This window comes from Gilliamella sp. Nev6-6, assembly GCF_001690605.1.
GTDB classification, from domain to species: Bacteria; Pseudomonadota; Gammaproteobacteria; order Enterobacterales; family Orbaceae; genus Gilliamella; species Gilliamella apicola_C.
The window spans coordinates 1-57,671 of sequence record NZ_LZHP01000090.1 but is presented as its reverse complement, the minus strand read 5'-3'; the positions used below and the strand labels follow the sequence as shown (position 1 = coordinate 57,671).

General features: G+C 35.3%; 55 protein-coding genes and 3 pseudogenes (1 of these 58 running past the window's edge). 26 read left to right on the top strand and 32 right to left on the bottom strand.

Features of this window, described 5'->3' with window-relative positions:
* From gorA to ribH, 11 genes and pseudogenes are all read right to left on the bottom strand, one after another.
* Positions 1-768 carry the 5' portion of a glutathione-disulfide reductase gene (gorA, locus tag A9G42_RS10720; protein ID WP_065653416.1) on the bottom strand. 585 nt of this gene lie to the left of the window's left edge, so the window shows 768 of its 1,353 coding nt (coding positions 1-768); it begins with the start codon at positions 766-768; its stop codon lies off the left edge, out of view.
* A gap of 273 nt (positions 769-1,041) precedes the next feature.
* The gene (gene hldE, locus A9G42_RS10715) at positions 1,042-2,466 is read right to left on the bottom strand and encodes a bifunctional D-glycero-beta-D-manno-heptose-7-phosphate kinase/D-glycero-beta-D-manno-heptose 1-phosphate adenylyltransferase HldE (RefSeq protein ID WP_065582429.1); all 1,425 of its coding nucleotides are present in this window, start codon (positions 2,464-2,466) and stop codon (positions 1,042-1,044) included.
* Positions 2,467-2,515: 49 nt separating this feature from the next.
* The gene (tatC, locus tag A9G42_RS10710) at positions 2,516-3,283 is read right to left on the bottom strand and encodes a twin-arginine translocase subunit TatC (protein WP_065582428.1); all 768 of its coding nucleotides are present in this window, start codon (positions 3,281-3,283) and stop codon (positions 2,516-2,518) included.
* A gap of 56 nt (positions 3,284-3,339) precedes the next feature.
* A pseudogene (gene tatB, locus A9G42_RS10705) lies at positions 3,340-3,621 on the bottom strand (Sec-independent protein translocase protein TatB); the annotation flags it as partial.
* A 3-nt stretch (positions 3,622-3,624) separates the two neighbouring features.
* A complete protein-coding gene (tatA, locus tag A9G42_RS10700) occupies positions 3,625-3,843 on the bottom strand; it encodes a twin-arginine translocase TatA/TatE family subunit (protein WP_065579593.1) in 219 nt (72 codons plus the stop codon).
* Positions 3,844-3,943: 100 nt separating this feature from the next.
* Positions 3,944-5,455 (bottom strand): annotated as a pseudogene (gene ubiB, locus A9G42_RS10695) (ubiquinone biosynthesis regulatory protein kinase UbiB); the annotation flags it as partial.
* 14 nt (positions 5,456-5,469) lie between these two features.
* Positions 5,470-6,246, bottom strand: a complete 777-nt coding sequence (gene ubiE / locus A9G42_RS10690; protein WP_065567677.1) for a bifunctional demethylmenaquinone methyltransferase/2-methoxy-6-polyprenyl-1,4-benzoquinol methylase UbiE — start codon at positions 6,244-6,246, stop codon at positions 5,470-5,472.
* 61 nt (positions 6,247-6,307) lie between these two features.
* Positions 6,308-7,243, bottom strand: coding sequence for a multifunctional transcriptional regulator/nicotinamide-nucleotide adenylyltransferase/ribosylnicotinamide kinase NadR (nadR, locus tag A9G42_RS10685; protein WP_065653414.1), 936 nt, complete (start codon positions 7,241-7,243; stop codon positions 6,308-6,310).
* A gap of 141 nt (positions 7,244-7,384) precedes the next feature.
* On the bottom strand, positions 7,385-8,431 hold the full coding sequence (locus A9G42_RS10680; RefSeq protein WP_065653413.1) for a TrmH family RNA methyltransferase: 1,047 nt from the start codon (positions 8,429-8,431) through the stop codon (positions 7,385-7,387).
* A 21-nt stretch (positions 8,432-8,452) separates the two neighbouring features.
* Positions 8,453-8,872, bottom strand: a complete 420-nt coding sequence (gene nusB, locus A9G42_RS10675) for a transcription antitermination factor NusB (RefSeq protein ID WP_065567674.1) — start codon at positions 8,870-8,872, stop codon at positions 8,453-8,455.
* Between the two features lie 4 nt (positions 8,873-8,876).
* Positions 8,877-9,347, bottom strand: a complete 471-nt coding sequence (ribH, locus tag A9G42_RS10670; protein ID WP_065579589.1) for a 6,7-dimethyl-8-ribityllumazine synthase — start codon at positions 9,345-9,347, stop codon at positions 8,877-8,879.
* A gap of 411 nt (positions 9,348-9,758) precedes the next feature.
* Here ribH and lpcA point away from each other — a divergent pair, with 411 nt between their 5' ends.
* The 3 genes from lpcA to A9G42_RS14400 all read left to right on the top strand — a co-directional run bounded on the left by lpcA (position 9,759) and on the right by A9G42_RS14400 (position 11,320).
* Positions 9,759-10,337, top strand: coding sequence for a D-sedoheptulose 7-phosphate isomerase (gene lpcA / locus A9G42_RS10665; RefSeq protein ID WP_065653412.1), 579 nt, complete (start codon positions 9,759-9,761; stop codon positions 10,335-10,337).
* A 1-nt stretch (position 10,338) separates the two neighbouring features.
* Entirely contained in the window at positions 10,339-11,118 is a 780-nt protein-coding gene (locus A9G42_RS10660; RefSeq protein WP_065653411.1) for a class II glutamine amidotransferase, read from the top strand.
* A gap of 73 nt (positions 11,119-11,191) precedes the next feature.
* Complete coding sequence (locus A9G42_RS14400; RefSeq protein ID WP_255307204.1) at positions 11,192-11,320, top strand: hypothetical protein; 129 nt, start codon at positions 11,192-11,194, stop codon at positions 11,318-11,320.
* A gap of 3 nt (positions 11,321-11,323) precedes the next feature.
* Here the strand turns inward: A9G42_RS14400 and A9G42_RS10650 are convergent, their stop codons facing one another.
* From A9G42_RS10650 to pncB, 5 genes are all read right to left on the bottom strand, one after another.
* Entirely contained in the window at positions 11,324-11,782 is a 459-nt protein-coding gene (locus A9G42_RS10650) for a methylglyoxal synthase (protein WP_065579588.1), read from the bottom strand.
* Between the two features lie 133 nt (positions 11,783-11,915).
* Complete coding sequence (locus tag A9G42_RS10645) at positions 11,916-13,061, bottom strand: porin (RefSeq protein ID WP_065653409.1); 1,146 nt, start codon at positions 13,059-13,061, stop codon at positions 11,916-11,918.
* Between the two features lie 296 nt (positions 13,062-13,357).
* Positions 13,358-14,560, bottom strand: a complete 1,203-nt coding sequence (locus A9G42_RS10640) for a porin (RefSeq protein ID WP_065642809.1) — start codon at positions 14,558-14,560, stop codon at positions 13,358-13,360.
* 284 nt (positions 14,561-14,844) lie between these two features.
* Positions 14,845-16,248: an asparagine--tRNA ligase gene (gene asnS, locus A9G42_RS10635; RefSeq protein WP_065589084.1), complete on the bottom strand. Its 1,404-nt coding sequence runs from the start codon at positions 16,246-16,248 to the stop codon at positions 14,845-14,847.
* 167 nt (positions 16,249-16,415) lie between these two features.
* A complete protein-coding gene (gene pncB / locus A9G42_RS10630; protein WP_065653408.1) occupies positions 16,416-17,609 on the bottom strand; it encodes a nicotinate phosphoribosyltransferase in 1,194 nt (397 codons plus the stop codon).
* 157 nt (positions 17,610-17,766) lie between these two features.
* Here pncB and pepN point away from each other — a divergent pair, with 157 nt between their 5' ends.
* From pepN to citG, 15 genes are all read left to right on the top strand, one after another.
* Positions 17,767-20,400, top strand: coding sequence for an aminopeptidase N (gene pepN, locus A9G42_RS10625; RefSeq protein WP_065653407.1), 2,634 nt, complete (start codon positions 17,767-17,769; stop codon positions 20,398-20,400).
* Positions 20,401-20,525: 125 nt separating this feature from the next.
* Positions 20,526-20,855 (top strand): rhodanese-like domain-containing protein, encoded by a 330-nt coding sequence (locus A9G42_RS10620; RefSeq protein ID WP_065567664.1) that lies wholly within the window; start codon positions 20,526-20,528, stop codon positions 20,853-20,855.
* A 155-nt stretch (positions 20,856-21,010) separates the two neighbouring features.
* Positions 21,011-21,826: a phospholipid ABC transporter ATP-binding protein MlaF gene (mlaF, locus tag A9G42_RS10615; protein WP_218057063.1), complete on the top strand. Its 816-nt coding sequence runs from the start codon at positions 21,011-21,013 to the stop codon at positions 21,824-21,826.
* Entirely contained in the window at positions 21,826-22,605 is a 780-nt protein-coding gene (mlaE, locus tag A9G42_RS10610) for a lipid asymmetry maintenance ABC transporter permease subunit MlaE (protein ID WP_143426157.1), read from the top strand. The genes mlaF and mlaE overlap by 1 nt, the downstream gene beginning before the upstream one ends.
* Positions 22,606-22,616: 11 nt before the next feature.
* Positions 22,617-23,207 (top strand): outer membrane lipid asymmetry maintenance protein MlaD, encoded by a 591-nt coding sequence (mlaD, locus tag A9G42_RS10605; RefSeq protein WP_065567662.1) that lies wholly within the window; start codon positions 22,617-22,619, stop codon positions 23,205-23,207.
* Positions 23,208-23,216: 9 nt separating this feature from the next.
* On the top strand, positions 23,217-23,858 hold the full coding sequence (gene mlaC / locus A9G42_RS10600; RefSeq protein ID WP_065567661.1) for a phospholipid-binding protein MlaC: 642 nt from the start codon (positions 23,217-23,219) through the stop codon (positions 23,856-23,858).
* A 6-nt stretch (positions 23,859-23,864) separates the two neighbouring features.
* Positions 23,865-24,137, top strand: coding sequence for an STAS domain-containing protein (locus A9G42_RS10595; protein ID WP_065642815.1), 273 nt, complete (start codon positions 23,865-23,867; stop codon positions 24,135-24,137).
* 91 nt (positions 24,138-24,228) lie between these two features.
* A complete protein-coding gene (locus A9G42_RS10590) occupies positions 24,229-24,486 on the top strand; it encodes a BolA family protein (RefSeq protein WP_065567659.1) in 258 nt (85 codons plus the stop codon).
* A 96-nt stretch (positions 24,487-24,582) separates the two neighbouring features.
* Entirely contained in the window at positions 24,583-26,610 is a 2,028-nt protein-coding gene (prlC, locus tag A9G42_RS10585; protein WP_065653405.1) for an oligopeptidase A, read from the top strand.
* A complete protein-coding gene (locus tag A9G42_RS10580) occupies positions 26,597-27,328 on the top strand; it encodes a class I SAM-dependent methyltransferase (RefSeq protein WP_218837807.1) in 732 nt (243 codons plus the stop codon). Before prlC ends, A9G42_RS10580 begins: the two co-directional genes overlap by 14 nt.
* A gap of 19 nt (positions 27,329-27,347) precedes the next feature.
* A complete protein-coding gene (gene rsuA, locus A9G42_RS10575; protein WP_065653403.1) occupies positions 27,348-28,037 on the top strand; it encodes a 16S rRNA pseudouridine(516) synthase RsuA in 690 nt (229 codons plus the stop codon).
* 138 nt (positions 28,038-28,175) lie between these two features.
* Positions 28,176-29,441, top strand: a complete 1,266-nt coding sequence (locus tag A9G42_RS10570) for a Bcr/CflA family multidrug efflux MFS transporter (RefSeq protein ID WP_065579576.1) — start codon at positions 28,176-28,178, stop codon at positions 29,439-29,441.
* The gene (locus A9G42_RS10565) at positions 29,422-29,946 is read left to right on the top strand and encodes a gamma carbonic anhydrase family protein (protein ID WP_065653402.1); all 525 of its coding nucleotides are present in this window, start codon (positions 29,422-29,424) and stop codon (positions 29,944-29,946) included. The genes A9G42_RS10570 and A9G42_RS10565 overlap by 20 nt, the downstream gene beginning before the upstream one ends.
* Before the next feature lie 119 nt (positions 29,947-30,065).
* A complete protein-coding gene (locus tag A9G42_RS14865; RefSeq protein ID WP_082212154.1) occupies positions 30,066-33,026 on the top strand; it encodes a DNA translocase FtsK 4TM domain-containing protein in 2,961 nt (986 codons plus the stop codon).
* A 220-nt stretch (positions 33,027-33,246) separates the two neighbouring features.
* Positions 33,247-34,140: a triphosphoribosyl-dephospho-CoA synthase CitG gene (gene citG, locus A9G42_RS10555; RefSeq protein ID WP_065567652.1), complete on the top strand. Its 894-nt coding sequence runs from the start codon at positions 33,247-33,249 to the stop codon at positions 34,138-34,140.
* A 161-nt stretch (positions 34,141-34,301) separates the two neighbouring features.
* On the opposite strand, the gene A9G42_RS10550 is transcribed toward citG, so the two are convergent.
* From A9G42_RS10550 to A9G42_RS10510, 9 genes are all read right to left on the bottom strand, one after another.
* Entirely contained in the window at positions 34,302-35,444 is a 1,143-nt protein-coding gene (locus A9G42_RS10550; protein ID WP_065567651.1) for an AAA family ATPase, read from the bottom strand.
* Complete coding sequence (locus A9G42_RS10545) at positions 35,441-36,304, bottom strand: RNA ligase family protein (protein WP_179854648.1); 864 nt, start codon at positions 36,302-36,304, stop codon at positions 35,441-35,443. The genes A9G42_RS10550 and A9G42_RS10545 overlap by 4 nt, the downstream gene beginning before the upstream one ends.
* Positions 36,305-37,054: 750 nt before the next feature.
* Positions 37,055-37,891 (bottom strand): transporter substrate-binding domain-containing protein, encoded by an 837-nt coding sequence (locus A9G42_RS10540; RefSeq protein WP_065580659.1) that lies wholly within the window; start codon positions 37,889-37,891, stop codon positions 37,055-37,057.
* A gap of 66 nt (positions 37,892-37,957) precedes the next feature.
* Positions 37,958-38,383, bottom strand: a complete 426-nt coding sequence (locus tag A9G42_RS10535; RefSeq protein WP_065567649.1) for a GNAT family N-acetyltransferase — start codon at positions 38,381-38,383, stop codon at positions 37,958-37,960.
* A 14-nt stretch (positions 38,384-38,397) separates the two neighbouring features.
* Positions 38,398-39,156 carry an amino acid ABC transporter ATP-binding protein gene (locus tag A9G42_RS10530; RefSeq protein WP_065653400.1) on the bottom strand — a complete coding sequence of 253 codons (759 nt, stop codon included), beginning with the start codon at positions 39,154-39,156 and terminating at the stop codon, positions 38,398-38,400.
* Positions 39,153-39,893, bottom strand: coding sequence for an amino acid ABC transporter permease (locus A9G42_RS10525; RefSeq protein ID WP_065653399.1), 741 nt, complete (start codon positions 39,891-39,893; stop codon positions 39,153-39,155). The genes A9G42_RS10530 and A9G42_RS10525 overlap by 4 nt, the downstream gene beginning before the upstream one ends.
* A gap of 19 nt (positions 39,894-39,912) precedes the next feature.
* Complete coding sequence (locus tag A9G42_RS10520; RefSeq protein ID WP_065653398.1) at positions 39,913-40,884, bottom strand: glutathione S-transferase family protein; 972 nt, start codon at positions 40,882-40,884, stop codon at positions 39,913-39,915.
* Between the two features lie 165 nt (positions 40,885-41,049).
* On the bottom strand, positions 41,050-41,751 hold the full coding sequence (locus A9G42_RS10515) for a response regulator (RefSeq protein WP_065582405.1): 702 nt from the start codon (positions 41,749-41,751) through the stop codon (positions 41,050-41,052).
* 14 nt (positions 41,752-41,765) lie between these two features.
* Positions 41,766-43,355, bottom strand: coding sequence for an ATP-binding protein (locus tag A9G42_RS10510; RefSeq protein ID WP_065653397.1), 1,590 nt, complete (start codon positions 43,353-43,355; stop codon positions 41,766-41,768).
* Positions 43,356-43,630: 275 nt separating this feature from the next.
* Here A9G42_RS10510 and A9G42_RS10505 point away from each other — a divergent pair.
* From A9G42_RS10505 to citX, 7 genes and pseudogenes are all read left to right on the top strand, one after another.
* Positions 43,631-44,923, top strand: a pseudogene (locus A9G42_RS10505) (2-hydroxycarboxylate transporter family protein); the annotation flags it as partial.
* Positions 44,924-45,018: 95 nt separating this feature from the next.
* Positions 45,019-45,864 (top strand): fumarylacetoacetate hydrolase family protein, encoded by an 846-nt coding sequence (locus tag A9G42_RS10500; protein WP_065567643.1) that lies wholly within the window; start codon positions 45,019-45,021, stop codon positions 45,862-45,864.
* A 4-nt stretch (positions 45,865-45,868) separates the two neighbouring features.
* Positions 45,869-46,903 carry a [citrate (pro-3S)-lyase] ligase gene (gene citC, locus A9G42_RS10495; protein WP_065567642.1) on the top strand — a complete coding sequence of 345 codons (1,035 nt, stop codon included), beginning with the start codon at positions 45,869-45,871 and terminating at the stop codon, positions 46,901-46,903.
* Between the two features lie 21 nt (positions 46,904-46,924).
* Positions 46,925-47,215, top strand: a complete 291-nt coding sequence (citD, locus tag A9G42_RS10490) for a citrate lyase acyl carrier protein (protein WP_065567641.1) — start codon at positions 46,925-46,927, stop codon at positions 47,213-47,215.
* Positions 47,212-48,099, top strand: a complete 888-nt coding sequence (gene citE / locus A9G42_RS10485; protein WP_065567640.1) for a citrate (pro-3S)-lyase subunit beta — start codon at positions 47,212-47,214, stop codon at positions 48,097-48,099. The genes citD and citE overlap by 4 nt, the downstream gene beginning before the upstream one ends.
* Positions 48,100-48,111: 12 nt before the next feature.
* Complete coding sequence (citF, locus tag A9G42_RS10480; protein WP_065653396.1) at positions 48,112-49,641, top strand: citrate lyase subunit alpha; 1,530 nt, start codon at positions 48,112-48,114, stop codon at positions 49,639-49,641.
* Between the two features lie 96 nt (positions 49,642-49,737).
* The gene (gene citX / locus A9G42_RS10475; protein WP_065580655.1) at positions 49,738-50,304 is read left to right on the top strand and encodes a citrate lyase holo-[acyl-carrier protein] synthase; all 567 of its coding nucleotides are present in this window, start codon (positions 49,738-49,740) and stop codon (positions 50,302-50,304) included.
* A 61-nt stretch (positions 50,305-50,365) separates the two neighbouring features.
* Here citX and metB read toward each other — a convergent pair whose 3' ends face one another.
* Positions 50,366-51,532 (bottom strand): cystathionine gamma-synthase, encoded by a 1,167-nt coding sequence (metB, locus tag A9G42_RS10470; protein ID WP_065653395.1) that lies wholly within the window; start codon positions 51,530-51,532, stop codon positions 50,366-50,368.
* A gap of 177 nt (positions 51,533-51,709) precedes the next feature.
* Between metB and metJ the strand changes: the two genes are divergently transcribed.
* Positions 51,710-52,027: a met regulon transcriptional regulator MetJ gene (gene metJ, locus A9G42_RS10465; RefSeq protein ID WP_065582397.1), complete on the top strand. Its 318-nt coding sequence runs from the start codon at positions 51,710-51,712 to the stop codon at positions 52,025-52,027.
* Between the two features lie 94 nt (positions 52,028-52,121).
* Here the strand turns inward: metJ and rpmE are convergent, their stop codons facing one another.
* From rpmE to gntP, 6 genes are all read right to left on the bottom strand, one after another.
* Complete coding sequence (rpmE, locus tag A9G42_RS10460; protein WP_065653394.1) at positions 52,122-52,337, bottom strand: 50S ribosomal protein L31; 216 nt, start codon at positions 52,335-52,337, stop codon at positions 52,122-52,124.
* 139 nt (positions 52,338-52,476) lie between these two features.
* Positions 52,477-53,529 (bottom strand): outer membrane-stress sensor serine endopeptidase DegS, encoded by a 1,053-nt coding sequence (degS, locus tag A9G42_RS10455; RefSeq protein WP_065567635.1) that lies wholly within the window; start codon positions 53,527-53,529, stop codon positions 52,477-52,479.
* Between the two features lie 110 nt (positions 53,530-53,639).
* Positions 53,640-55,013, bottom strand: a complete 1,374-nt coding sequence (locus tag A9G42_RS10450) for a Do family serine endopeptidase (protein WP_065653393.1) — start codon at positions 55,011-55,013, stop codon at positions 53,640-53,642.
* A gap of 80 nt (positions 55,014-55,093) precedes the next feature.
* Positions 55,094-55,498 carry a YhcB family protein gene (locus A9G42_RS10445; RefSeq protein WP_065653392.1) on the bottom strand — a complete coding sequence of 135 codons (405 nt, stop codon included), beginning with the start codon at positions 55,496-55,498 and terminating at the stop codon, positions 55,094-55,096.
* Between the two features lie 62 nt (positions 55,499-55,560).
* Positions 55,561-56,022, bottom strand: coding sequence for a DUF721 domain-containing protein (locus A9G42_RS10440; protein WP_065653391.1), 462 nt, complete (start codon positions 56,020-56,022; stop codon positions 55,561-55,563).
* Positions 56,023-56,294: 272 nt separating this feature from the next.
* Positions 56,295-57,638 (bottom strand): gluconate permease GntP, encoded by a 1,344-nt coding sequence (gene gntP, locus A9G42_RS10435; RefSeq protein ID WP_065653390.1) that lies wholly within the window; start codon positions 57,636-57,638, stop codon positions 56,295-56,297.
* Between the last annotated feature and the right edge of the window lie 33 nt (positions 57,639-57,671).

Here is a 57,671-nt window from a genome sequence, read left to right as displayed (position 1 = left end):
GCTATCGACAATATAGCTTTCGCCATTTTCAAGAGTTAATGTTAATGAGTTATCGCTATTTTTAGTAACTGATTTCGGAATGGCAAAAGTATGTAATTGTTGCCCTTCTGTTGCAATCACTTCCATCAAGGTATCAATAATAAGCGGATCAAAAGCTCGTAGTGGCGTAGCGTTACGAATAAATTGGTGTGTTTGTGCACCCAGCGAGTGTAATACGCTTGCAATTTCACAAGCAATATATCCAGCTCCAACAACGGCTACACGTTTGGGTAAGGTTTTTAGAGAAAAAAAGCCATCTGATGTAATACCATATTGAGCACCGGGAATATTCGGAATACTTGGTTTACCACCCACAGCAATCAAAATATGTTCAGCACTATAATGTTCACCATTGACTTCAACTGTATGAGCATCAACGAACTTAGCATAACCATGAATAACATCAACGTTATTGTTATTAAGGACACGATCATAAGATTGATGGATTCTATCAATATAAGCATTTCGACTTGCAATTAATTTGTCCCAGCTGAATTGATTAATGGTAGTATTAAAACCATAGTCAGGGCCATAATGGTTAATGGCTTCAGCAATTTGTGCACCATACCACATGACTTTTTTGGGCACACAACCAACATTAACACAGGTTCCACCCAATAATTTTGCTTCAATTAGTGCACACTTTTTTCCATAGGATGCCGCTCGGTTAACAGATGCAATCCCTCCACTACCACCACCGATAGCTATATAATCATAATGTTTGGTCATTAAATATCCTTAATACAATTTTCATTAGTTAGCTATTAGCTTTACATAAATCGCAAGATAAAAAAAGTATTCATTCTAAAATTTAATAATAGTTATTAACGATTGATCATACTAATAATTGTTAATATTTTATTAGTCAGTTACTAAAAATGGTGCTTAGCGTTAACACGATTTTCCAAGAAATGCGTAAAATAGAATAATAAGCAAGTGTATTAATATCGGATTATAAATCTTATCAGTGGCACGCTGAAGCAACCGATAAGATTTGTTAATTTAGCGATTTTTTATTGCATTAATAATATTGGTGGTTGAACAGCCATCTTCAAAATTGAGGACTTTAACTGTGCCGCCTGCTTCAATGACTTCTTTACCACCGGCGATATTTTCGGGTTTATAATCACCGCCTTTGACTAAGACATCAGGCAAGATACTTGCAATTAAACGTTGTGGTGTTTCTTCTTCAAATGGTACAACCCAGTCAACTGAATTAAGTGCACCAAGTACAATCATACGTTGCATTAGCGGATTAATGGGTCTGGATTCCCCTTTTAATTGTTTAACCGAAGCATCACTATTCACTGCTACAATTAAACGGTCGCCTAGTTTACGTGCATTAGCAAGGTAAGAAACATGTCCTGCGTGTAAAATATCAAAACAACCATTGGTCATAACAATTTTTTCGCCACGCATACGCGCTTTTTTGATTTCTTCTTTAAGTTCTTCTTCTGTCATTACTCCAAAACCGTCATTGGCACGGGCTCGAATGGCATTACTCAATTCAACTTGTGAAACAGTTGAAGTACCTAGTTTACCAACAACCACACCCGCTGCGACATTTGCTAAGAAACAACTTTCTTCTAAAGATTGACCAGCAGCTAATGCTGCAGCTAATGTAGCGATTACTGTATCGCCAGCTCCTGTTACGTCAAAGACTTCTTTTGCTTGAGTTGGTAAGTGGTAAATTGGTTTATCTAACTGTAATAATGTCATGCCTTTTTCGCTACGTGTTACTAGTAAGGCTTTTAGATCATATTGTTTGATGAGTTGATAACCTTTTTCAACAATCTCTTCTTCAGTTTTGCAATGTCCGACTACTGCTTCAAATTCTGACATGTTTGGAGTTAACAATGTCGCCCCGCGGTAACGCTCAAAATCGGTTCCTTTTGGATCGACTAAGATAGGCACATTGGCATGATTAGCAAGCTTAATCATTGATTGAACAGCAGATAACGCACCTTTGGCATAATCCGACAGTACCAAAACTTTATGGGTCGTTAATGCTGATTGAATACGCTCTAGAAGAGGCGTTGCATCAATATTGTTAAATCCTTCTTCAAAATCAAGGCGAATCAATTGTTGATTACGTGATAGAACGCGTAACTTTGTTATGGTTGGGTGTGTTGATACAGAAACAAAATCACATTGAACTTTATGTTTACTTAATTGTTCATTAAGAATTTTTGCTGGTTCATCTATGCCTGTTAGACCGATTAGGCGTACATTACCGCAAAGTGAAGTAATATTCATAGCAACATTGGCAGCACCACCAGGTCGTTCTTCTAACGAGTCAATTTTAACTATAGGTACTGGCGCTTCGGGCGATATACGATTCGTTCCCCCATACCAATAGCGATCCAACATAATATCGCCCACAACTAACACATTGGCGCAATTAAAATCAGGTAATGATGCTTTCATTATGACTCGTTATCCTTAGTTATTTTCAGTTTACTCATTCTATATTTGTTTACGTCTCATCAAAATCATGGTTGTTGTCATCTTCCATTTCGTCATTTTTGCGCGGTTGATAAAAACGGGCAAAAAAAGTGCCAATTTCAAATAGTAAACAAATAGGTACAGCTAATAGTATTTGTGAAAATACGTCTGGAGGGGTAACAAACATAGCAACAGCAAATACCCCAACAATAATATATGGTCGCTTGTTTCGTAAACTTTTTGGTGTAGTTATTCCTGTCCAACAAAGCAAAATAATAGCAACTGGCACTTCGAAAGCAAATCCAAAGACAATAAAGAGTGTCATTACAAAATCAAGATACTTGGTAATATCAGTATTAATCGCCACATCGATCGGTGCGGTATGGATAAAGAAGTAAAACGCTAATGGAAACACAGCGAAGTAAGCAAATGCTATACCAAGATAAAAAAGAATCGTGCTTGATACAATTAACGGCATAACCAGACGTTTCTCATGTTGATATAACGCTGGGGCAATAAATCCCCAAATTTGATATAGCACATAAGGAATTGAAATAAAGATCGCTACTACAACTGTTAACTTAATTGGTGTAAAAAATGGCGCTGCAATATCCGTTGCTATCATATTACTGCCTTGTGGCAATTGACTCATAAGCGGATTTGCCACAATATGATAAATATCATTGGAAAAATAAAGCAAGCAAATTAATACTAGCAAAATACAGATAATACACCGCAAAAGCCGTGTTCTAAGTTCAACAAGATGTCCAATTAATGGTTGAGTAACGTTGTCTGTCATGGTGTATTTTTATCTGTACGAGTTTCAGTATCAATTTTCGTGGCCGAATCGATTTCTTTTTGTAAGGATTCGGTTACACGTTTTAAATCATCAATAGATTCTTGAATTTCGGGTGTAAGTGTTTTTAAACCACTTTGTTCGGCCTTTTTTAAGCTGGCTTGCAACTCTTGCAGTTTGAGCTCTTTATTCAGCTCTAATTGTACCGTAGCAGACATTCGGCGTAGCACTTTTATCCACCCTGTAACTGTTTTTATCGCAATGGGTAGCCGTTCTGGCCCTAAAACCACCAGACCAATAATTAAAACTAATAATAATTGACCAAAACTAATGTCAAACACGGTTTACTCTTTTTTACTCTGATTATTAGCATCAGATGAATCGATATTTTCAGATTTTTGTGAATTATCAGCATCTTTTTTATCGTCATCATCATTCATTGCTTTCTTAAAACCTTTAATTGATTCGCCAAGATCGGAGCCCAATGAACGTAATTTTTTTGTTCCAAATAACAATACAACAACCGCAATTAATATTAAAAGTTGAGGTAAGCTTGGCATCATGATAATCATCTCCGATGAGGTAAATAACCAAATTATACACGCAAATTATAATATTCCCAAGACAATCAGCTTAATGTGAAACCAATATAATAATACATAAAGCACACACTACCCCCATCATTTTATATAGATTCCGTTCACGCTTTTTACTAAGCTGTAATTCTTGAGTAATTTGTATTAGTTGGGCACTCATTTGTTTACTGATTCGTTCGTAGTTATTTAATTTTTCGGGTAACTTTGGCAACATAGTTTGCCACGCGGGTAATGATTGCCAAGTTTGTTGTAGTATTTTTTTAGCGCTGTATTTATCTTGATACCATTTTTCTAAAAACGGTTTTGCTGTTTTCCATAAATCTAGTTCAGGATAAAGCTGGCGACCTAGCCCTTCAATATAAAATAACGTTTTTTCAAGCAGGGTTAATTGGGGTTGAATATCCATGTCAAATTGGCGAGCAACTTGAAATAATTGTAGCAAAATTTGTGAAAATGAAATTTGGGCAAGGGGTTTTGCAAATGCAGGTTCACAGACGTTACGCATTGCCATTTCAAGCGCCACAACATCAGTTGTTTCTGGCACCCAGCCTGATGTGATATAGATTTGGGCTATTTTGCGATAATCTCGATTAAAAAAGGCTAAAAAGTTTTCAGCAAGATAACGTTGATCATCCTCAGTCAATATACCAATAATGGCACAATCAATGCCAATATAACGGGGATTTTGTGGTTCGGTAATATCGACAAAAATATTACCAGGATGCATATCTGCATGGAAAAAGTTATCACGAAATAATTGGGTAAAAAATGCCTGAACACCTCGTTCTGCTAGTAATTTCATATTGACGTTATTTTGCTTAAGCTGCTCAATATTTGAGATAGGTATACCTTTAATTCGTTCTTCAACTAACACATTTTTTCGACAAAGGTTATGATATACATAAGGAATATATAAGATATCACTATTAATAAAATTATCGCGCAATCTAATCGTGTTGTAAGCTTCTTTTTGTAAATCTAACTCTTTTAATAGCGTGATTTCATAATCACGCACTATTTCAACAGCTCGCAATTTTTCGCCTGATTTTATGCGCTTGGTAAATTGTTTAGCTACCCAATACATTAAACGTATATCAGCTTGAATAATAGGCAAAATATTAGGGCGTAATACTTTAATAATAACTTCAGCTTGGCTATGCTTTAATATTGCTGTATGGACTTGGGCAATCGATGCTGATGCTAATGGTTTTTCATCAAAATGGGAAAAATAATAATCTATTGTTTGACCTAATGCCGATTCAATAAGCTGTTTAGCAATTTGTCCATCAAAAGGAGCAACTTGATCTTGCAATTTGGTCAGCGAATCTGCAATGTGTTTAGGTAAAATATCGCGTCGAGTTGAAACCATCTGCCCAAACTTTACCCATACGGGGCCGAGCTCCTGTAGCGCTTGACGTAATCGCTCACCAATTTCTTGATGTTTAGCTTTGGGTCTAATCCAAAATAAACACTTTAAAACCAACCGTGGCCACCTTACTAAATGGTGTTTTGGTAACAATTCATCTAATCGATAAGCACGAAATATCGCAAGTATTTTATAAAGTCGAAAAAAGGTCATTATTTTTTATCGCATCAAAATTTAAAGCCAATATGTAAAGCAACAATGCCACCTGTCATGTTGTGGTATTTCACATCAACAAATCCTGCATCTTCCATCATTCTTTTCAGTGTATTTTGATCAGGATGCATTCGAATTGATTCGGCTAAATAGCGATAACTTTCAGAATCATTTGCCACAATTTTGCCCATTAACGGTAACATAGTAAATGAATATAAGTCGTAAGCTTTGTTTAGGATCTGATATTGCGGTTTAGAAAACTCAAGGATTAATAAGCGCCCACCGGGTTTTAATACTCGCCATATAGAGCGTAAAGCCTTTTCTTTATCAGTGACATTGCGCAAGCCAAATGAGATGGTTATACAATCAAAATAGTTATCCGCAAAGGGTAACTCCTCGGCATTAGCTTGTACATATTCGATATTTTTAAATAAGCCTTTGTCTCGTAGTTTATCTCGCCCAACTTTTAACATTGATTCGTTTATATCAGCTAAGACAACTAATCCGCTATCACCAACAAGTTGCGAGAATTTTGCCGTTAAATCACCTGTGCCACCTGCTAGATCTAAAACTTTTTGGCCTTTACGCACACTGCTATACTCAATGGTGATTTTTTTCCAAATTCGGTGAATGCCAAATGACATAAGATCATTCATAACATCATATTTATCGGCAACAGAGTGAAATACTTCAGCAACACGTTTTACTTTTTCTTGTTTTGGAACTTGAGTGTAACCAAAATCAATTTTTTCTTGATTTGTATTGTCTTGTTTGTCAGAAGATTGAGACATAAAATTTACCTATCACAAATAATTGGCTTATTTTAGCATAAGCCATAATAAATGTGATGAACTAAATCAATAATGCTTCAATCTTCTTTGAAACAGTTTCAAAATATTCAAGTTGCGAGGATTGAGGATTTAAATCTTTTTCATGAATGACTAAATCAAAATGACAACTTTCTTTTAAGGCTCTTAAAACATCATTATTTTTTTTGAAAATTTGACTGTAATATTGTTCAAGTGTTTCAAAATCGATTGAAGTAAAAACAAGTTTATTTGATGTTTCAACGGCTTTTGCAATTCGTTCAACATGTAACATTGCAATTTTCATATAATCGGATTCGCTCAAATAACGTTTATTATGTTGGATTGAAATTTCTCGTTCAATATAATTAATATAGCCATTGGGCACGTATTGAGTATTATAAATATTAGCAAATTGGATTGGTAATTCACAAAAACGGCCTCGGCCAATAATAGCCACTTTTTTTACAAAAAAAGGTTTTGCTGCTTGTGCAATAAAATTCCAGTTTTTATATGGATTTTGGCGGATTTGTGTTGCACTAATGTTAATAAATTCTCGATTAGCATCAACAATAACGACTGGGCAATCAAAATAGATCTTATGGTTATTAACATCTTGTGGCTCGCTAGTAAATACCACATTGGGCTTAATTTTATGCTCAGCAAGAATTTGCTTTACCCGATCACTCCAATCTTGCCAACCATTAGGGTAAAACTCAATACCAGTTTCATCAAGTACATGGATATGAATATTATGGCGATCTTTAAATGTCTCTTTTAACCATGAAAAGCGGTCACTTATTTGTGGTTGTTTTGGTAAACGGCTTTGATTAAATAGTTGCTTATCACGCGATGCTTCACATCCCAAAAAGATATGTAATACATCAACTTGGTTCATCGCTTTTTCAATTAGATAAATATGACCACAATGTAAAGGATAAAACTTCCCAAAAATTAAACCAACTTTATGCTTAAAAGTCATGACGCATACCAAAATATATAAAAACTAGTACAATTTACAGAAAAAAAAAGCAATTTCTAACCAAATGATGCTATTTGATATATTTTATCAATGAGTAAAATAGTTTTTTACCAATAACTCATTGATAGTAAAAATATTAATTTACTTATGTAAGTTCGATAATAAAACGCCCGTTGCAACCGAAATATTTAATGCGAGCATGTTATCGTTGCCTTTTAAATGTACAACAATATTAGCGCTGTTAATTAGTTTCATATTAATTTGTTGAAATATGACTACCACAACTTTTTTATTAAAATGGATTTGGTGCAATTCACTGGATGTAATTGACTTTACTTGACAAGGTAATAGGGCAATAACTTGATAGCCATGTTGCTTAAGCATATCTATTGAGGCCACAAAATCATCACTTTTAATTGACTCAACAGCTTCAACGCCACCTTCAGCCACACGCATAGCAGCACCGCTATCAAGTAAATTTGTTTGGCGTAACATGACACCATTAACGCCATAAAAAGCGGCACTACGAATTAACCCACCAAGATTATGGGGATTATTGACATCATCAATCGCTAAAACACAATCATGATCTTTATCGCTATTGTTTTCTAGATAATCCAATAACGTAAGTGATATACGTTTTTTAACAATTAAACATACGCCACCATGATGTTGCGTTTGAGTTATTTTACCAATCTGTTCGCTAGAGACTACATCATAACCTAAACGTTGTTTAACGAGCCACTCAATTAACTCTTTAAATTGATAAGTCATTTCTTGAGTAATAAATAATTTAACAATTGCTGTGCGACGATGTTTGAATACTGCCCTGCAACTATTTTCGCTATAAACTAATGTTTCTTCTTTGCGTTGGCGATATCCATCATAACCAAAAGTTGGAGTTTGTTCATTTGTACGAAGCTTTTTTTGCCATGGTGATTCATTCTCAATAGGCAATTTAGATTGATTAAGATCAACAATAAAACTCTTTTTTGCAAATGCAGATTTATCATTTCTAGGTTTGAATGTTTCAATACGATCATGACGATCACGTTTAGGTTTTACTTGAAATGAGTCTTTACTTTTCCAGTCAGTCTTTTTTTTAGTCGCTGAGCGAAAAGGCTTTTTAGATTCGCTATTTTTGGCATAAAAAATAGTGGGTTTGCTTTTTTCGGTATTATTGTTCATATCAATCTCATAATTAATTGCTTATCGAGTACGAATGGTTGGGGCTATTTTATCTAATACACCATTAACAAATTTATGGCTATCTGCAGCACCAAATGTTTTAGTTAAATCGATAGCTTCATTAATCACAACTTTATAAGGTACATCTTGACGTTTTATTAATTCATACAGTGCGATTCTAAGTATGGCTAATTCAACTTGTCCTAACTCATTAATAGAGCGTTCAGTGAGATAAGGCGTCATTTTGTCATCTAATTCACTGGTGTTTTTGGCTACACCATTTAATAGCTCACGAAAATACTTAGCATCAACGCCTTTCATATCTTGTTCTGCAATAAAACTTGTCTCAACATCAGCAAGATCGTTTCTAGAAACTTGCCAAGAGTAAATGGCTTGCACTGCGCATTCTCTTGCTCGACGACGAGGATTAACTAATGCCACTAAATTACTCCTTAATTGCTTTAATAATATTTAGCATTTCCAGTGCAGTTAATGCCGCTTCAGCACCTTTGTTGCCAGCTTTTGTGCCTGCACGTTCAATAGCTTGTTCTATACTTTCGGTAGTTAAAATACCGAATCCAACTGGAATAGTGTTATCTAAACTTGCACTTAATAATCCAGAACTTGATTCACCAGCAACAAAATCAAAATGTGCCGTACTGCCACGAATAACCGTACCTAGCGCTACAATTGCATCATATTTTTTTGACTGTGCAGCAACTTTAGTAGCAAGTGGAATTTCATAAGCACCTGGAACCCAAATAACAGTAATATTTTTATCATCAACTTGTCCAATGCGTGTTAACGCATCAATTGCACCATTGACAAGGCTATCATTAATAAAATGATTAAATCGTGCTACTACAATTGCAACCTTAGCTTTTGGTGCAGCAACTTTACCTTCAATTGTTTGCATATTCATTCCTTATTGATTCTACTTTAAATGCCTTTTCACTCTTTTCTTAAGCGAAAAAATAATTGTTAAATTGTATCACGAATTAAAGACTTATCCTATTGGCAAATAGCGTTATGACCGAGTTTTATGCAAGATATTATTTAAAATAAATGAAAAAATTCAGCTATTGTAAATGTATTATTTATTAATTTTAAAATTAATCTAAATTTTGTTGTTATTTCACTCTTTAACTGTTAGTCATTATTTTAATTTATTTGGACTTTAACATTTATATTTGAAACATATGTACTTAATGTACATATCTACCTGAAAGTTTTTGCCAAGAAAAGTAATTTTATTTTTATCGCTTGCAAGCTATTTTGAAAAAATTACAATAGTACAATAAATTTATTTAATGATGGGGAAGTATCAGTGTACATTGACAATATTCGTAATGAGTTAAACCAAGCCATTGAGGTCTTAACTAGTTTTGTTTCGGATGATAAAAATCTTGAGCAGATTCAAAAAGCGGCTGTCTTAATTGCTGATTCATTTAAACAAGGCGGTAAAGTTTTATCATGTGGTAATGGCGGTTCTCATTGTGATGCGATGCATTTTGCTGAAGAGTTAACAGGTCGTTTTCGCGATAATCGCCCAGCTTACCCTGCAATTGCTATATCTGATGTAAGTCACATTTCGTGTGTGGGTAATGATTTTGGGTTTGATTTTATTTTTTCACGTTATATTGAAGGTGTAGGTCAAAAAGGTGATGTACTTTTAGGTATTTCAACCTCTGGGAACTCAACCAATGTGCTTAAAGCCATTGAGGCAGCAAAACAAAAAGGTATGAAAATCATTACATTAACCGGTAAAGATGGTGGGAAGATGAATGGGCTTGCCGATGTTGATATTCGTGTTCCGCATTTTGGCTATGCCGATCGTGTACAAGAAATCCACATTAAAGTAATTCATATTCTTATTCTTCTTATTGAAAAGGAAATGTCAAAATAATATGTGTGAATTATTGGGTATGAGCGCTAATGTGCCAACCGATATTTGTTTTAGTTTTAGTAGCCTAATTAAACGAGGTGGGGACACAGGTCCTCACAAAGATGGTTGGGGGATTACCTTTTATGAAGGAAAAGGTTGCCGAACATTTAAAGATCCTGAGCCTTGTAGCTATTCACCTATTGCTAAAATGGTAAAAGAATATCCCATTAAATCTAAAGCCGTGATTGCCCATATTCGACAAGCTAATCGCGGTGGTGTCGCACTGGAAAATACCCATCCGTTTACTCGTGAGCTTTGGGGTAAGAACTGGACTTTTGCCCATAATGGGCAATTAACTGATTACCAAAATTTAGATACAGGACTATTTCAACCTGTCGGCGAAACTGATAGTGAATATGCTTTTTGCTACTTAATAAATCAATTACACCAAAAATATTCGCAACAACCGACCGATGATCTTGAACTGTTTAAATATATTAAACAATGTGCCAATCAGTTAAGTCAACTTGGTATATTTAATATGTTGCTTTCTGATGGGCAATATGTATTTGCTTATTGTGCAACTAATTTACATTGGATAACCCGTAAAGCGCCATTTGGTAAAGCAAAATTAATTGATGAAGATGTTGAAATTGACTTTCAAAAACATACCACATCTAATGATGTAGTAACTATTATTTCAACAATGCCTTTAACTTCAAACGAAGTCTGGGCTAAATTAGATGTTAATGAAGCTATTTTATTTAGAAATGGAAAAATCAGCCAATCTTTCTTATTTTAATCACGGGGGGCATTTTTATAATTATCCTGACGTCAAAAAATCTACTAGCGTTAAGGCAATCCAAAGGGGGGTTATGGTAAGTCGATTTGAAATAGCTATGCCATCAGATCGTAAAAGTATACTAGTTATTATTATTGTTTTTGCGTCAAAATATTTAGCAATTGCACCACAAGCTATGCTAAAACTTTACAGAAGAAATTAGCATCTACCTTACTCGTTCTTTCAAATAACTTTGGTAATCAGGAATTTCAATATCCACTTCTTGTGTAAATATTGGCGATTGTATTAATGCGTTAGCGGTAGCTTGATTTGTAGCAACCGGAATATTCCAAACTGTTGATAAACGTAAAAGCGCTTTAACATCGGGATCATGCGGTACAGCATTAAGTGGATCCCAAAAGAATATGAGAATATCGATTTTACCTTCTGCAATTAACGCCCCAATTTGCTGATCGCCTCCCATTGGTCCGCTAAGCATTGGCGTAATATTTAACCCTGTTTCTTTCTTGATTAATGTGCCTGTCGTACCTGTTCCACATAAATTATGATGAGAAAGCTCTTCACGATTTTTTTTACACCAAGCTAATAAAGACTCTTTCAAATGATCGTGGGCAACTAAAGCAATGTTTTTTTTAGTTAGCAATTTGCGCGTGGTATTTAGCATCATTAATATCCTAATTTATTATTATCTTTGTTTGTTTTTAACAGAGTCTTAATTAAAGTGCAACAGATATTTAATCGATAAAAAATAATAAAAAAGGCACCAAAGTGCCTTTTTTATACTAAGAGACAATCAATTAGAATTGGTAAATTAAACCAAGAGCTACGGTGTCTTTAGTTGTACCTTTGATTTGCGATTTAGTAAATGCGCCATCTTCATATAAAGCACGACGAGCGCCAATATCATCTTTATCTAATAAATTGATCTTATAATCGATAATAGCTTGTAAGTTTTTGTTAAAGTCATAAGTTAACCCAACATCAACATACTTCGCTAAATCATTACCTTTAAGTCCTGCATCACTTGAATAACTAGATGCACCTTTAACTTTATGTTGAATATATGCAACAGATGGCGTTAAACGACCCACTTCAAAGTCAATACCATATTGCGCAACAAATTCATAACCTTTGGTTTTTAAGTCATTCGCACTATGTGTCGTTAATGCATTATCCCAACCATATTTTTGTTTACCTTGAATATATAATGCGGCTAAATAAAGGTTGTTATTATCATATTTAACACCTGCTGACCATGCTTTAGCATCCTTATGTCCACCAGTTTGAGCATAACCTGCGCCAACAGATAAACCTGTATCAAGCACATTCCAATCAACTACTGAACCCCAAGCTTCAGCGCTATCGCGTTTTTCACCATTACGATCATGTTTGATGAAATGGCGAGTAGAGCTATTATCACCATTATCCGCATATTGAACAGCAAAATTCAGACCGCTTACTAAGCCAAAAAAGTCTGAGTTACGATAAGTTGCAACAGCTTTGGTGCGCGCTGTTAGTGCATAAAGATCATTATCCGAAGCATCACCACCAAATTCAGGTAAAACATCCGTATATGACGTTAATGTTTTTAGCACACCATCATTACGACCGTAATCGAATGACCCAAAATCACCAAAGTTTAAACCAGCAAAAGCATAGCGAGTTTCGTTATCGGCATTTTCGCCAGTTTTAGCTTCATATTCCCAACGACCATACCCTGTTACACTGTCAGTCACTTGAGCTTGACCAGACATACCTAAACGTGCTGTGGTTTTGTCACCTTCACCCGTTTGGTTATTACGATCAGTAATATAGTTTAAAGCATAAACTCGACCATAAAAGTCAACTTTATTACTGTCTTTATTCCACACTTCAATAGAAGCGTTAGCTGTGCCTGCAATTAAGAGCGCAGGAATAGCGATTGCCAATAGATTACGTTTCATTTTTACCCTCTTAGGTATTTTATATTATTAAAGATGCAAATTACTTTGCTTTGGTTTAACAAATAACTGCTAATAATTAGCAATTATATTATTATTGTGATATCGATTTTCTTGTGACAGAACAGATTTTATTACCTATTTAACACTGGAAGTTAGATTAATTCTGCGAATTTTCGAATATTTTAATGTTTGTTATTATTTTTTTTAAACATAAAATGTTTTTTTAACTAGAAAGGTATTTATAAGGCGAAAAAAAAGGCACAATAAGTGCCTTTTTATAAGATATCAAGAAGCAATTAGAATTGGTAAATTAAACCAACACCTAACACGTCTTTAGTACCTGGTTTGTATGGGTGGCGACCGTTGCTTTCACGAACAGTGTTTAACTCAGCACCAATATCTTGTTTCTTAAGTAGATTAAATTTATATTCTACGATAGCGCTAAAGTTTTTATTTAGATCATATGTTGCACCAAGTGAAACATATTTAACTAAATTACGCCCCTCTTTATGATCTTCATCATAATAACCAACTTCATCACTGCTAACCTTATGTTGCACATAAGCCAAAGAAGGTGTTAAACGACCTACTTCTAAATCAATACCATATTGAGCAACTAATTCAACACCTTTAATTTTTGGATCTCTGTGGTGCTCTTCAAAAGCATCATAGTAAGTATTGAATTTAGTTTGGAAATAGTTAGCCGCTAAGTATAGATTATAGTTATCGTATTTGATACCAGCTGACCAAGTTTTAACTCTCTTAATGCCATCAACGTAACCATCTTCGTCCTGATATTTCGCACTCTTACCAGCTGTTTGAGCATAACCTGCACCAGCAGTTAAACCTGTGTCAAAAATTCTCCATTGAACATTTGCACCATAGGCCTCACGGCTTTCGCCACTAAATCCATCGAAGTCACCATCGCTATCAAGTTTTACTTTAGCAAGTTTACTATCAAAAGTAGTTGCATTATCACCATTATCTGCATATTGTAATGCAAAACTTAAGTCATCAAATAGACCAAAGAAGTTATTGTTACGGTAAGTTGCAACAGCTTTAGTACGAGCTGAAAGCACGTTCCAACTATTGTTTGCTGCTTCACCACCAAATTGCGGTAATACGTCAGTATAAGCTGTGATTGCTTTTAGCACACCATCGTTACGACCATAATCGAATGACCCAAAATCACCAAAGTTTAAACCAGCAAAAGCATAACGTACTTCGTTATCAGAATTCTTACCTGCTTTCGCTTCATATTCCCAGCGACCGTAGCCAGTTACGCTATCAGTGATTTGAGTTTGGCCAGACATACCTAAACGAGCAGAAGTATCATCACCTTCGCCAGCTTGACCACGATCAGTAATATTGTTAGCTGCTTTTACTCGACCATAAAAGTCAACTTTATTACCATCTTTGTTCCATACTTCAATAGATGCATTTGCGCTAGCTGCTACTAAAAGCGCAGGGATAGCGATTGCTAATAGATTACGTTTCATTTTTTACCCTCATGGTTATTTTCTTAAAAAGACACTGTCCATAAGTTTAGTGTCAATTTTGTACAAATAATTATTCATCCAAAAAATAATATTTTTATCTATTATTTTTATCTACTTTTTACAGTAGTGTAAATTATGTATAAATTTTTTTTAAAATCAAGCGAACTTTTCATAAAAGGTGATGTCTAAGCACAAAATCAAGCCTGTTTGTTTGTTTTTTGAGCGCATTAAAGCTAAAATTAGTTAATCTTTAGCTCTAATGAATTGGTTATAACTCAACTAGTTTAAAAATTTGCATTACGTGGTGTTCTTGGAAATGGGATCACATCACGCACATTTTGCACACCTGTTACATAAGCAATTAATCGTTCGAAACCAAGTCCAAAGCCAGAATGTGGTACGGTACCATAACGGCGCAAATCACGATACCACCAATAATCTTCTTTCTTAAGTCCCAATTCTTCCATACGTTTATCTAACATATCTAAACGCTCTTCACGCTGTGAACCTCCGATAATTTCACCAATACCAGGCGCTAATACATCCATGGCCGCAACGGTTTTACCGTCATCGTTCATGCGCATATAGAATGCTTTAATATCTTTCGGATAGTTTTTTACAACTACTGGTGCTTTAAAATGTTGTTCGGCTAAATAACGCTCGTGTTCTGAGGCTAAGTCGATTCCCCAACTGACTGGATTTTCAAACTTAGCATCGCAATTTTGCAAAATGGTTATAGCATCAGTATAGTTAACTTGGGCAAAATCAGCGTTAATAAAGTTTTCAAGGCGTGTTATTGCTTCTTTATCTACGTGCTGAGCGAAAAATTGCATGTCGTCAGCACGTTTTTCTAATACTGATTTAAACACATATTTCAGCATGTCTTCGGCAAGCTTAGCATTGTCATTTAGATCGGCGAATGCCACTTCGGGTTCCATCATCCAAAACTCAGCTAAATGACGAGTTGTGTTTGAGTTTTCAGCCCGAAATGTTGGGCCAAATGTGTAAACTTTAGAAAGCGCACAAGCATAAGTTTCAGCATTTAACTGTCCAGAAACGGTTAAAAAAGCTTCTTTACCAAAAAAGTCTTTATCAAAATCAATGTTACCATTATCTGATTTAGGCAGATTTAACATATCGAGTGTTGAAACTCGGAACATTTCGCCTGCCCCTTCAGTATCCGACGCGGTAATAATTGGGGTTGATAACCAATAAAAGCCACGCTCATCAAAAAATTGATGAATTGCTTGTGCAAGTGTATGGCGTACACGTGTTATCGCACCAACAATATTCGTTCTTGCTCGTAAGTGTGCGACTTCACGAAGATACTCAATTGAATGACGTTTAGCTGCCATTGGGTAAGTTTCAGGATCATCAACAAAGCCGTAAACTTCAACTTGTATGGCTTGTAATTCATATTTTTGACCTTGACCTGGTGATTCCACGACTTTACCCGTCACCTTAACTGAACATCCGGCAGTTAAGCGTAAGATATCTTGTTCATAATTAGGTAAATTATTTTCAATAACAGCTTGAATAGGATCAAAGCAAGAACCATCATAAACAGCTAAAAATGAAATACCGGCTTTAGAATCACGCCGAGTTCTTACCCAGCCTTGAACAGAAATAGTGCTACCAACAGCAATTCTGCCTTGTAACACATCAACAATAGGTGAAACTGAATTCATTTTAATTTTCCATCTCTACATTATTTAATGTTATATCTAAACTAATACTGGCATTTCCAGCCTTTTTAATGCCACTTACTACACACAAAATATCAAAAGTTTTTGTTAGGACGTGCTTTTATAAATTATTTCTAGTTGTTTATTTTTATGTTAAGTAAGATTATTGATTAATACTTAACACTGAACGTCCGTTTTAATTCATTAACGAAAGCTAAATCTTGAGAGATAGTCTTTCCAGGGCTATCGGATAATTTAGCGACTGACTGATTATTACATTCTGTCAATTTAATTACAATATTCAAAGCTTTAGTATTAAAATCTGGCGATGGAATATCGCAAGCTAAAAAACCACCTATACCAAAAGATAATTTTACACGATGATTAAAGTGTTGATAAATGCTAATCGCTTTATCAAAATTTAAGCTGTCTGAAAATACTAGCAATTTTGTTTTAGGATCAATGCCTAATTGTTGGTAATGCGCAATCGCTTTTTCACCCCATTTTATTGGATCACCTGAGTCATGCCGTAATCCTTGATAACAAGAGGCAAAATGGGAATTGAAGTCCTGTAAAAACGCATCCATAGTAATACAATCAGTTAAAGCAACACCTAAATCCTTGGTATATTCGTCTAGCCAAACTTGCAGTGCATTTTTTTGGCAATCTTCTAGATTTGAGCTTAGACGCTGATGAGCTTGAAACCACTCGTGTGCTTGCGTTCCAACAGGAGTAAGCCCTAAACGATAAGCAAGTAAATAATTACTTGTACTATGAAAATTATTAAAATTATTTTTTAAATAACTAACAACCGCCTCTTGAACTGCAAATGAATAACGCCTACGTGTGCCAAAATCCATTAAGTTAAAGCCTGACATATCTATATTAGCTGTTTTTTTATCAAACAACGCCAATTTATCTTTTAGCCTTACTAAGGCTTCAGGAACACCAATATTGGGCGAACGATCTTTGTGAACTATTTCACTAATGATCGCAAGTAATGGCACTTCCCATAAAATAACATCTAACCATTTACCTTCGATTCGAATAACCAGCAACCCATTGTCATTTTTAATTGTTAGTAATTCACTGTTAAAACGCCAGTTTTTTAACCAATTCAAGTAGTCGGATTTAAAAAACGAAATGCGAGATAAATAATCAAACTCGTTATCATTTAGTGATAATGATTCCATCAATTTGACTTGGTGCTTTATCTCATTAACATATTGTCCTAATAAATCATCGCTACGGCAGCGAAACTCGGCAACAACTGTTGCATTTGGGTAGTGATGAAAGACAGCTTGTTGCATATGCAACTTATAAGCATCAGTATCTAGTATTGATGTAATTATCGCTGGTAACATGTAAATTGACTGCTATTACTTTAAAGAAAATTCTTAAGATTATAGCAGAATAATAATGAAGATATAGATTAATTATGTAATAAGATTGTTTTTAATCCGCTATAATGCTAATTAGCACAGCATATAATTTGAGTACAAACCAAAGGGTCATCATAACATGAATACAAAAACACCTGAATTGCAGCCTATAGCCAAAAATCGACTTGATTATAAAGCGCCCGATTTTACCATTACCGATATTGATCTTGATTTTGATTTAGCTCCGGAAATAACAACAGTAACCGCTCGTAGCCGTGTGCTTCAAAAAAATAATCAAGCGAATGATTTAATTTTAGACGGTGAAGATCTTAAGTTGATATCGGTGAATATTAATGAGCAACCATGGCATGATTATCAACTTACTAAAACAGGATTAGTTATTCAAAATGTTCCTACAGAATTTACTTTAACTATTGTTAATGAAATCAAACCAATTGATAATACTGCACTGGAAGGTTTATATGTATCAGGCGATGCGCTTTGTACCCAATGCGAAGCGGAAGGATTTCGCCATATAACCTATTATCTTGACCGGCCTGATGTGCTTGCACGTTTTTCAACGCGTATTACAGCGAATAAACAATGCTACCCTTTCCTACTTTCTAACGGTAACCGTATTGCACAAGGCGAACTTGCCGATGGGCGCCATTGGGTTCAATGGCAAGATCCTTTTCCTAAACCTGCCTACTTATTTGCGCTCGTTGCTGGTGATTTTGATATTTTAAAAGACCAATTTATCACACAATCAAAACGGAAAGTGGATTTAGAAATTTATGTTGATAAAGGTAACTTAGATCGTTCGCACTGGGCGATGACAAGCTTAAAAAATGCCATGCGTTGGGACGAAACGCGTTTTGGGCTTGAATATGATCTAGATATTTTTATGATTGTTGCTGTTGATTTTTTCAATATGGGAGCAATGGAAAACAAAGGTTTAAATATCTTTAACTCAAAATATGTGCTTGCCAAACCTCAAACGGCAACAGATGATGACTACCTAGGCATTGAAGGTGTGATTGGTCATGAGTATTTTCACAATTGGACAGGCAATCGAGTTACTTGTCGTGATTGGTTCCAACTCAGCTTAAAAGAAGGATTAACCGTCTTTCGGGATCAGGAATTTAGCGCTGATATGGGGTCACGTGCAATAAAACGTATTGAAGATGTCAAACTTTTACGTACCGTGCAATTTGCTGAAGATGCCAGCCCAATGTCTCATCCGATTCGCCCAGATCAAGTTATTGAAATGAATAACTTTTATACGGTAACTGTATATGAAAAAGGGGCTGAAGTTATCCGTATGATGCACACCTTACTAGGGGAGGACAAATTCCAAGCGGGAATGAAACTCTATTTTAAACGCCATGATGGTTGTGCAGCAACTTGTGATGATTTTGTGGCTGCCATGCAAGATGCCTCGGGTATTGATTTAACCCAGTTTAAATTATGGTACAGTCAATCTGGTACACCAGAGCTAACCGTCACCGATAATTATGATGAAACAAAACAACAATATTCCCTGACAGTAGAACAATGTACACCTGCAACTCAAGATCAGGCACAAAAACAAGCACTGCATATTCCACTTAATATTGAGTTATATCGGCATAATGGTGATATAATTGCATTACAATACCAAGGCAAACCTATTCACCACATTTTAAATTTAACGCAGAGCAAACAACAATTTATTTTTGATAATGTGGCTGAAAAACCAATTATTTCATTATTACGTGATTTTTCAGCACCTGTTAAGTTAGCTTATGATTATCAAGATAATGATCTTATATTCCTAATGCAACATGCGACTAATGCCTTTAGCCGTTATGATGCTGCTCAAATGCTATTAGCAAAATATGTTCGTTTAAATGTAAAAAATTATCAGGAAAATCAAAAGTTAACCCTACCTGATACTGTATTAGATGCCTTTAGATATGTATTATTATCAGAAAATACCGATCCTTTCCTTATTGCCTTAATATTAACCTTACCATCTGAAAACGAGTTGGCGAATTTATTTACTGTGGTTGATCCTATTGCTATTTACCAAGTTCGCCACTTTTTATTAACACGTTTTGCTAATGAGCTTAACGATGAATTAGGTGCAATCTATAACAACAATAAAACCCCACAATATCAGATCGAACATAACGATATTGCTAAACGGTCACTTAAAAACTGTTGTTTAACTTTATTAGCCTATGCGGATGATAATTCGCGCGCTAATACACTAGTTAGTCAGCAATATCATCAAGCAAATAATATGACTGATTGTTTAGCAGCCTTAAATGTGGCGGTAAAAGCGGAACTTAATTGTCGAATTGAATTATTAGCTGACTTTGATAACAAATGGCACCAAGATGGACTAGTTATGGATAAGTGGTTAGCATTAAACGCAACAAGCCCAGACAAAAACGTCCTTGTTACAGTGAAAAAGTTGCTTACCCACCGCTCATTTTCACTGAGTAATCCAAACCGAATTCGTGCATTAATTGGTGCCTTTGTCAATAACAATCCTGTCGCATTTCATGCGCAAGATGGTAGCGGTTATCAATTTCTAGTTGAAATACTCACTGAATTAAATCAGAAAAATCCACAAGTATCGGCGCGATTAATCGATCCCCTTATTCGATTTAAACGTTATGACGAAAAACGCCAACTACAAATGCGAAAAGCGCTTGAAACATTGCTTAAAATTGAAAATTTATCTAAAGATCTATATGAAAAAATTAGCAAAGCTTTAGAGGAATAAGTTGCAAAATATCATCCTGTTACAGTGTTTCAGGATGATATAAAGCTAATGCTAAATCAAATTGTTATACTAAAATGCATAGTTTCCTGAAACTTTTTTACAACTATTTTAATGAGTTTTAAATAATGACTATACAAGAAATCACGCCAATTGAGCTTATAAACAAATTAAACCAGCAAGATAAACTATTTTTGCTTGATGTGCGTGAAGCCAATGAAGTGGCTATTTGCGGTATTCACAACGCAATTCATATCCCAATGAATACTATCCCATTATATCTAGATAAAATTCCAGATGAAATTGATATTGTAATTTATTGCCATCACGGCAGGCGTAGTTTAGCTGTTGCCCATTTTTTAGTAGAAAATGGCTTCGATCCTAACAGGCTATATAACCTTGCAGGTGGGATTGATGCTTGGGCTGTAATGATTGATAAACAAATGCCAAGATATTAAAGCCCCCGTTATCAAACGAGCTTGATTTAGTTATCGTTTATTATTGATGCATAATTCTAATAACTATTTGATTATGCGTTTAATAGATTTCTTTATTCACAAATATCAAGTAAAATAAGCGAAATTATACTAATTTAGTAGTCTAGGAAGTCACTGTGGCAAGCGAATTACCGAAAAATCTGGTCGAAATTCATGACATGTCTTTTTATCGTGGAACGCGACCTATTTATAAAAATATGAGTTTGAATGTCCCTAAAGGCAAAGTGACAGCAATCATGGGACCTTCAGGAATTGGTAAAACCACACTACTACGGCTTATTGGGGGGCAATTAAAACCTCAGTCAGGACAAATTTTATTTGATGGTGAAGACATCCCTTGCATGTCTCGATCTAGACTTTATGAAGTCCGCAAACGTATGAGTATGTTATTTCAATCAGGTGCATTATTTACTGATTTATCTGTATTTGATAATGTGGCTTATCCGTTACGTGAACACCTTAACTTACCTGAGCCTGTGTTGCATAATTTAGTTTTAATGAAGCTACAAGCTGTTGGATTGCGTGGTGCTGCACATATGATGCCATCGGAATTATCTGGAGGAATGGCAAGGCGTGCAGCTTTGGCGCGTGCTATTGCACTTGATCCTGATTTAATTATGTTTGATGAACCTTTTGCTGGACAAGATCCTATATCAATGGGTGTTATAGTTAAACTTATCGCTGAAATTAACCAATCATTAGGATTAACCTGCATTGTTGTTAGCCACGATGTAAACGAAGTGCTCAGTATTGCTGATTACGCTTATATTGTTGCTGAACAACATATTATTGCCGGTGGCACATCACAACAATTACGTGATAATGACGATTTACGAGTTAAACAATTCCTTGATGGATTGGCAGATGGTCCTGTGCCTTTTCATTATCCTGCTGATGATTATAAATTAGACCTAAGCAGAGGTATAAAATAATGTTGAATTTATTAGCAAAATTAGGGCGATGTTTTATCAATATTATTTCGATGATTGGCCGTTCTGGCGTTATGCTTTTTGGTGCATTAATTGGTAAACCACAAATTAATAAACAATTTCCATTATTAGTCAAACAATTTTACTTTGTTGGCGTTCAATCACTAACGATTATTATGGTTTCTGGCCTTTTTATTGGCATGGTACTTGCCTTACAAGGCTACTTTATATTAACTACGTTTGGTGCCGAAGCAAGCCTTGGAATGATGGTCGCACTTGCCTTACTTCGTGAACTCGGCCCTGTTGTTGCAGGCTTGCTGTTTGCAGGCCGTGCGGGTTCAGCATTAACGGCTGAAATAGGTTTAATGAAAGCAACTGAACAGTTATCAAGCATGGAAATGATGGCGATTGATCCATTACGACGTATTATTGCTCCGCGTTTTTGGGCTGGTTTTTTTAGTATGCCGTTTTTAACAGCAATTTTTGTCACAGTCGGCATTTTAGGTGGTGCACTTGTTGGTGTTGATTGGAAAGGGATTGATTCAGGCTTTTTTTGGTCATCCATTCAAAGTAGTGTTAATTGGTGGCATGATTTGGGCAATTGTTTTGTAAAAAGCTTTGTATTTGCTATCGCTAGCACTTGGATTGCACTTTTTAATGGTTATGATTGTGTACCAACATCAGAAGGAATTAGCCGAGCAACAACGAACACCGTTGTTTATTCATCATTAATTATTTTGGGGTTAGATTTTATTTTAACCGCATTAATGTTTAGTCATTGAGGTCATTAAACATGAGTCGTAAAATTGAAATTACAGTAGGATTATTCATGGTGCTGGTCATTTGTTCAGTGCTATTTTTATGCTTTAGAGTCGCTGATCCAACATCATTTGCTAGCCATAATTCCTTTCGGGTTTATGCTGTATTTGATAACATTGGTGGGTTAAAAGCTCGATCGCCTATCAAGATCGGTGGTGTAGTGATTGGGCGAGTTAGTGATATTTCGTTAAGTTCACCAAATAACGATGAGTACAAGCCGTATGTAGCTATGGATATAGATACTCAGTATAACAAAATTCCAAGTTCAAGTTCTCTTGCAATTAAGACATCTGGAATACTTGGCGAACAGTATATTGATATCAATATAGGTGTTGATAGAGAAACGGAATTAAGTATTGACTCACTAGATGTTGATCCAGATATTTTGGCTAAGGCAGAAAAAAATAAAACTCCACCGTACTTAGTTGAAGGTTTTGTTGTGCACAACACAACGCCTGCAATTGTTTTAGAAGATCTTATTGGTAAATTTCTTTACAGCATAGGTGGTTCATCAGATAAAGACAAAGATGATAAAGATAAAAAACAAGATATAAATGAAAACTAAGGAGTTAACATGTTAAATAAATTTAAAACAACCCTTTTTTTAGCATTAGCTTTATTGTTTAGTGCTAATACATTCGCGGAAAATGATCCCTATAAAGAGATGCAAGTAGCCGCCGATAAAATTTTTACCACAATGAAGTCGCAATCATCGGTGATTAAATCAAATCCAAACAGACTTAAAGACATTGTTAGACAAGATTTATTACCTTATGTACAAGTAAAATACGCTGGTGCGTTAATTTTAGGGAACTACTACAAAAGTGCAAGCGAAGCGCAGCGAACAGCCTATTTTGATGCTTTTGAAAACTATTTAGTACAAACTTTTGCACAAGCGCTTTCAATGTATAATGGTCAACAATATCAAGTTGAGGCAGCAAAAGATTTAACGGGGAAAAATCTTATTTCTATTCGTGTACTCTTAATCCAACCAAACCAAGGTCAACCTTTACGCATTGATTTTCAATGGCGTAAAAACACTGTAACTGGCGAATGGAAAGCCTATGATTTAGTTGCCGAAGGTGTAAGCATGATCAGCACTAAACAAAATGAATGGTCATCAATTTTACGTCAAGGTGGTATTGATGCATTGACGAAACAATTAACCGAGCTTTCAAATCGCAAGATTGATCCAAATACGAAACCAAAAGGCTAGTTTAAAATGTCGCGAATCACAACAGAAAAACAACAAGATGTATTGTGTTTATTTGGTGAGCTAGATGTTCACTCATTAAACGATCTGTGGTCTACACAAAATACCATATTAAATGGTGTAAAACACATTGATGTAGGGCAACTTACTCGTGTTGATTCTTCAGGACTCGCGACTTTAGTTTATTTTTGCAATAAATATAACGTAGAGCTTAAAGGCATTAATCCTCAGTTACAAACATTATTGACGCTGTATGATCTACAACAGGTAATTAACAGCTAACACATTAGCTTTTATACAGAACGCCTAATCACCTGAAAGTTTTTTGACAAAAAATAATCCCCATAATTTATATTAGTGATGAGAATGAAGAATGGATAAACAAGAAATTATAGATAAATTAAAAAGTTCACTTGAGCTTGATGATGTACATGTGCTGACCGATGATGGTAGTCATTTTCAAGTTATTGCAGTAGGTGAATTATTTGCTGATTTAAATCGAGTAAAAAAACAACAAGCTATTTATGCCCCTTTGGCAGAATTTATTAATGATAACCGCATTCATGCACTTTCTATAAAAACCTATACTCCCACTGAGTGGCAACGTGAACGTAAGCTTATGGGATTATAAGTATTCCCTTGCATGAAATTCTCTTGAATTATTCACCTTTGCCATCATATTATGTTCTATTAATAGACAACACCATTTGTATAAAGGTATCTCAACATGACTAATCCATTACTAACAGATGTACCATTACCGCTTTTTTCTCAAATTAAACCTGAACATGTCTTACCTGCCATACAAGAGGCTCTAAAAAATTGTCGAAATACTATTGAAACCGTACTTAAACAAAATAGTAAATATACTTGGGATAATTTGATCCAGCCCATTGATGAAGTAGACGAAAAATTTAGTCGAGCTTGGTCTCCTGTTAGCCATCTTAATTCAGTTAAAAATAGCTCAGAATTACGTGAAGCCTATGAAGCTTGTCTACCCTTACTTTCTGAGTACGGTACATGGGTTGGGCAACATAAGCCTTTATATCAGGCCTATAAACAACTCAAAGAAAGCGAACAATACGCAACGTTAAGCAAAGCACAGAAAAAAGTTATTGATAATGCATTACGTGATTTTGAATTATCCGGAATTGGTTTACCTGATGATAAACAAAAACGCTACGGTGAAATTGTCGCAAAATTATCAGAATTATCATCAAAATATAGTAATAATGTACTAGATGCGACTATGGGTTGGTCAAAACTAATTACTGATATCAAAGAGCTGTCTGGCATGCCTGAAAGTGCGCTTGCAGCAGCACAAGAACAAGCTAAAATTAAAGGCAAAGAGGGGTGGTTGCTGACATTGGATATACCAAGTTATCTTCCTGTGATGACTTATTGTGATAATCGTGATTTACGGTTTGAGCTTTACCAAGCTTATAACACGCGTGCATCCGACCAAGGACCAAATGCGGGTAAATGGGATAATACAGAGATCATTAAGCAAATTCTGGACCTACGTTACGAGCTAGCACAATTATTAGGTTTCAAGACTTATGCAGACAAATCACTGGCAACAAAAATGGCTAAATCCACAACGCAAGTCATCGAGTTTTTAAGCGATTTAGCAACTAAGGCCAAGCCACAAGGTGAAAAAGAGCTAGCTGAACTAAAACGCTATGCGTATGAATTTTTTGGTGCCAGTGATATTAAACCATGGGATATTGCTTATTATAGTGAAAAGCAAAAACAGTATTTATATACTATTAATGATGAAGAGTTACGGCCTTATTTTCCGCAGCAACGAGTAATTAATGGTTTATTTGAAGTAGTACATCGTATTTTCGGTATTACAGCCAAAGAGCGAAAAGGCGTTGAAGTTTGGGATCCAGAAGTCAAATTTTATGATCTTTATGCTGCTAATGGCGAATTAAAAGGTAGCTTCTATCTTGATTTATATGCACGTGAACACAAGCGAGGTGGTGCTTGGATGGATGATTGTATTGGTCGCATGCGTTTTGCTGATGGTCATATACAAAAACCTGTTGCTTATTTAACTTGTAACTTCAATCGCCCAATTGGAGATAAACCAGCACTGTTTACTCATGACGAAGTCACCACATTATTCCATGAATTCGGTCACGGATTACACCATATGTTAACCGAAATTGATGTTTCATCAGTCGCTGGTATTAATGGCGTGCCGTGGGATGCTGTTGAGTTGCCAAGCCAATTTTTAGAAAACTGGTGCTGGCAACCTGAAGCGCTCGCATTTATATCCGGTCATTATCAAACAGGTGAACCATTACCCGCAGAAATGCTAGAAAAGATGCTAGAAGCTAAAAATTATCAAGCTGCGTTATTTATTTTACGGCAATTGGAATTCGGTCTTTTTGATTTTAAATTACATACGCAAAAAGATCTCGATATTTTAAACACATTAGCTGAAGTCAGAAAACAAGTTGCTGTTATTCCTACTGTTGAATGGGGACGCTTTCCTCATGCTTTTAGCCATATTTTTGCTGGGGGGTATGCGGCAGGTTATTATAGTTACTTATGGGCAGAAGTTTTATCTGCTGATGCATTTTCACGTTTTGAAGAAGAAGGTATCTTCAATGCGAAAACAGGTAATGCATTTCTTGACAATATATTGTCACAAGGCGGTAGCGATGAACCAATGATGCTATTTAAAAACTTCCGAGGTCGCGAACCTCAACTTGATGCGCTACTTCGTCACTATGGTATCAAGTAGTTCTAACTTAGCTCAGTTAACACAATTAGCTGAGCAATGGTTATTAGCCTATGCCGATCTTCCGTTTACGCTAGTTACCCAAAATAATCGACTTGAGTTACAAAAAACAGACGAACCAAAATTAGGCTCTATCTGTGTTAATTTTGTTTCTGGCGCGATGGCTCATCGTCGCCAATTTGGCGGTGGTCGTGGCGAGGCAATCGCTAAAGCAGTAGGTGTAAAAGGTGAGTATTTACCCTCAGTTATTGATGCAACTGCGGGACTTGGTCGTGATGCCTTTGTTTTAGCATCTATTGGTTGTCATGTCACTATGTTTGAGCGGCATCCTGTCGTTGCCGCATTATTAAGCGATGGTTTACAACGTGCCTACCAAGATCTCGATATAGGTCACTGGATTGAGCAACATTTACACTTAATTTATGATTCAAGCATTGAGGGATTGAGGGCTTACCCTGAAAAACCAGATGTTGTTTATCTTGATCCGATGTTTCCACATCGGCAAAAAAGTGCGCTTGTCAAAAAAGAGATGCGCATTTTTCAACAGCTAGTTGGTAGTGATAGTGATGCTGATAGTTTATTAGCACCAGCAAGGCAATTAGCCCGGAAACGAGTTGTGGTAAAACGACCTGATTATGCGCCATTTTTAGCTAACCAAAAGCCAACAGCTGAAATTAAAACTAAAAATCACCGTTTTGATATCTATACACCTTTAAAGTAATAGGGAATATTTTTAAATTATGCGATTAGATAAATTTCTTGCTCATCATTTAGGCGCCAGTCGTACTATTGTAAACAAAGAACTCAAAGCTAAAAAAGTGACTGTCGATGGTGAGATTATCAAAACAGGTGCGTATCAATTATCGCCAGATCAATTAGTTGAATATGATGGTTATCAAATTGAACAAGTGGCCAACCAACGCTATTTTATGCTCAATAAACCGCAAGGCTATGTTTGTTCGACCAATGATCCCGATCATCCAACAATTCTTTATTTTATTGATGAGCCGATGCCTGAAAAATTACATGCAGCAGGAAGGCTTGATCTTGATACTACTGGGCTTGTTTTGCTTACAGATGATGGTAAGTGGTCACACCGAATTACATCCCCTAAACATCATTGTGAAAAAATTTATGTAGTCACCGTTGAACAACCATTAAAAGTTGAGCTCATTGATATATTTAAAAAAGGCATTCAATTGAAAAGTGAAAAGTCACTCACTAAACCTGCAAAACTAACCATTATTGATGATTTTCATGCTGAATTAATCATTAGCGAAGGTCGCTATCATCAAGTAAAACGGATGTTTGCAGCGGTTAATAATCACGTAATTGCGTTGCATCGAAAACAAATCGGTAACGTGATCCTTGATATACCGGAGGGAGAATATCGGCCATTGACTCAAGATGAAATTCATTCTTTTAGCTAATATCAATTGTCGCAATGATAAGTCGTTAAGATGAGGCATTCTATTTATATTTATAGATACTTTAAAGCTAGCCACACCGCAAAAATTAAGCTTGTCCTTAATTAAATTTTATATAAAAGCCGTAAAAAGGAACGATTTGTGCAAAACCAAAACACACAGGTAGAAATAAAAATATCTAAAAAAGCGCTGATTTTTATCCTTGGTTTACTCTCTATGCTTATGCCATTATCTATAGATATGTATTTACCAAGTATGCCAACTATTGCGCACAACTTTAATGTAGCCGATACAGCTGTACAACTAACTATTAGCTGCTATTTACTAGGCTTCTCCGTTGGGCAACTTTTATTTGGGCCGCTTACTGATAGTTATGGGCGACGCAACGTTTTAATTTTTGGCCTAATTATGTTTATAGGCGCGGCATTAAGCTGTGCAATTGCTACTAATATTAATCAATTAATTACCGCTCGCTTTTTTCATGGTATTGCGGCTGCGGCAACCACAATAGTCATTAATGCGTTAATGAAAGATATTTATCGTGATCGTGATGAATTTTCTAAAATGATGTCCTTTGTCATGCTGATATCCAATGTTGCTCCATTACTGGCGCCGATTATCGGTGGATTTATTTTATATTGGTTTAATTGGCGAGCCAATTTTTACACTATCTGCTTAATTGCTCTCGCTTGCTTTGGTTTAGTTGTCACCAATATCCCTGAAACACTCGCAAAAGCCAAACGAGATCGGTTTAGCTTAGTTCGTATTTTAAGCAATTTTATTATGCTGTTTCGACACCGCCAAGCACTCACTTATATGATGATAGGCGCATTTTCAGGGGCGGGGTTATTCTCTTTTTTAAGCTTAGGTCCCTTTGTTTATATGAATTTACATGGCGTTGCATCCACTAATTTTGGTTATTACTTTGCACTCAATATTATTGTTATGATATTGATGAATACCGTAAATAGCCGTTTTGTTAAACGTGTTGGTTCGATTAAAATGATGCAGTTAGGGCTTTTTATCCAATTTACTATGGCAACAAGTCTTCTTGTTGTCAGTCTATTTAATCTAGGGTTTACCTGCCTAGTTATTTGTATTGCTGGTTATATTGGTTGTATGTCAACCATTGGAGGCAATAGCATGGCGATTATTTTAGATCTTCATCAGCATATTGCCGGTACAGCTTCTTCTTTAGCAGGTACAATTCGCTTTGCAGTGGCTGGCGCAATGGGTTTATCATTATCAATGTTAGCATCAACGCATTCGACTGTAAGAGAAACGGTAAATAACTCGACCGAATGGTTAATGGTTGGCTCTATGGTGTTATGTAATTTTCTTGCTGTTAGCTTATTTTTGTGTGCCAAAAACCAAAAAAGGAAAAATCATGATTTACCAATTAGGTGATTTACATCCGCAAATTCATCAACATTGTTTTATTGCAAAATCAGCTGAAATAATTGGTAATGTAACTTTAGAGCCAGGTGTTTCGATCTGGTTTAATACTGTTTTACGTGGCGATATCGCGCCTATTCATATTGGTCAAAATAGTAATGTGCAAGATAATTGCACTGTACATGTTGAAACAGGTACCCCTTGTATTGTTGGTGAAAATGTAACAATTGGTCACAATGTTATTCTTCATAGCTGTATTATTGAAGATAATGTATTAATTGGTATGGGAAGTACTATTTTAAATGATGCGAAAATAGCTAAAAATTGCATAGTGGGCGCTAACTCGTTAGTCACACGCACGCTTCCTTATAGTGAAGGTTGTTTAATTATCGGTTCACCAACAAAAATTATTCGTAAACTGACTGAAAACGAAATTGAAGGCAATATAAACAATGCAAAAAGTTACGTGCAAAATAGCAAACGATTTAGTGAAAATCTATTTCCTATAAATCGATAGTAACTACAATAAATGATGTTTTATATTTCATTCGCTCTGTGACATAGCGCAATTTATGGTAAAATGCCAGCAATTTTAATAGCGATAGTTTTTTAGGTACTTGTTTGAAAAAGCCCAAAATGACAAGAAAGCAAATTATTACTCAATTCATTTTACTTGCAATATTAGGTTTATCTGTTTGTTTATTTTTATCTCTGTTTACTTACGATCCCGCTGACCCTGGCTGGTCTCGTACTGCCTGGCACTATCCTATTAGCAATTTTGGCGGTTATCTTGGCGCATATGCCAGCGACATTTTTTTCCAATTTTTAGGGTTTATCGCTTATAGCATCCCTTTTATTACTATTTTTATTTGTTTACAACTCATAGTTCATTTTTATAAACATGCCAATGATCCCATTAATTATTTTAGTCTTTCATTTAGAATTATTGGTGTTTTGGCATTTATCTTCAGTTCGACGGGTTTTTTTGCTTTAAATATTCGTGATGCAGAACAATTTGAAGCAGGTGGTTATCTTGGGGCAATAGTCATTGAAAGCCTTCTACCCATTATAAATAACTTAACTTTATCATTAACTCTTCTTGGAACTTGCTTAGCCTGTATAACATTATTAACTGGATTTTCGTGGTTGAATCTAATGGAAAAATTAGGTGCTTTTGTCATGATTTTACTGTTACCTATTAGATGGTTAATCAAGGCTTGTACAACAAATAACATTGAACAGACTGCGTTAAAACAAGAAAAAAATATTATACGATCTGATGATGTAACAAAAGAACCTCAATTTACAATACCTTGTGATAACAAAGGTGATAACACCGAAATTATTTCACCAAGTTATTCTGTTAATAATGAAATACCTCAAGAGCAGGCATCAAATACTCTTATTTTTGCTGATGAAAATGAAAAGATTTTAATCAAAACGACCGAAGAATTAATTAAAACCAAAGATTCTTTGCAATTATCACAGGTAACAACACCCCAAGCCGTTGATAATCCACCTAGGAAAGAACTCGACCCAGAGGAAATTTTGTCTCGTCTTGAATCAATTATTCAAAACATAAATGGAGATAAAGCAACTCCAGATCAAGAACAGGCTTTATCTTCTTCAATGGCGCAAATAAAGCAGGTGATCCAAACGCAAAAATCTGAAGAAAAACTATCATTTGAACAATCAGATAAGTACACAATATCAGATGCACCAAGTAAACCTTTATTTACTTCGGTAGACAATAAACATGAAATTAAATTCAATAATGAAAAGGGTTCATTTGAACCCGCTCTAGATATTTCAATAATGAAAACCATTGAAACTGAGCAGCCATTGATGCAAGAGCCTGATGCTATTATAAACACAGCTACCATACAAGAGATAGCAGATGAAAAAACTGAAACGCAAACAGGCGTAAAATTAGAAGTAGAACAACTTGAATATGTTGATACTGAAGCATTAAAAAAAGCTAATCCAATCATTGATGATATTTATCCTGAAGAGATAGCTCAAGATGATCAAGATTATCATTCCTCAGAAAATGATGAGGCTAGTTTAATTCATCCATTATTGAGACGTAATGATAAACCATTGCCAAAACCAACTACGCCACTACCTTCGCTAAACTTATTAACAGCGCCTCCAACGGCAAGAATTGAGGTGGATCATGTGGCCTTAAACGCTATGTCAGAATTGATTGAAAAAAGTTTGTCTGATTACCGAGTAAAAGCCAAAGTTGTTGATTATATGCCTGGGCCTGTGATTACTCGTTTCGAAATTGAGCTTGCACCAGGCATTAAAGCTGCTAGGATTTCAACACTAGATCGTGACTTAGCACGATCATTATCCATGCCATCGGTTCGTGTAGTTGAAGTTATTCCGTGCAAACCGTATGTTGGCATTGAATTACCCAATAAGAATCGTCAAACAGTTTATTTTAGGGAAGTATTAGACAGTCCTCAATTCAAAGATGCTCAATCACCATTAACAATCGTATTAGGTAAAGATATCTCTGGGCAATCAGTGGTTGCTGATTTAGCTAAGATGCCGCACTTATTAGTTGCCGGTACTACTGGTTCGGGTAAATCAGTTGGTGTTAATGCAATGATTTTAAGTATTTTATATAAATCGCAACCTGAAGATGTGCGGTTTATTATGATCGATCCCAAAATGCTTGAGCTCTCTATTTATGAAGGAATACCACACTTATTAACTCAAGTCGTTACTGACATGAAAGACGCTACCAATGCACTTAATTGGTGTGTAAATGAAATGGAACGTCGTTATCGTCTAATGTCAGCGTTAGGAGTGCGAAATATTGCTGGTTACAATGAAAAAATTAAACAAGCTGATGAAATGGGTAGACCAATTCCTGATCCTCTTTGGAAGCCAACCGATAGTATGGATCTTAATATGCCAACACTCGATAAATTACCCTATATTGTCGTGATGGTTGATGAGTTTGCCGACCTTATCATGGCAGTGGGTAAAAAGGTAGAAGAGTTAATCGCAAGGCTTGCACAAAAAGCCAGAGCGGCGGGTATCCATCTTGTCTTAGCGACACAACGCCCGTCGGTTGATGTGATTACTGGTTTAATTAAAGCTAATATTCCTACACGTATTGCATTTACGGTATCAAGCAAGATCGACTCTCGAACGATCTTAGATCAAATGGGTGCGGAATCGCTGCTTGGTATGGGAGATATGCTTTATTTAGCCCCTAATAGCTCAATTCCAATACGAGTACATGGAGCCTTCGTCCGTGATGAAGAAGTTCATGCTGTAGTTCAAGACTGGAAGGCACGAGGTGCACCAAAATATATTGAAAATGTAACCGTTTCGAGTGGTGATAACGATGGCAATAATTCAGAGAGTATCGATGAAGAACTCGACCCTATTTTTGACCAAGTGGTCGAATTTGTTATCGAAACTCGCCGAGCCTCTATATCTAGCGTGCAACGAAAATTCAGAATTGGTTATAATCGAGCAGCAAGAATTGTTGAGCAAATGGAGATTGAAGGCATTATTAGTGCTCCAGCGCATAACGGTAATCGAGAAGTATTAGCAGTTAAAACCAGTGAATATTGATCTTTATTTAAGATGCTAATTTATTTTTATCAATGAATTAGCGCTTTCACAAAACACCATTATAACGTTATTGCTAGATTGTAGCTAAATAAATTGAGGATAATAACTATCGTGTGAATAAATAGTAAAAAATACTCAACTATCATATTGATAATATTAATTATTATTATCAAAAACTCGTATCATACTTCAAAAACACTTTAATAGGTACCGATCAATAATGAGTGATTATTCACAGCAAATCGCATTATTAGAATTAAAACTTAATAATGATCCTAATCGATGTTTACCTGCACAATTAGCAACCAAAGCATTAATAAAAGAAATTTGCTTATCGCCTAAACCTGGATTGGTTGATATGAATAATAGCGGTGCACATCGTGATATGGATTTTCAAACCTTTGTCCAAAGTATTAAAGCTATTTGTATTTGGTTTGAGCGTTTTTATAAGTACGGTAAAAATTCCGCCAACTATGATAATCAACATTTTTTAGCAGGCATTAGACCAATTGGCATTGAGTGTGAACAAGCCATGTTTCGAGCAACTAATCAAGTCAATACACATAAGGGTGGTATATTTGCCTTTGGGCTATTAATGGGGGCTATTGGCAAATTAGAACAACTAGGATTACCAGTCAACACGCAAAGTATTTGCGATGAGGTCTCAGCAATTTGCCAAGGTATTGTCCAAAGTGAGCTAAAGCAAAATATACAAGCAAATTCTGTAGGCGAGAGGTTATTTAAACGCCACAATCTGACTGGTGCAAGAGGGGAAGCTGAATCAGGCTACGCAATAGTTAGAAATATCTCTCTTCCGATTTTTCAAAAAATGCAAAACAGTGGCTATGATGAAGAAACTTGCTTGCTACAAGCCATGTTGTACTTGCTTGCTTTTAATCAAGATACTAATGTCGTTTCAAGAGGAGGATTAGATGGATTGTATTTTGTCCAGCAAGAGGCGAAAAATCTTATTGATCAAGGTGGTATTATTCATTCTGACGGTCGAAAAAAATTATATCAACTTGATACCGAATTCATTAAACGTAATTTAAGTCCTGGCGGTTCGGCGGATTTAATTGCTATTACTTGGTTTTTGTCTGAGTATAACAAATAAGATAAACCAATAAGAAATAACCTTTATTTATGGGTATTAAAATAAAGGTATTTAATATTGTACACAACTATTGAAGCTAACAACTATTTAAGTAAACAGCTATTTAAGCAATTTTGGGGCTTTGATATCAGCCCCAATTTACCTTATAAGATATTATGCAATTATTGGTTAATTACATAGCTTACCTTATGTGCTTCGGTTGGTAGCGGAACCTCCCATTTATTTAATAACCGCTGAATGGTTTTATTGGGCAAAGTCGTATCACGCGCAGCATTTCGGCGATATAACTCTTTTTCTGGTTGTTCAATATATACAATTTTCACGTTGGCATGATAAGCGTAGAGTAAATCGAGCGCTTTTTGTCGCATTTCTTGCGATAAATGGGTCGCATTCCAAATAAAAGGTTGTTTTACTCTTAACCACTGTTTTACCTTGGCTAAGACAAACTGTATAACCTGCCCTTCATTTTCGCCATGCTTCAGTTTTAGTTCAGATCTGGCATCATCATAAGACGCAACAGGCCATGTTGGATAATGTTTGCTTACCCAACTATTTTTACCTGAAGCAGGTAAACCTGCTAGCATAATTACTTCCGATCCTTTTTGGGGATATAACGCATAATCAGGTAAGACATTACTTCCCCGAAAATATTGAACCCGAGTATAATCATCCACAAATTGGCGAGGGTGATATAAACACCCTTCTTCAAGTGCCAACTGTTTAAATAGCTCAACTTCATCAAGTGCTCTTTTTTTATCGGCACAAATGCGACCTTGCATATCCGCTTTAGCTTGTAGACATAACATCCAAATAGGTAGCTGCCACGATAAATGATGAATTAAATATTCAGGTGTTCTATTTTTTCGCTCTTCATTTAAAGCAAAAAAAGGGACTTGATGTACGCTAATGATTCGGCAAATTTGCTCTCTTAAATCAAACGGTACGCCCATTCGCCATAATAATATGCGACTATAAATCTCACCTTTTTTTGAGTGCCGAGGTTGGGTAATTTTACCTGTGATTTTATCAATTATAGTCGTTTCAGGCTTAGCTATATCATGCAATAAGGCCGTCATAAATAACACAAATTGTTCATCTTCTGTTGCATTAGCAAATTCACTCTGCCCCAATAATGCTCGGATAACCATTTGAGTGTGAATCCATACATTCCCTTCGCCATGGTACATAGCATCTTGAGGTGTAGTTAACAAACGGTTTAATTCAGGAATACAGCTTAACCATGGGCTAAAATCATCCATTGCTATGGTGTGTGTTATTTGCTGTTTTAATGCTGGATAATTCATACCTTTCCTCCATTTATCAATCTGCTGTTCCAATTCACGGTTAATTGTGGTGTATAAAGTTCAACACCGTTGGCTAGTTGATTAGGAATAAAGGGTTGTTCAGAATGGTGTTGCCCTGCATCTAAAATCGCTTGCACAAAATCGTGTCTAACCCATTTAAGACGATCAACTGTTTGTTCTTCCGATTCGATTTTTAGATATAATCCTTCCATAAAATCAGAATTATCACATTGCTGCCATGCTTTGGTTAAATCAAGTTTTTCGCGAGTTATAATTTTTTCAAAACAAGTTCGCCAATTAGCTGTTTTAGCCAAAGATTCCTTAACCAAATTCAATAATTCACTTAATTTAGCTGGTGCCGATCCTGCAAATAAAACTGGCACCGATAAAACAGGACCATCTGCTAGTAATTGATGCCGTTTTATCGTAGATAAAAAACAGTTTTGTTGCCTATCCCAAATATCAAACTCGCAAAAATAATGAGGCAGTGCGTCATAAAAAATTGCATGTTTTTTATGTAGCCATTCACCATAAAGAATATAGCGATCTTCTAATCGTTCTAATAGCCAATATTCATGCACGCAAGCCCAGCGCCTTAATAGATTAAACTGGCGTTCTCGTGCCCCCCCCATTAAATAATGCCCTCTAGATTGCAGCAATAGTTCTCCGCTGGCTGAAAAGCTAATAGCACAATTAGCGCCGTCTAACTTTTCTTCAACAACGATATGTTGACCAACTAATTGATTATAAGGGCGTTGTCCATGGTCACTATCACCAAATTGTAAGCGAGAGCCTTCTAGGTGTGGTGTTCGTGGGTATTTAATTAATTCTAAATTTTGAATATAAGATTCCATTGTCATCACGTTTTCTCCAAAAAATAAGGGAAAACCGACAAGGCAAAAAATCTATAGATTGAATTGCAATAAAAGCGCTTAGGTAATACCTAGCAAAAGACAATATAATAGAGAATACCGTGTCGGCATTAAGATAAAGTGTTAACTACAGGCATTTTGCCACCTCACTAAAATTAAAATATAAGGTTAAAAAACGGCGCAATTATCAGCGGTTACAGACTAATTGTCAAGCGTCATTATAATAAATAGTTATGTACGCTAATAATAAACTAGAAAATTATTGTTAATAAACAAACTGTTTGTTACGATTTTTCACTTAAAATAGATATAAAGTAAATTTTAGTGAAATAAAAAATTCAATAAAATCAATGGTTTTTCTGAATGATTTTTGTTGTTAGCATTGTGCTATTGAAAAGCGCTTAGCTCGCTAGCTTTGCTGGTTCGAAACTAAGTTTTACGCTGTATTAGCTCTTCTTTGATTGTTTATTCTTAATCAATATTATTACAGAAATCCTCCCAATTTTATCAGAGATAGTTTGATCTACCGTAATTGAGCAGTTTCGGTTGTATAATACCTTATGCCTATTTTATCTCTCGGCAAAATTTGAGCGGATAACCAAAGGTTTTCCCAATAAAACATTGGGTAAAAAAACTTGAAAACTTTTGCAAAAAATACTTATCAAAAACTTTCAGGTAGTTTTGTATTTTCGCATAGCGGTTACCATAAAAAATCAATTAAAAAGAATAGAAAATTGCTTATTTAGGTGAATAATCAGCGCCAAAATAGTGAACACTTATTTTCGTTAATTCACCATTACTGATAATCTTTTTTATTCCCTCATTAATATCTTTAGTTAACTGTTCGCCTTTATTCCCTTTGCTGATTAATAAATAGCTGTATGGTAAGGCAATTCGATCGGCATCATCGTTACTTAATTCTATTGTTTTCAAGTTAAGATTATGTTCATTAATTAATTGTGATAGCATCACTTTATCGATTAATTGAAAATCATATTGCCCTGTTTCAACATGCTGTAGCACAGGCAATAAATCCGCTTCACTATAGGTAATTTTGACGGGGTTATTAGGGTACTGTTGATTATATAACTCTAATGCGGTTGCATAGTTAAGACCTGGATAAACTTCTGTCGATTTCCCATTAAGATCACTAAATTGTTTTATATCATTATTGTTTTTTGCCACCGCAATGGCGTATTGGTTTTGAAAAATAGGGGCAGAATAAAAATACTTTTCTTTCCGTTTTTCATTCATGGCGAAATTATTAGCGCCCACGTGATAACGTTGTGAGTCAAGCCCAGCTAAAATTGATGGAAATTCAGTAATTTCAAAACGAACCTCATATTGCGGTAACTGTGCAAATATTGCTTTTGCAACATCAATGTCATATCCCATTAACTCGCCTTGTCCATCTACTGTAGAAAAAGGACTAGGTGACCCTGACGTTGCAATAACAATTTTTTCTTTCCCTGTAGTTTGAGTACCTATAGTTTTAGTGCCTTTATTTTGATTGTCGCAACTCGTTAAAAACAAAGCACCTAATATTAGAAAAAAATACCATTTTTTGCCGTTCATAATGCAATACCTCCCTTTGGTTTGGATCAATGTTTCGCTTATTTTGAGTGGTTTTTTAACTATATTTTAAATAAACCCCATATTCTTCATTTCAGTTAGGTGCTCGGGTTGATAACGAGCCATGCCCGTTTTCATTAAATCAAAACCTAAATTTTTATAAAACTCGACAGTTTGTGGGTGAGTATAAAGGATGATATTACAGTGTTGTACTCGCTCAACGAGTTTATCAACAATCAGCCTTCCATATTGTTGCCCATGGAGGCGTTTTACCAATGCAATGTTATATATTGCAGCTTGGCAAATACCATCAGATAATGCACGCCCTACGCCAACAACTCGATCTTTTTCCAGTAAAAATACCACAGCATAACTATTTCGAAACACCTGTTCTTGTGTCTTTGCGTCAAATGAGCTTAATCCATAAAAAGTCAGCAAATCAGCAACATCTTGCCAATTAATATCTTCACAATGTTGTTGAATAACAATTTTCATTCATGCTCCATTTATTAAATTTCGTAATCAATTTGCCCTGTTGAATAATATCTCGCTAAAAAATCTTTTGTTCTTTGTTGCGTCGGATTTGCAAATATCTGCTGTGGTGAACCATCTTCAATGATTTTGCCTTTATCTAAAAATAGCACTCTAGTTGCAATATCATGCACAAAACTCATTTCATGAGAAACTAAAATCATAGTAACTCCTGATTTAGCAGCTATTTTTATTGTTGCTAATACTTCACCCACTAACTCGGGATCAAGCGCTGAGGTTGGCTCATCAAGTAATAAGACTTTGGGCTCCATAGCTAATGCTCGAGCAATGGCAACTCGTTGCTGTTGCCCACCAGATAATTGTTTGGGATAGTGATAGATTCGTTCGCCGAGTCCTACTTGCACTAGTTTTTCGTGTGCTATCTGTTGTGCTTTATCCTTTGAGTATTTTTTGACAACAATTAGCCCTTCCATCACATTTTCTAAGGCATTTTTTTGTTGAAATAGATTGAATTGTTGAAATACCATTGCCGATTGTTGGCGAAATGTAACAATTTCATGTCTTTTTATACAACTCACATCAAGTTGAAAATTATCAATGCGAATCTTACCTTGCTTTGGCTTTTCTAATAAATTTAAACATCTCAAAAGCGTTGACTTACCCGCACCAGAAGCCCCAATAATCGCCACAATTTCAGCGGGGTGAATATGAAAGTTAAGGTGATTTAATATAAGATTATGATGAAAAGACAAGGTTAAATTTTGCACATTAATCATAATAATTTTCCTCGGCGATAACTTGGGGTGCTAGCACAATCAGAAATGGTTAAGCGCTTTTCCAAATATTTGACAATTAGTTCAATGATAATGGCTAAGACCCAATAAATTAATGCCAATGAAATATAAACTTCAAAATAACGGTAACTATGTCCTGCTAAGGTTTTGCCTCTGCCAGTCATTTCTGTGACTGAGCAGACAAACGCTAACGATGTGCCTTTTAGCAAACCAATCATTGCGTTACCTAAATTGGGTAATGCCACAATAAAAGCTTCAGGAATGACAATTCGACGTAACAACTGACTATAGGTCATGCCTAATGATTGTGCTGCTTCAATCTGTCCTTTATTAACAGAGTGCAATGCCGCACGTATTGTTTCTGAATTATAAGCCGCCTCGTTGAAAGAAAATGCAATTAATACAAAAAGCATTGGGGGTATGCCATTGATATTATAATCAGTGCCATAAAAATAATTGATATAACGTAATAGAATGGGGATGCCATAAAAACTTAAATAGAGTTGCACCAATAATGGCGTGCCTCTGATAAAAGAGACAAAAACCGTCGCTATCGGTGATAATATTGGTATTTTATTCATTTTGGCGATAGCAATCATTAACCCTAAAATGATGCCAAGTAGCATCGAGAAAAAGGTAATAAAAAGTGTTACAGGCAAGTAAGCAAGTAACGTTGGAATTTGGGTAAAAATCAATCCGACATCCAATATATTTGGCATTATAATTATCCCATTAAAATTATTGACTTGAACTAATCTGTTTGTCCCTGTTGTGTGGAGTATGCCAATTATTGACATCAGGCCCCAAAGGCAAAATGTCATAGGGATTATGCGCGCTATCTCCTAAAAAGTAGCCTTTTTTGATTGCCTGAAAATCCGTTGTTTCGCCAAAAGCAGGTATTTGATAAAGATCTCGAGCATAGGCCCATAAGTTAGGATAGTCGATAATCCGATTACGATTGGTTTTAAAAGCGCAATAGTAGGCAACATCAAATCGAGCCAAAGTAACATAAAGGCGAATATCAGAATCCGTAATTTGATCACCAAATAGATAACGTGATTGACTCAAACGCTGTTCTAATTTATCTAATTGATTAAAGATAAGATGATATGCATCTTCATAGGCTTTTTGCGTGCGTGCAAAACCCGCTTTATACACACCATTATTCACTTCATGGAATATTACATCATTTAGTGCGTCAATATCAGCACGTAATTTTTCAGGATAAAGGTCTGGAGCGCCAGTTTTATGAAAAGATTTAAATGCTGTTTCCCAATAATAAGTAAGCTTAAAATAATCATTATTGACAACTTTGCCTGTCTTAATATCAACCACCGTTGGCACTGTTGCTCTTCCTTCATATAGTGGATCGGTTGAAGCATAGATTTCAGGTAAATAGCGGATACCAAGCACAGGATCAACACCGCCAGCATCCAGTGAAAATTCCCAGCCCTTATTAGTTCTAATTGGGTTTACTTTACCTACACTGATGACATTGTCTAATCCCAATAATTTGATAGCAATCATTGAGCGATGTGCCCAAGGGCATATCGCTGCCCAAATTAAACGGTAACGACCAGCTTCAACAGGTAACTGTCCGGGTTTATCGCCAAATGGTGTGTCAAAGCGGTTTGCTTGGCGAACAAATGCCCCATTTTTGTCAATCTCATTATTTTCATTAGTAGCAATTTTTTCTATAGCTAAAGACATATGCTTACCTCTTATTATTTGGTACTGCAAAATGCAACTATCTGACAACTTAGTTCAATCTAACATCAAATATTTCGCAGATAAAATAACAAATAAGCATATTTATATAATTATCAATTATATAGAAAATAAGTTACAGTATAAAAATTGTCTTAATTAGGTTAACTATTTCCCTAAACGTTTATATAGCCTTTCTGGGCGACCAATTTTGCCGTGATTAAGCTCGACCGTTAATAATTTTATTTGAACACAATACTCTAAGTATCGTCTGGCAGTTGTTTTACTAATATTGGCTTTTTCAACTATTTCATCAACGGTTAGTACGTTATCGGTCTGCATAAAAATGTCTTTCACTTTCTGTAAAGTGATTTCTTCAATACCTTTTGAGTGTCGATTCATGTTCACAAAGTCTTTTGTTTGTAAATTGAAAAGCTCATCAATTTTTCGTTGGTTGACATGTTTTTGTAGGCTTTGTCGATACAAAAAGAGTTCAAAACGTTCAAGTGAATGTTTTAAACGTTGGTAAGAAACTGGCTTAATCAAATAGTCAAAAGCACCGTAACGAATGGCTTTACTACACGTTTCCATATCACTTGCTGCTGTAATAAAAATTACATAACAATCTAAATGATTATTAATAATATATTCAAATAATTCAATTCCTTTGCCATCAGGCAAATAATTATCCAGTAAAATCAATGTTGGTTTGAGTCTTTCAACCATGATTTTAGCTTCTTCTAGATTGGAAGCAATACCTATGACTTTAACTCTTGTATCTTTTTGAATAAATTCTGCATTTAACTCAGCTAGTATTGGCTCATCTTCGATGATAAGCACTTTAATGACATCTTCTTGAAACTCGTTCATATAATTACCTTTTATTATTTAGGGATAAATACAGAAAAAATGGTTCCATAGGGAATATTATCTTCAAACGTAATATAACCATTGGCTTTTTTTATGTAAGTTGAAACAAGGTGTAAACCAATACCATGTTCTTTACCCTCTTGTGATGTGACGCCTGGTTCAAAAATTGAATTACGAATACTTTTATCAACACCACAACCTTGATCAGTCACTTCTAATACAATTTCGTCTGTTGCATCACTAAGATATAAATAAATTGTTTTATCTCCAGGATCATTTTTCAAACTCGCATTAAAAGCATTATCAAGCAAGTTACCTAAAATTGACATAAATTCTGTTTCAGCCATAAGTAAGGGTAATTCACTTAATTGGCATGCAGGATCAAATATTAAATTTAAGCCTAGCTCATGCGCTTTTGAATATTTACCGATTAATAAACCACATACAGCTGGAACCTTAAAATGCTCCGTAATAAAATCTAGATTGCTTTGATTATCTGCAGAATGTAATGCAATAAAAGATTGAGCTTCTTCATACCGTTTCATATAAATTAAACCAGATAATGTTGCCAACCAATTAAGATGCTCATGCCTTAATGCACGTAAATTATCAACATACTGGTTCACTTGTGTTAATTGCATACTTAATATATTAATATCGTCAAAGTTACGGAAAGTAATAACCCAACCTTGAATTTTATCATCGATCACCACGCGAACTTTGTTTGCAATCACGATAATATTATTGAAATAACAAATATGATCGTGTATGTCTTCTGTTTGACTTTCATTTCTAAAAATAAAATCGGTTGATTGAATAAACTCGCTTAAATTATGTTTATGTAGCTCATCATCACTTATTTTAATATTCAACATAGTGCGAGCTGATTGATTAATATTGATAATGTTATAACTCAGATCGATTGCAATAACACCTTCAAAAATAGATTCCATAATCGATTTTTGGCTTTTTACCAGTAATGCAATTGCTTTAGGCTCTAAATTAAACATCTGTTGTTTTATTGCTTTTGAAAAAAAATAAGAAAAAATAAATAACGCTAAAAACAATAATGAACAACAAATAATAAATGGTATAACTTGTTGTATATGCAGTGCATTAATATCATCAATCATATAACCGACTGAAACAATACCTATAATTTTACCGTTATCAACGATCGGCGCTTTACCTCTTAATGCTAAACCAAGAGAACCCTCACTAATTGTAATGCTACTATTACCACTAAGAACCTCTTTGTTATCGCCACCAATCATAGGCGAGTGTAAAGGGCTATTAGCCGTATGGAATAGACGATTAGCTTTTGCATCACCAATAACAATATAGCTAGCATCACTTTGTTCAAATATATCTACGATGAGGTCGGCTATTTTTGATGTATCTTTATCTTTGACATATTGGATTAAACTTGGTAAAACAGATAGCTCTTTTGCTTGGATTTGAGCTTTTTCGCCTAGGCTACGATATAAATTAGTTTCTATCGTATTCCAAATATAGCTCTGTAATAACGCAAGCACAATCAACGAAAAAAACAGCAGCGATAAAAAAAGCTTTGTTGTAAACGATAACTGAATTTTTTTTCGCATTTTACATTTACTTCTCAAATTAAATTAACATAATTCTAACATAGCATTAAAAAACATATAGCCGTTAAAACCATAAAAACCACAGTTAATTTATGATTTACATCACAAAAATTTTATTAATTTTTTGTAAAGATATGCTTATTGAATTTGAATAAGTAAAATCATTTTGGAGAAAAAAATAAATGGCGGATTTCAAGTCACTTGAAAATAAACGTAATCAAAAAGAATCAACGAGTAAGCCCTTTGAAGAAAGGCTAACAGGTTGGCCATATAATTGGTGGCGCCTAATGGACAACTATAAAATTGGTGTCATTCCATTACCATTATTTATTATTGCCGGCATCCTTATCTTTAGTGAAGTATTAGTAACGGGTAAATTGCCTAGTGAAATTGTTGTCATGGTAGTGACTTGTGCTTTTTTTGGTTTTTTATGTGGTGAAATCGGTAAACGTTTACCTATCATTGGGAAAATGGGTGCTGCCGCAATTTGTGCAACCTTTATTCCATCAGCATTAGTTTATTATGGTATTCTTCCTAAACCAGTTGTTGAAGCTACAACAAAATTCTATAAAGATACGCATATTCTGTATTTATATATTTGTTGTATCATTGTGGGCAGCATTATGAATATGGATAAGAAAACCCTTATTCAAGGCTTCTTAAAAATCTTCGGTCCAATGGTTTGTGGTGAAATTGTTGGTATGATTGTTGGTGTTGGTGTTGGTTATTTACTTGGTTTAACGCCATTTGAAACATTCTTCTTCTTAGTATTACCTATTATGGCTGGTGGTGTTGGTGAGGGGGCGATCCCACTTTCAATTGGATATGCATCAATTTTAGGTATGGAGCAAGGTGAAGCACTTGGGCGCGTATTACCAATTGTTATGTTAGGTGGTTTAACGGGTATTATCTGTGGTGGCATTTTAAATCGCATCGGTAAAGTTTATCCACACTTAACAGGTAACGGTCGATTATTGCCTGCATCTGCAGATGATGAAGTTATGGATAAAAAAGCTGCTAAAACTGAATCTATTATTGATGTAACAACCTTTGCTTCAGGTGTATTGTTAGCCGCTATTCTTTATATGGTTGGTATGATTGGGCATAAAGTAACGGGTATTCCAGCACCAGTAGGAATGTTATTTGCTGCAGTTTTTGTTAAACTAATTTCTGGTGTTTCGCCTAAAGTATTAAGTGGTTCACAAGTTGTTTACAAATTTTTCCAAACCTCAGTTACCTATCCAATTTTATTTGCGGTAGGTGTGGCAATTACACCATGGGATAAAATTGTTGCAGCTTTCACTATTACAAACTTAATTGTTATTGTTTGTACTGTAGTTAGCCTAGTTACCACTGGTTTCTTTGTTGCTAAAAAACTTGGTATGTACCCAGTTGATGCAGCAGTTATCTCATGTTGCCAAAGTGGTCAAGGTGGAACAGGTGATGTGGCAATCTTAACAGCTGCAGAACGTATGGAACTTATGCCATTTGCACAAATTGCAACTCGTATTGGTGGTGCAATCAATGTATCTGTATCATTACTCATTCTCGGCAATTTCTTAGTATAGAATTTACATATTAACGAACAGCCTTGGTTTATACTAAGGTTGTTTATTTTTATTTCATATTTACTATCAACACCAACAGCTTTTAAGGAGTTTTCATGAAGCTTGTCAGTTATCTTGTCTCTGGTAGAGCAAGTTTTGGTCTTCTCACTCAAAATGGCATTATTGATTTAAAAGAAAAATTGGGCGATAAATACGTTGACTTAAAATCGCTACTTGCTGATGAGGAAGGGCTATCTATTGCCAAAACCTACCTAGATGCCCCAAGTGACATTGAAGAGCAAGACATTACTTATTTACCTGTTATTCCAAACCCAAACAAAATTTTATGTGTTGGTATGAATTATGCTGAAAAACGTGCAGAATTTAATGAAACCAGCTCTGCTCCTACGCTTTTTGTTCGTTTTCCAGATTCACAAACCGGTCATAAAACCAACATTATTAAACCAGCCATTACTAATGAATTGGATTATGAAGGCGAATTAGCTATTATTATTGGTAAAACTGGTTTTCGCATTAAACAAGAAGATGCGTTATCTTATGTAGCTGGTTATAGTTGTTATATGGATGGTTCTATTCGTGATTGGCAATATACCTGGTTTACCGCAGGTAAGAACTGGCCAAATACTGGTGCATTTGGCCCATGTATTACAACGCGCGATGAGATTCCAGATCCAAAAGCGCTTTCTTTAACCACCTATTTAAATGGGAAAGAAATGCAACATGATTCAATTAAGAATCTTGTGCATACTGTACCTGAATTAATTTCTTATATTAGTACTTTTACCCATTTATCTCCGGGAGATGTGATTCTTACTGGCTCACCAGGTGGTGTTGGTAAAAAACGCAATCCACCTGTATTTATGCAAGATGGTGATAAAATAGAAGTTGAAATCACGGGTATTGGTCGTTTAACCAATTATGTAGTAGCTGAAAAAAGGTAAACTCATGTACGATTTGGTTGATTACACGGTTATTGATATTTCTAAGTCAGAGCAAGATTATCAAGAAATTGAGCAGTTATTACTGCGATCTGATCTCAAGCTAGATCCACAAGTTACTCTTTTTGTTGTAGCGAAAATTAGCGCTAAAATTATAGCTTGTGCTGGTATTGATCGTGATATTATAAAATGTGTTGCTATTGATCCAGATTACCGTGGCAATCAACTAAATCTAACTTTAATGGATTACACAATAAAATATGCCAATGAAAATGGCTATTTTCACCTTTTTTTATATACCAAGCCTGAAAATATAGATTTTTTTAAAGGATGTGGTTTTTACCCTATTGTTGAAATTACAGGGCTAGTTGTTCTAATGGAAAACAATCCTGTTGGAATTAAGCAGTATTGTAAAAAGCTAAATGCACAACAAAAAGCAGGGAAAAAAATTGGTAGTATTGTAATGAATGCCAACCCTTTTACTAAAGGGCATCAATATCTTATCCAATATGCAGCAAGCCAATGTGATTGGTTGCATGTTTTTGTCGTCAATGAAAATGCTTCATTATTTTCATTTGATACACGCTTAAAGTTAGTTAAAGATGGCACTCAACAAATAAAAAATGTTACTGTGCATGCAAGCTCACCTTATATTATATCAAGAGCAACATTCCCAACTTACTTTCTAAAAGATAAGGCAAAAATTGATCGAGCTTATATGGGCATCGATTTACTTATATTCCGAAATTATATTGCTCCAACGCTTAATATTAACTATCGATTTGTTGGAACTGAACCCTATGATGAAGTCACCAAAGCTTATAATGAAGCGATGTGTTATTGGTTAGAAGATAAAACGATTAGTAATTGCCCTGCTATTACTGTTGTTGAAGTTCAGCGAATAACTGAAGGCGATACTATCATATCTGCCTCAGTCGTGAGAGAATTATTGGCATCTGAGCAATATGAACAGGTAAAAAAGTTAGTTCCATCGACAACATGGGATTACCTTTCAGCTAATTTGGATAAATTTAAAATTTAATACATTTTAAAAGGTAGCAAAATGAAAATACAAAAAGAAGCCATGGCAGGGACTCTTGAATCTAGCGATTTGTTAGTCAAAGTCATGCCAAACACGGGGATCGAAATTGTCATTAATAGTGATGTTAATAAACAATTTGGCGATCAAATCCGCGCGGTTGTTGAACAAACTTTAAATGAGCTTAATGTCACTGATGGTTTAATCATTATCGATGATAAAGGTGCACTGGATTGTGCTATTAAAGCAAGAATTCAATGTGCGGTATTACGTGGCGCAGAAGAAGAAAACTTAGATTGGAGTAAATTACTATGAAAAAATTACGTCGAAGTATGCTATTTCTTCCAGGTGCAAACGCTGCCATGTTGTCGACTTCGTTTGTTTATAAACCTGATTCAATTATGTTTGATCTTGAAGACGCCGTTTCAATTAAAGAAAAAGATTCAGCTCGTTTATTAGTTGCCCAAACATTACTGCTTCCTGTGTATAAAGAACACGGAATTGAAACAGTAGTTCGAATCAATGCACTTGATACTCCATTTGGCTTAAAAGACCTTGAGGCAGTAGTAAGAGCTGGCGTTGACGTTGTGCGCTTACCAATGACTAACTGTGCCGAAGATATCCATGAGTTAGAAGCGCACGTTGAAAGAATCGAAAAAGAGTGTGGACGCGAAGTTGGTAGCACCAAATTAATGGCTGCAATTGAATCGGCTCAAGGTGTAGTTAATGCTGTTTCTATTGCTAAAGCTTCTCCACGTTTAATTGGTATTGCGTTAGCAGCATTTGATTATCTTGTTGATATGCAAACTGAGCGAGGTGATGGCACAGAGTTATTCTATGCTCGTTGTGCAGTACTACATGCAGCGCGTGTAGCCAAAATTGATGCTTTTGATGTGGTTTATTCTAATGTTAATGATGATGAAGGTTTCTTAAAAGAAGTCAGCTTAATTAAAAAATTAGGTTATAACGGTAAATCACTGATTAATCCAAGACAAATTGAGTTACTACATAACGCATATGCACCAACAGCGGCTGAAGTTGAACACGCCCAAAAAGTGGTTGAAGCAGCAGAAGAAGGTGAAAGAAAAGGTCTTGGCGTTATCTCTCTAAACGGCAAAATGATTGATGCACCGATTATTGCTCGTGCTAGAAAAGTTATTGAGCTAGCCAAGTATTCTGGTGTACGTAAAGAAATTTGATAGGATTGAAAAATGACTACTTCCATAAATAAAAAAATTGATGATTTGCTTAAACAGCACCCTGATCTCAAGAATATCACGCCATTTATTGACGCTAATGCCACGACTCCATATTTAAAAGATGAATCTAAATATACGCGTAAATTGTGTGACTCTATTGAACAAGCAATCAAAAAATGTGAATTACGTGATGGTATGACCATTTCTTTCCATCATGCATTTCGTGAAGGCGATAAAGTTATCAACAAAGTAGTTGAAACTATTAGCAAATTAGGGATTAAAAATTTAACATTAGCATCAAGCTCACTATTAAGCTGTAATGCTGCACTGATTCCTCATATAGAATCAGGTGTGGTTACTAAAATTTATACCTCTGGTTTACGCGGTAAATTAGCCGATGCGATTTCTCATGGTTTAATGGAAAATCCTGTCCATATCCATTCTCATGGCGGGCGTGTAAAACTTATCCAAAGCGGTGAAATTAATATTGATATCGCATTTTTAGCTGTATCGACAGCGGATGAGCAAGGTAATGCTAATGGTGTATCAGGCAAATCACAATGTGGTGCTCTTGGTTATGCGATGGTTGATGCACAATTTGCTAAAAAAGTGGTTTTATTGACTGAAGATATTGTTGGGTATCCTAATCATCCAGCAAGCATTCGTCAGGATCAAGTCGACTATATCGTTAAAGTGGATGAAGTCGGTGATCCAACAAAAATTAGCGTAGGTGCCGCACGAATTACAAGTAACCCTCGAGAGTTAATGATTGCTCGTTATGCCGCAGATGTTATTGAACATTCTGGGTATTTCAAAGATGGCTTTTCAATTCAAACAGGTTCAGGTGCCTCTTCAACTGCTGCCACTCGTTTCCTTGAGAACCGTATGCGCGCACAAAACATTACTGCATCGTTTGCATTAGGTGGTATTACAGCAAGCATTGTTGATTTGCATGAAAAAGGATTGGTTAAACGTTTATTAGATACGCAGAGCTTTGATGGCGCTGCTGGGCAATCTTTAGGGCGTAATAAAGATCATATTGAAGTATCAACTAATGTTTATGCAAACCCGGCATCTAAAGGGGCTAGCGTCGACGAGTTAGATATTGTGATTCTAAGTGCGCTAGAAATTGACCTCGATTTTAATGTTAATGTTTTAACTGGTTCTGATGGTGTTATGCGTGGTGCGTCAGGTGGTCACTGTGACACAGCTGCTGGTGCAAACTTAACAATTATTGTTGCACCATTAATTCGTAGTCGTATCCCTACTGTGATTAAAAAAGTAACAACAGTTGTAACGCCAGGGGAGAGTGTCGATGTTCTTGTTACTGACCATGGTATAGCTGTTAATCCTGCTCGTCCTGAAATTGCACAGCGTTTAAAAGCAGCAAATTTACCAGTCATGAGTATTGAAGAGCTCTATCAACGCGCTGTTTCTTTAACTGGAGAACCAAAACCAATTGAATTCAAAGATAAAATCGTTGGTATTGTCCATTTCCGCGATGGTTCTGTTATTGATGTCGTTCGTGAAGTTAAAGATTAATTTTCGCTAACCTGCCAATATGACCATAGCCTGATATGTAAAAGTATCAGGCTATACTAATTTCTATTCTATATTACTTTTTATTCAATGAAAAAAATGTTGATTAAATTTTCTGATGGTACACCAATTAGCCTTGAACAAATGTTATTAGCCAAGGAACAGCGTGTAAAAAATCAAAAACAGGCGATAACATGTTATGAACAACCCATCATATCGTTAAGCTTAGTCATTCCTGGTACTATAAAAAACAGTAGTGGCGCACGTTATCTTTTTGATGAAGCAATTAAGGCTCTCCATCGCTGCTTTTTACAAAATGGTATCCTGATAATAAATGAACAGCATTATCATCATAATACTGGTTCAGAGGCTATTATGGCTATAAAGTGTTCAGCTAATATGCTCAAACAATATTGTATGGATATTGAAGATAATCACCCATTAGGGCGTTTGTGGGATATTGATGTTATTGACCCTATTACAAAAAAAAGTCTTTCACGTTCGCAATTTGAAGATCAACCAAGGCAATGTTTAGTTTGTCATGAAGTAGCAAAAGTGTGTGCTCGAGCTAAACGACATTCTGCTAGCGAAATTTTTAAGGTAATTGAAGAAAAGATTGAAAATTTCAGAAAAAATATAGAGTACGCAAAAACAAGTCATAAATAAAGGGTTGATGAAATCATATAACAACGATAGCCATCAACCTTATTCATATTTTAGACTTAAATTAAATGTTCTCAAGCGTTTGCTGTAAATCTTTCAGTAAGTCAGCAATATCTTCCAAACCAACGGAAATTCGCAATAATTGATCTGATATACCTGCTGTTTTTCGTGCTTCAGCACTAATCCCTGAATGTGTCATAGTTGCAGGATGGCATACAAGGCTTTCAACACCGCCGAGCGATTGAGCTAAGGTAAAAATATTAAGTGCCTTTAAAAATTTCGGCATTACATCATCATCGCTAGCTAATTCAAAACTTAGCAAAGAACCAAAACCTTTTTGTTGCTTTTTAGCTATATCATGCCCAAGGTTTGAAGATAACGATGGATGGTAAACTTTTGCTATTTTAGGGTGATTAACTAAAAAATCTACAACTTTTTGGGCGTTATCCTGCTGTACTGTTACTCTAGCAGCAAGGGTCCGTAATCCACGCAATAATAGATAACTATCAAATGATGAAGTAAGCGTACCAATATTATTTGCCCACCATAATACTTCTGTAGCGAGTTGTTGATCTTTAAAAACTAAAATGCCAGCGAGTAAATCCGAATGCCCGTTTAAAAATTTGGTACAAGAATGGGTAACAATATCAGCACCAAGTTCTAATGGTTTTTGCAAAATAGGCGTCATAAAGGTATTATCGACTAAAACCAAAGCGCCAACGTTATGTGCTTGCTGCGCAATTTCTTTAATATCTACAACTCGGAGCAAGGGGTTGCTTGGTGTTTCAATTAATACTAATTTAGGATGTAAACTCAATGTTTCTTGCAATGCGGCAGGATCAGATTGATCAACGAATTTTACTTTAAAGTAGCCTTTTTGGCTTAAACTATTAAAAAGCCGATAGCTGCCACCATAACAATCATGAGGAGCAACAACTACATCGTTTGGTGCTAACAAGGCAACACTAATAAGGTGGATGGCAGACATACCGCAGTTAGTTAAAATAGCATCTACACCACCTTCTAATTTTGCAACTGTTTGCTCGACTAAGCGGCGGCTTGGATTTGCTTTTCTTGCATAGTCAAACTCTCTTGGCTTAGCAAATTCTTCATAACGATAACAAGTAGATGGAGTGATAACTGGTACAACACTGCCATATTGCTCATCAGTATTGAGTCCACCACGAACAGCAATGGTTCCTTGGCTTAATTTGTTAAATTGATTAGCCATAATAACCTTCCTCTAAATAGTACTTTGTTTAGCTCAAGAATAGATTGTATAAGAATAACACATTACAAAAAGACGTCAACATGTCTAGACGTCTAACTATCTTGGTGTGTAGATTGCAGCAAAATCAAAAAAACGTTAAAATTACCCACATTATTTATGATGTAATTTGGTGAAAATATTATGGAATGGAATGGCGAGTATATCAGCCCCTATGCAGAGCATGGCAAAAAAAGCGAGCAAGTAAAAAAAATCACAGTGTCGATTCCGTTAAAAGTATTAAAAATATTGACTGATGAGCGCACTCGCCGACAAGTTAATAATTTACGTCATGCAACAAATAGCGAATTATTATGTGAAGCTTTTCTTCATGCTTATACTGGCCAACCATTACCTTGCGATGATGATTTACAAAAAGATCGTGAAGACGGTATTCCTGAACAAGCTCAGAAAATGATGCGAGATTTAGGTATTGATCCTAACTTACTTGATGAGTAAGTGCCGACTAAATAATCAACAATACTTAAAATAATCAATATTCAAAAACAACAAAAGGCGCATTATGCGCCTTTTATTTACTAAGCGTTAAAAATTATTTTTTACCGCCAATCATAGCAAAACGTTGCTTGAATTTATCTACACGACCGCCAGTTGCAACATCACGTTGTTTACCAGTATAGAATGGGTGGCACTCACCACATACGTCAAGATGAATATCATGACCAATAGTCGAATGAGTTTTAATAACATTACCACAAGAGCAAGTTGCGCTAATTGCAGTATATTCTGGATGGATACCTTCTTTCATAATAAACCTCTGTAGTCTGTTTGTGTCGCTATATAAATGGCTATAAAGCAAAATTTATACACCACACAAGTGTTAAAAAACATGATAAGGTTGCGAATTATACGACCAATGGCCGTTATAATCAAGTCATAAAAAACAATCAGACTGATAGCTGGCCAATTGTGACTTGCAATTCAATTTTTTCACCATTTCGCAAAACTATAATGGGGACAATCGTTCCTGGTTTCAACTCAGCGATTTGATCCATTGTTTCCACAATAGATTTAACTGGCTTATTATTTACCATAATTAAGATATCATTAGCCAGAACACCTGCTTGTAACGAAGGACCTTCTGTATTGGTAACTAAAATACCTAATACTATTGGTATCTCACTTGGATTTTGCGTTGGAGCAAATTCTAATCCATCAATACCTATATAACCTCGAATAATTTTGCCATCCTGAATCAATTTATTCATGATCTTTACAGCTAAAGAAGCTGGAATTGCAAATCCAATACCCTCAGGAATATCATTACCTAGGTTTTTTGCAAAGGTGAGGGTATTAATTCCCATTAATTCACCTTTGGTATTAACTAGCGCTCCTCCAGAATTACCATGATTAATTGATGCGTCAGTTTGTATAAAATTCTGTCTTCTATACGGACTTAACCCATCACGACCTGTAGCGCTAATAATACCTTGTGTTATAGTTTGCCCTATATTGTAAGGATTGCCTATAGCTAACACAACATCTCCAATTTTGGGCTCACGCTGGGGATTAATGAGTATAGTTGGAATATTAGAGGCATCTATTTTTAATACAGCAATATCAACAAGCTTATCAGAGCCTACTGATAAAGCCTCGAAAATTCGACCATCTTGTAGTGCAACAATAATTTGTTCTGCATCCTCAACAACGTGATAGTTAGTAATAATATATCCCTGTTTACTCATAATTACTCCAGAGCCAAGCGGAGTAATTGGGCTATCTTGAGATGTTTGGGAAACAGAATTAATCGAACGACTATAAATGTTAACGACAGCTGGAGCAGCAACGTTGACAGCTCTAGAATAGCTTAGTGGACCATCGCTAAAAATTGATCCTGAAAAATTTACTTGATTTCCATTTCGTAACGTAGGAAAAACAATCAATAAGATAATAGCGAAAATAGTTCCAATTAATATTGACCATAGAATTTTCTTGAGCATTGGAATCAGAATGATAGAGGGAACAATGGTTAGAATTTTAACACATCTATATAAGGGTTAAAATGATGTTTTCATCGATGCCTAAACATCGATGAAATAAAGCAAAATAATTACCGTAAAATCAAATATAAGCGGCTATTGCCACGAATAATATTCAATGCAATTACAGATGGGCTACTATCAATAATTTTGCGAAGATCTGCAATATTAGTTATTCTTTCTTTATTAACCCCAGTAATAAGATCTCCTTCTTGCAAGCTAAGTCGAGATGCTGGCGAGTTTTTAATGAGTTTTTCTATTAAAACGCCTTTTTGCCCTTTAATTTCCCCATTACTAAGTGTTGCACCATCAAGAGCTGTATGAAGTGATTTTGCTTCGGTTACTGCCTCATCACTGTTTTTGAGTTTTACCTCAACAGACATTTTTTTACCATCTCGAATTAAGCCTAATGTTACAGTTCGCCCTGCGCCTGTTGTTGCAATCTTTGCACGTAATTGAGCAAAACTATCAATAGGTTTACTGTCCATCGAAATAATGATATCGCCAGATTTAATTCCTGCAGCCTGCGCAGCTGAGTTTTCTATCACCTCACTAACAAAGGCGCCCTTTTGAACATCAACATCAAATGCTTTTGCTATATCTGATGTTAGCTCATTCCCTTTGATTCCTAACACGCCACGTTTGACTTCACCAAACTCAATAAGTTGCGAAGTTAAGCTTTTCACCATATTACTAGGAATAGCAAACCCGATACCTATATTCCCACCGTTTGGTGCAATAATCGCTGTATTAATACCAACAAGTTCACCATTTAAATTAATAAGTGCGCCTCCAGAATTCCCTTGGTTAATTGAAGCATCTGTTTGGATAAAATTTTCGAAACCATTCATATTAAGCCCACTGCGAGCCAAAGCAGAAATGATCCCCGAAGTAACCGTTTGACCAATGCCAAATGGATTACCAATCGCAACAGCATAATCGCCAACACGCAAATTATCCGAATCCGCCAATTTAATTGCCGTTAATTTTTTTGCATCGTCGATTTTAAGTAATGCAATATCACTTTGTGGATCTTTGCCGATTAATTTCGCTTTAAATTCATGCCCATCATTTAGAGCAACCGTAATTTTATCGGCACCATCAATAACATGATTATTGGTAACAACATAACCTTTTTCAGCATCAATAATCACACCTGATCCTAACCCTGTAAAAGATCTTGATTGACTATCAGGATAACCAAAAAATCGTCTAAATTCCTCTGGCATATTATTTTGCATTTGAGTAGTGCCTTCAACTTTAATACTAACAACGGAAGGCAATACCGTTTCTAGCATAGGTGCTAAACTGGGAAGCTGAGCACTGTTCTCAGTTGTCATAGAAGGAAAAGAAGCATAAGCATTCGGAAGTGTAGATAAACTTAGTCCTAAACTTAAAGCTAAAATACTTAGCAATTTTTTTCGATCTTTTAATGAATTAATCATCTTATAACTCTCGCTTTTACAAAAATTAATCTCTATAAAAATGCTTTGCCATTGGTTAACGGCGTATTAAACTATAATTGTTAAGATTTATTTTCATCTGTTTTAAATAAACCAGAAGAATTATCCGAATAGTCTCTAGGTTGCTTATCAAGCGTAATTTCTTTTGTTTCATCGGGATTAGAGCTAGAATCAAAATCCAAAGATGCAACGTTATCACTATCAATAAATTGACCAGAGCTTTCAGCCATATGTTGATAAAGACGGCGAAAATCTTTAGCCATATTATCCAATATTTCTGCACTATGAGAAAAATGTTTAGCAATCATTTGTTTTTGTGCTATTAATTCATCTTTTGTTTGATCTAACTCTTGTTTTACTTTGGCATATTTACGAGCTTTAGGGCTAATGACGCTTATAAAAATAAAACCAATAATAAAGCCGATTACTAATCCAATTACAAGATAAGTCAGCATATCTCTATCCATAATTCACTCCCTGTATTTTTAATATATATAATTTTATAAAATTGAAAATCAATTGCCAGCGCTTATTTTGCATGGTTGGCAAGTTTTATCAATTGTTTTTTTAGCTTTTCTGGGGCATTTTCAGCTAATGCATATAAAAGCTTTGCACTTGCGGGCGTTATTACACTCGAAGTCAAAGACGATTTAGATTTCTGAAAATTACACTCCGCCAATTTTACAGAAATATTCGGATTAATCTGATATTGGATAGAAGATAAAGAAGGTAAGATACTTGTTCGTATGCTCGATATTAAATTACTTTGTTCATATTTCAATCTCGTCAACCAACTAGCTGAACTTACTTCTAAAATCAACACTCCATTCCGATAATTAGCAACTTTGCATTGTTGATTCAATGGTGATGGCAATAAATCGTTGATAGCCTTATCCAAGGTTCTTAATGCATTAGTTCTATCTTGAATCTTAGACAAACAAGAGGTTTTTGTCAAAATTGACGTTAATCTTTCTGGTTGGTTAAAACGCATATCTTGGCATCCTCTCTTTTCTCAATCAATAAAAATAAATTTCTTCTAAAAACCAAAAAAAGAATTAGCCTAATAATTTACCTTATTTATAATCAAAAGTCTTATTGAAAATAATTTATTTACAGTTTCTGCATAACTTTACGAAAAGAAAACAATAATTAGTAATTATAAATAATAGATAAAATTCATGTAATTTCTAATTATATATTATTAAGAAAAATAAAAAGGTTAACAACAAAGCATGGTTATTAACCTTTTGAAAATAGTTACAATTAAGCAAAGATACTTATTATAAGCACAACAATTAATCCAATAATCGAATTAATTAGCTCTAATAGCCCCCATGTTTTTAAAGTATCTTTAATTGATAAATCAAAGTAGCCTTTGAATAGCCAGAAAGACGCATCATTAATGTGAGTTAATGTATTAGAGCCGGCAGCCGTTGCAAGCACAAGTAATGCAGGATTAACTCCATGCATAGTCCCTGTAGCAGAATCAATAACTGCTGCTCCGATAATCCCTGCAGCAGTCATTGCTGAGACAACACCTTGTCCTGTAGCTAAACGAATTAATATAGTAATTAACCATGCCATAATATAAGGAGATATACCTCCAGCTGACATTAATTGACCAATAGTATCACCAATACCTGTATCTATTATAATTTGTTTTAGTGCACCACCAGCACCAATAATTAATACAACCATTGCAATGCCTTTAACTGCATTATCAAAAGAACCCATAATCCATTCCATTGAATGATTAAGTTTTTTTCCAAATAATATAAATGCAGTAATCATGGCGATAAACATCGCAATTTGAGATGATCCGAGAAAATTGAGAATAGAATAGGCGATCGTTTCCTTATCTAACCATATATTTGCGATTGTTGTTGCAATCATAATATAAGCAGGAATCAAAGGAACAGAAATTGATGTAAAAAACGATGGAAGATTATTTTCATCTATGGGATTTTCAGATTGTAAAAATTCTGGTGTCGGTCTTTCTAAATTACCTAAAAATTTAGGAAGAATCAGACCTGCACAAATTACAGATGGAATAGCAACAATCAATCCATAAATATAAACCATTCCCATATCCGCATCATAGGCATCAACTAGTGCAACTGGTCCTGGTTGTGGTGGAAACAACGAATGAGCAGTAGTTGCCGCAGCGACACCTGGAATAGCCAATTTTAAAAATGGAATTTTAGCTTCTTTAGCTAAAGCAATTACTAATGGAGCCAATATGATAAATGCTGCTTCATAGAACATCGCTAGGCCAAATATAAGCCCCATGATAATAATAGCTAATTTTACATATTTTATGCCTAGCTGTTTTAATAGTGTTTGTGCAATTTGATGAGCAGCACCAGAATCAACCATTAATTTTCCAATAACAGCACCAAATACAACAATAATAGCAAGCTCACCAAGCGTATGCCCAAATCCTAACTTGATTGTTTTAAGAATGCTTAGTAAATCCATTTTAGCCATCAATCCTACAAATATTGCAGCTGCTAATAATGCAATCATTGAGTTGATTTTAAAACGAATATTTAAAAGTAACATTAATCCTATGCCAAGAATAACCCAAAGAATATTTAGAAACGCCATAAATCATAACCCCTATTTAAATTTTATTGTTAT

Bases quoted from the DNA above. Each gene is read 5' to 3' on its own strand.
- hldE (WP_065582429.1), bottom strand. From the start codon at position 2,466: ATGAAAGCATCATTACCTGATTTTAATTGCGCCAATGTGTTAGTTGTG.
- A9G42_RS10545 (WP_179854648.1), bottom strand. From the start codon at position 36,304: ATGACAATGGAATCTTATATTCAAAATTTAGAATTAATTAAATACCCA.
- A9G42_RS10510 (WP_065653397.1), bottom strand. From the start codon at position 43,355: ATGCGAAAAAAAATTCAGTTATCGTTTACAACAAAGCTTTTTTTATCG.
- A9G42_RS10550 (WP_065567651.1), bottom strand. From the start codon at position 35,444: ATGAATTATCCAGCATTAAAACAGCAAATAACACACACCATAGCAATG.
- A9G42_RS10525 (WP_065653399.1), bottom strand. From the start codon at position 39,893: ATGCCAAATATATTGGATGTCGGATTGATTTTTACCCAAATTCCAACG.
- mlaD (WP_065567662.1), top strand. From the start codon at position 22,617: ATGAGTCGTAAAATTGAAATTACAGTAGGATTATTCATGGTGCTGGTC.
- A9G42_RS10530 (WP_065653400.1), bottom strand. From the start codon at position 39,156: ATGATTAATGTGCAAAATTTAACCTTGTCTTTTCATCATAATCTTATA.
- A9G42_RS10500 (WP_065567643.1), top strand. From the start codon at position 45,019: ATGAAGCTTGTCAGTTATCTTGTCTCTGGTAGAGCAAGTTTTGGTCTT.
- citG (WP_065567652.1), top strand. From the start codon at position 33,247: ATGAGTGATTATTCACAGCAAATCGCATTATTAGAATTAAAACTTAAT.
- A9G42_RS10680 (WP_065653413.1), bottom strand. From the start codon at position 8,431: ATGAACAATAATACCGAAAAAAGCAAACCCACTATTTTTTATGCCAAA.
- degS (WP_065567635.1), bottom strand. From the start codon at position 53,529: ATGCTCAAGAAAATTCTATGGTCAATATTAATTGGAACTATTTTCGCT.
- A9G42_RS10590 (WP_065567659.1), top strand. From the start codon at position 24,229: ATGGATAAACAAGAAATTATAGATAAATTAAAAAGTTCACTTGAGCTT.
- citF (WP_065653396.1), top strand. From the start codon at position 48,112: ATGACTACTTCCATAAATAAAAAAATTGATGATTTGCTTAAACAGCAC.
- A9G42_RS10650 (WP_065579588.1), bottom strand. From the start codon at position 11,782: ATGCTAAATACCACGCGCAAATTGCTAACTAAAAAAAACATTGCTTTA.
- A9G42_RS10450 (WP_065653393.1), bottom strand. From the start codon at position 55,013: ATGATTAATTCATTAAAAGATCGAAAAAAATTGCTAAGTATTTTAGCT.
- citC (WP_065567642.1), top strand. From the start codon at position 45,869: ATGTACGATTTGGTTGATTACACGGTTATTGATATTTCTAAGTCAGAG.
- A9G42_RS10520 (WP_065653398.1), bottom strand. From the start codon at position 40,884: ATGTCTTTAGCTATAGAAAAAATTGCTACTAATGAAAATAATGAGATT.
- ubiE (WP_065567677.1), bottom strand. From the start codon at position 6,246: ATGTCTCAATCTTCTGACAAACAAGACAATACAAATCAAGAAAAAATT.
- asnS (WP_065589084.1), bottom strand. From the start codon at position 16,248: ATGAATTCAGTTTCACCTATTGTTGATGTGTTACAAGGCAGAATTGCT.
- A9G42_RS10540 (WP_065580659.1), bottom strand. From the start codon at position 37,891: ATGAACGGCAAAAAATGGTATTTTTTTCTAATATTAGGTGCTTTGTTT.
- A9G42_RS10595 (WP_065642815.1), top strand. From the start codon at position 23,865: ATGTCGCGAATCACAACAGAAAAACAACAAGATGTATTGTGTTTATTT.
- mlaE (WP_143426157.1), top strand. From the start codon at position 21,826: ATGTTGAATTTATTAGCAAAATTAGGGCGATGTTTTATCAATATTATT.
- citX (WP_065580655.1), top strand. From the start codon at position 49,738: ATGTTGATTAAATTTTCTGATGGTACACCAATTAGCCTTGAACAAATG.
- rsuA (WP_065653403.1), top strand. From the start codon at position 27,348: ATGCGATTAGATAAATTTCTTGCTCATCATTTAGGCGCCAGTCGTACT.
- A9G42_RS10620 (WP_065567664.1), top strand. From the start codon at position 20,526: ATGACTATACAAGAAATCACGCCAATTGAGCTTATAAACAAATTAAAC.
- tatA (WP_065579593.1), bottom strand. From the start codon at position 3,843: ATGATGCCAAGCTTACCTCAACTTTTAATATTAATTGCGGTTGTTGTA.
- gntP (WP_065653390.1), bottom strand. From the start codon at position 57,638: ATGGCGTTTCTAAATATTCTTTGGGTTATTCTTGGCATAGGATTAATG.
- citD (WP_065567641.1), top strand. From the start codon at position 46,925: ATGAAAATACAAAAAGAAGCCATGGCAGGGACTCTTGAATCTAGCGAT.
- pepN (WP_065653407.1), top strand. From the start codon at position 17,767: ATGAATACAAAAACACCTGAATTGCAGCCTATAGCCAAAAATCGACTT.
- A9G42_RS10535 (WP_065567649.1), bottom strand. From the start codon at position 38,383: ATGAAAATTGTTATTCAACAACATTGTGAAGATATTAATTGGCAAGAT.
- rpmE (WP_065653394.1), bottom strand. From the start codon at position 52,337: ATGAAAGAAGGTATCCATCCAGAATATACTGCAATTAGCGCAACTTGC.
- nadR (WP_065653414.1), bottom strand. From the start codon at position 7,243: ATGACTTTTAAGCATAAAGTTGGTTTAATTTTTGGGAAGTTTTATCCT.
- A9G42_RS10445 (WP_065653392.1), bottom strand. From the start codon at position 55,498: ATGGATAGAGATATGCTGACTTATCTTGTAATTGGATTAGTAATCGGC.
- pncB (WP_065653408.1), bottom strand. From the start codon at position 17,609: ATGTTACCAGCGATAATTACATCAATACTAGATACTGATGCTTATAAG.
- A9G42_RS10440 (WP_065653391.1), bottom strand. From the start codon at position 56,022: ATGCGTTTTAACCAACCAGAAAGATTAACGTCAATTTTGACAAAAACC.
- A9G42_RS10565 (WP_065653402.1), top strand. From the start codon at position 29,422: ATGATTTACCAATTAGGTGATTTACATCCGCAAATTCATCAACATTGT.
- ribH (WP_065579589.1), bottom strand. From the start codon at position 9,347: ATGCAAACAATTGAAGGTAAAGTTGCTGCACCAAAAGCTAAGGTTGCA.
- metB (WP_065653395.1), bottom strand. From the start codon at position 51,532: ATGGCTAATCAATTTAACAAATTAAGCCAAGGAACCATTGCTGTTCGT.
- A9G42_RS10660 (WP_065653411.1), top strand. From the start codon at position 10,339: ATGTGTGAATTATTGGGTATGAGCGCTAATGTGCCAACCGATATTTGT.
- A9G42_RS14865 (WP_082212154.1), top strand. From the start codon at position 30,066: ATGACAAGAAAGCAAATTATTACTCAATTCATTTTACTTGCAATATTA.
- A9G42_RS10515 (WP_065582405.1), bottom strand. From the start codon at position 41,751: ATGAACGAGTTTCAAGAAGATGTCATTAAAGTGCTTATCATCGAAGAT.
- prlC (WP_065653405.1), top strand. From the start codon at position 24,583: ATGACTAATCCATTACTAACAGATGTACCATTACCGCTTTTTTCTCAA.
- tatC (WP_065582428.1), bottom strand. From the start codon at position 3,283: ATGACAGACAACGTTACTCAACCATTAATTGGACATCTTGTTGAACTT.
- mlaC (WP_065567661.1), top strand. From the start codon at position 23,217: ATGTTAAATAAATTTAAAACAACCCTTTTTTTAGCATTAGCTTTATTG.
- A9G42_RS14400 (WP_255307204.1), top strand. From the start codon at position 11,192: ATGGTAAGTCGATTTGAAATAGCTATGCCATCAGATCGTAAAAGTATA.
- A9G42_RS10640 (WP_065642809.1), bottom strand. From the start codon at position 14,560: ATGAAACGTAATCTATTAGCAATCGCTATCCCTGCGCTTTTAGTAGCA.
- citE (WP_065567640.1), top strand. From the start codon at position 47,212: ATGAAAAAATTACGTCGAAGTATGCTATTTCTTCCAGGTGCAAACGCT.
- A9G42_RS10580 (WP_218837807.1), top strand. From the start codon at position 26,597: ATGGTATCAAGTAGTTCTAACTTAGCTCAGTTAACACAATTAGCTGAG.
- A9G42_RS10645 (WP_065653409.1), bottom strand. From the start codon at position 13,061: ATGAAACGTAATCTATTGGCAATCGCTATTCCTGCGCTCTTAATTGCA.